The 57,671-nt window shown below is 56.7% G+C and carries 49 protein-coding genes and 1 tRNA gene (1 of these 50 only partly in view); 21 read left to right on the forward strand and 29 right to left on the reverse strand.

What is annotated here, in order from left to right; all coding sequences use genetic code 11:
- Nucleotides 1-94 precede the first annotated feature (94 nt).
- Together HDF14_RS16005 and HDF14_RS16010 are read left to right on the forward strand one after the other, a co-directional pair.
- Complete coding sequence (locus tag HDF14_RS16005; protein ID WP_183978510.1) at nucleotides 95-697, forward strand: hypothetical protein; 603 nt, start codon at nucleotides 95-97, stop codon at nucleotides 695-697.
- A gap of 82 nt (nucleotides 698-779) precedes the next feature.
- Nucleotides 780-1,454, forward strand: a complete 675-nt coding sequence (locus HDF14_RS16010) for a BON domain-containing protein (protein ID WP_183978512.1) — start codon at nucleotides 780-782, stop codon at nucleotides 1,452-1,454.
- A gap of 104 nt (nucleotides 1,455-1,558) precedes the next feature.
- Here the strand turns inward: HDF14_RS16010 and HDF14_RS16015 are convergent, their stop codons facing one another.
- On the reverse strand, nucleotides 1,559-1,972 hold the full coding sequence (locus tag HDF14_RS16015; RefSeq protein WP_183978514.1) for a hypothetical protein: 414 nt from the start codon (nucleotides 1,970-1,972) through the stop codon (nucleotides 1,559-1,561).
- Between the two features lie 179 nt (nucleotides 1,973-2,151).
- Between HDF14_RS16015 and HDF14_RS16020 the strand changes: the two genes are divergently transcribed.
- A complete protein-coding gene (locus HDF14_RS16020; protein ID WP_183978515.1) occupies nucleotides 2,152-3,345 on the forward strand; it encodes a serine hydrolase domain-containing protein in 1,194 nt (397 codons plus the stop codon).
- Nucleotides 3,346-3,347: 2 nt separating this feature from the next.
- On the opposite strand, the gene HDF14_RS16025 is transcribed toward HDF14_RS16020, so the two are convergent.
- From HDF14_RS16025 to HDF14_RS16045, 5 genes are all read right to left on the reverse strand, one after another.
- Nucleotides 3,348-5,444 (reverse strand): PP2C family protein-serine/threonine phosphatase, encoded by a 2,097-nt coding sequence (locus HDF14_RS16025; protein WP_183978517.1) that lies wholly within the window; start codon nucleotides 5,442-5,444, stop codon nucleotides 3,348-3,350.
- 450 nt (nucleotides 5,445-5,894) lie between these two features.
- Entirely contained in the window at nucleotides 5,895-6,683 is a 789-nt protein-coding gene (locus HDF14_RS16030) for a LytR/AlgR family response regulator transcription factor (protein ID WP_183978518.1), read from the reverse strand.
- Nucleotides 6,684-6,691: 8 nt separating this feature from the next.
- Entirely contained in the window at nucleotides 6,692-7,240 is a 549-nt protein-coding gene (locus tag HDF14_RS16035; RefSeq protein WP_183978520.1) for a zinc ribbon domain-containing protein, read from the reverse strand.
- Nucleotides 7,237-7,623, reverse strand: coding sequence for a hypothetical protein (locus tag HDF14_RS16040; RefSeq protein WP_183978522.1), 387 nt, complete (start codon nucleotides 7,621-7,623; stop codon nucleotides 7,237-7,239). The genes HDF14_RS16035 and HDF14_RS16040 overlap by 4 nt, the downstream gene beginning before the upstream one ends.
- A complete protein-coding gene (locus HDF14_RS16045) occupies nucleotides 7,620-8,255 on the reverse strand; it encodes an RNA polymerase sigma factor (RefSeq protein ID WP_313899605.1) in 636 nt (211 codons plus the stop codon). The genes HDF14_RS16040 and HDF14_RS16045 overlap by 4 nt, the downstream gene beginning before the upstream one ends.
- A gap of 165 nt (nucleotides 8,256-8,420) precedes the next feature.
- Between HDF14_RS16045 and rlmB the strand changes: the two genes are divergently transcribed.
- Together rlmB and HDF14_RS16055 are read left to right on the forward strand one after the other, a co-directional pair.
- Nucleotides 8,421-9,209, forward strand: coding sequence for a 23S rRNA (guanosine(2251)-2'-O)-methyltransferase RlmB (gene rlmB, locus HDF14_RS16050; protein WP_183978527.1), 789 nt, complete (start codon nucleotides 8,421-8,423; stop codon nucleotides 9,207-9,209).
- Nucleotides 9,206-11,149, forward strand: coding sequence for a M1 family aminopeptidase (locus HDF14_RS16055; protein WP_183978529.1), 1,944 nt, complete (start codon nucleotides 9,206-9,208; stop codon nucleotides 11,147-11,149). Before rlmB ends, HDF14_RS16055 begins: the two co-directional genes overlap by 4 nt.
- Nucleotides 11,150-11,598: 449 nt before the next feature.
- Here the strand turns inward: HDF14_RS16055 and HDF14_RS16060 are convergent, their stop codons facing one another.
- Nucleotides 11,599-13,308, reverse strand: coding sequence for an AsmA family protein (locus HDF14_RS16060; RefSeq protein ID WP_183978531.1), 1,710 nt, complete (start codon nucleotides 13,306-13,308; stop codon nucleotides 11,599-11,601).
- 46 nt (nucleotides 13,309-13,354) lie between these two features.
- Nucleotides 13,355-14,155, reverse strand: coding sequence for a signal peptidase I (lepB, locus tag HDF14_RS16065; protein WP_183978533.1), 801 nt, complete (start codon nucleotides 14,153-14,155; stop codon nucleotides 13,355-13,357).
- Between the two features lie 407 nt (nucleotides 14,156-14,562).
- Between lepB (HDF14_RS16065) and HDF14_RS16070 the strand changes: the two genes are divergently transcribed.
- A complete protein-coding gene (locus HDF14_RS16070; protein ID WP_183978535.1) occupies nucleotides 14,563-15,033 on the forward strand; it encodes a VOC family protein in 471 nt (156 codons plus the stop codon).
- 39 nt (nucleotides 15,034-15,072) lie between these two features.
- Here HDF14_RS16070 and HDF14_RS16075 read toward each other — a convergent pair whose 3' ends face one another.
- The 15 genes from HDF14_RS16075 to HDF14_RS16145 all read right to left on the reverse strand — a co-directional run bounded on the left by HDF14_RS16075 (nucleotide 15,073) and on the right by HDF14_RS16145 (nucleotide 33,489).
- Nucleotides 15,073-15,501 carry an energy transducer TonB gene (locus HDF14_RS16075; protein WP_183978537.1) on the reverse strand — a complete coding sequence of 143 codons (429 nt, stop codon included), beginning with the start codon at nucleotides 15,499-15,501 and terminating at the stop codon, nucleotides 15,073-15,075.
- Nucleotides 15,502-15,531: 30 nt separating this feature from the next.
- Nucleotides 15,532-18,402, reverse strand: coding sequence for a protease pro-enzyme activation domain-containing protein (locus HDF14_RS16080; protein ID WP_183978539.1), 2,871 nt, complete (start codon nucleotides 18,400-18,402; stop codon nucleotides 15,532-15,534).
- A gap of 163 nt (nucleotides 18,403-18,565) precedes the next feature.
- Nucleotides 18,566-20,233: a peroxidase family protein gene (locus HDF14_RS16085; protein WP_183978541.1), complete on the reverse strand. Its 1,668-nt coding sequence runs from the start codon at nucleotides 20,231-20,233 to the stop codon at nucleotides 18,566-18,568.
- 668 nt (nucleotides 20,234-20,901) lie between these two features.
- Nucleotides 20,902-23,031, reverse strand: a complete 2,130-nt coding sequence (locus HDF14_RS16090) for an SBBP repeat-containing protein (RefSeq protein WP_183978543.1) — start codon at nucleotides 23,029-23,031, stop codon at nucleotides 20,902-20,904.
- 236 nt (nucleotides 23,032-23,267) lie between these two features.
- On the reverse strand, nucleotides 23,268-24,134 hold the full coding sequence (gene lepB / locus HDF14_RS16095) for a signal peptidase I (RefSeq protein ID WP_183978545.1): 867 nt from the start codon (nucleotides 24,132-24,134) through the stop codon (nucleotides 23,268-23,270).
- Nucleotides 24,131-24,961 carry a ribonuclease III gene (rnc, locus tag HDF14_RS16100; RefSeq protein ID WP_183978547.1) on the reverse strand — a complete coding sequence of 277 codons (831 nt, stop codon included), beginning with the start codon at nucleotides 24,959-24,961 and terminating at the stop codon, nucleotides 24,131-24,133. Before rnc ends, lepB (HDF14_RS16095) begins: the two co-directional genes overlap by 4 nt.
- 81 nt (nucleotides 24,962-25,042) lie before the next feature.
- A complete protein-coding gene (locus tag HDF14_RS16105; protein ID WP_183978549.1) occupies nucleotides 25,043-26,854 on the reverse strand; it encodes a tetratricopeptide repeat protein in 1,812 nt (603 codons plus the stop codon).
- 165 nt (nucleotides 26,855-27,019) lie between these two features.
- Nucleotides 27,020-28,243, reverse strand: coding sequence for a Gfo/Idh/MocA family protein (locus HDF14_RS16110; protein WP_183978551.1), 1,224 nt, complete (start codon nucleotides 28,241-28,243; stop codon nucleotides 27,020-27,022).
- A 19-nt stretch (nucleotides 28,244-28,262) separates the two neighbouring features.
- A complete protein-coding gene (locus HDF14_RS16115; RefSeq protein WP_183978552.1) occupies nucleotides 28,263-29,303 on the reverse strand; it encodes an FAD:protein FMN transferase in 1,041 nt (346 codons plus the stop codon).
- An 82-nt stretch (nucleotides 29,304-29,385) separates the two neighbouring features.
- Nucleotides 29,386-30,264, reverse strand: a complete 879-nt coding sequence (locus HDF14_RS16120; protein WP_183978554.1) for a zf-HC2 domain-containing protein — start codon at nucleotides 30,262-30,264, stop codon at nucleotides 29,386-29,388.
- Nucleotides 30,261-30,824: a sigma-70 family RNA polymerase sigma factor gene (locus HDF14_RS16125; protein WP_183978556.1), complete on the reverse strand. Its 564-nt coding sequence runs from the start codon at nucleotides 30,822-30,824 to the stop codon at nucleotides 30,261-30,263. Before HDF14_RS16125 ends, HDF14_RS16120 begins: the two co-directional genes overlap by 4 nt.
- Nucleotides 30,825-30,954: 130 nt before the next feature.
- Nucleotides 30,955-31,443 carry a hypothetical protein gene (locus tag HDF14_RS16130; protein WP_183978558.1) on the reverse strand — a complete coding sequence of 163 codons (489 nt, stop codon included), beginning with the start codon at nucleotides 31,441-31,443 and terminating at the stop codon, nucleotides 30,955-30,957.
- 539 nt (nucleotides 31,444-31,982) lie between these two features.
- Nucleotides 31,983-32,276 (reverse strand): DUF1330 domain-containing protein, encoded by a 294-nt coding sequence (locus tag HDF14_RS16135; protein WP_183978560.1) that lies wholly within the window; start codon nucleotides 32,274-32,276, stop codon nucleotides 31,983-31,985.
- 270 nt (nucleotides 32,277-32,546) lie between these two features.
- Complete coding sequence (locus HDF14_RS16140) at nucleotides 32,547-33,134, reverse strand: ferritin-like domain-containing protein (RefSeq protein ID WP_183978562.1); 588 nt, start codon at nucleotides 33,132-33,134, stop codon at nucleotides 32,547-32,549.
- A gap of 154 nt (nucleotides 33,135-33,288) precedes the next feature.
- A complete protein-coding gene (locus tag HDF14_RS16145) occupies nucleotides 33,289-33,489 on the reverse strand; it encodes a hypothetical protein (RefSeq protein WP_183978564.1) in 201 nt (66 codons plus the stop codon).
- 352 nt (nucleotides 33,490-33,841) lie between these two features.
- Here HDF14_RS16145 and HDF14_RS16150 point away from each other — a divergent pair, with 352 nt between their 5' ends.
- A complete protein-coding gene (locus tag HDF14_RS16150) occupies nucleotides 33,842-35,302 on the forward strand; it encodes a DUF1254 domain-containing protein (RefSeq protein WP_183978566.1) in 1,461 nt (486 codons plus the stop codon).
- 861 nt (nucleotides 35,303-36,163) lie between these two features.
- On the opposite strand, the gene HDF14_RS16155 is transcribed toward HDF14_RS16150, so the two are convergent.
- Nucleotides 36,164-37,366, reverse strand: coding sequence for an aminotransferase class V-fold PLP-dependent enzyme (locus HDF14_RS16155; RefSeq protein ID WP_183978568.1), 1,203 nt, complete (start codon nucleotides 37,364-37,366; stop codon nucleotides 36,164-36,166).
- Nucleotides 37,363-38,217 (reverse strand): tryptophan 2,3-dioxygenase, encoded by an 855-nt coding sequence (locus HDF14_RS16160; protein ID WP_221304720.1) that lies wholly within the window; start codon nucleotides 38,215-38,217, stop codon nucleotides 37,363-37,365. Before HDF14_RS16160 ends, HDF14_RS16155 begins: the two co-directional genes overlap by 4 nt.
- Before the next feature lie 307 nt (nucleotides 38,218-38,524).
- Between HDF14_RS16160 and HDF14_RS16165 the strand changes: the two genes are divergently transcribed.
- From HDF14_RS16165 to HDF14_RS16210, 12 genes are all read left to right on the forward strand, one after another.
- Nucleotides 38,525-39,607, forward strand: coding sequence for a hypothetical protein (locus HDF14_RS16165; RefSeq protein WP_183978571.1), 1,083 nt, complete (start codon nucleotides 38,525-38,527; stop codon nucleotides 39,605-39,607).
- A gap of 166 nt (nucleotides 39,608-39,773) precedes the next feature.
- Nucleotides 39,774-40,034: a hypothetical protein gene (locus tag HDF14_RS26695; protein WP_260698316.1), complete on the forward strand. Its 261-nt coding sequence runs from the start codon at nucleotides 39,774-39,776 to the stop codon at nucleotides 40,032-40,034.
- Nucleotides 40,004-40,354, forward strand: a complete 351-nt coding sequence (locus tag HDF14_RS27610; protein WP_406707233.1) for a glycosyltransferase family 87 protein — start codon at nucleotides 40,004-40,006, stop codon at nucleotides 40,352-40,354. Before HDF14_RS26695 ends, HDF14_RS27610 begins: the two co-directional genes overlap by 31 nt.
- Nucleotides 40,279-40,530, forward strand: a complete 252-nt coding sequence (locus tag HDF14_RS27615; RefSeq protein WP_406707234.1) for a glycosyltransferase 87 family protein — start codon at nucleotides 40,279-40,281, stop codon at nucleotides 40,528-40,530. The genes HDF14_RS27610 and HDF14_RS27615 overlap by 76 nt, the downstream gene beginning before the upstream one ends.
- A gap of 69 nt (nucleotides 40,531-40,599) precedes the next feature.
- Complete coding sequence (locus HDF14_RS16175) at nucleotides 40,600-41,001, forward strand: hypothetical protein (RefSeq protein WP_183978574.1); 402 nt, start codon at nucleotides 40,600-40,602, stop codon at nucleotides 40,999-41,001.
- 692 nt (nucleotides 41,002-41,693) lie between these two features.
- Nucleotides 41,694-42,671, forward strand: coding sequence for a hypothetical protein (locus HDF14_RS16180; protein WP_183978576.1), 978 nt, complete (start codon nucleotides 41,694-41,696; stop codon nucleotides 42,669-42,671).
- Nucleotides 42,672-43,010: 339 nt separating this feature from the next.
- Entirely contained in the window at nucleotides 43,011-44,327 is a 1,317-nt protein-coding gene (locus tag HDF14_RS16185) for a putative sugar O-methyltransferase (RefSeq protein WP_183978578.1), read from the forward strand.
- A 1,856-nt stretch (nucleotides 44,328-46,183) separates the two neighbouring features.
- The gene (locus HDF14_RS16190) at nucleotides 46,184-46,606 is read left to right on the forward strand and encodes a hypothetical protein (RefSeq protein ID WP_183978580.1); all 423 of its coding nucleotides are present in this window, start codon (nucleotides 46,184-46,186) and stop codon (nucleotides 46,604-46,606) included.
- A gap of 33 nt (nucleotides 46,607-46,639) precedes the next feature.
- A complete protein-coding gene (locus HDF14_RS16195; protein WP_183978582.1) occupies nucleotides 46,640-47,074 on the forward strand; it encodes a universal stress protein in 435 nt (144 codons plus the stop codon).
- Nucleotides 47,075-47,118: 44 nt separating this feature from the next.
- Entirely contained in the window at nucleotides 47,119-48,264 is a 1,146-nt protein-coding gene (locus HDF14_RS16200) for an HlyD family secretion protein (RefSeq protein ID WP_183978584.1), read from the forward strand.
- Nucleotides 48,261-49,895 (forward strand): MFS transporter, encoded by a 1,635-nt coding sequence (locus HDF14_RS16205; RefSeq protein WP_260698317.1) that lies wholly within the window; start codon nucleotides 48,261-48,263, stop codon nucleotides 49,893-49,895. The genes HDF14_RS16200 and HDF14_RS16205 overlap by 4 nt, the downstream gene beginning before the upstream one ends.
- A gap of 28 nt (nucleotides 49,896-49,923) precedes the next feature.
- Nucleotides 49,924-51,306, forward strand: coding sequence for a TolC family protein (locus tag HDF14_RS16210; RefSeq protein ID WP_183978586.1), 1,383 nt, complete (start codon nucleotides 49,924-49,926; stop codon nucleotides 51,304-51,306).
- A 37-nt stretch (nucleotides 51,307-51,343) separates the two neighbouring features.
- On the opposite strand, the gene HDF14_RS16215 is transcribed toward HDF14_RS16210, so the two are convergent.
- Together HDF14_RS16215 and HDF14_RS16220 are read right to left on the reverse strand one after the other, a co-directional pair.
- Nucleotides 51,344-53,896: a putative bifunctional diguanylate cyclase/phosphodiesterase gene (locus tag HDF14_RS16215; RefSeq protein WP_183978588.1), complete on the reverse strand. Its 2,553-nt coding sequence runs from the start codon at nucleotides 53,894-53,896 to the stop codon at nucleotides 51,344-51,346.
- 130 nt (nucleotides 53,897-54,026) lie between these two features.
- Nucleotides 54,027-55,490: a hypothetical protein gene (locus HDF14_RS16220; protein WP_183978590.1), complete on the reverse strand. Its 1,464-nt coding sequence runs from the start codon at nucleotides 55,488-55,490 to the stop codon at nucleotides 54,027-54,029.
- A gap of 334 nt (nucleotides 55,491-55,824) precedes the next feature.
- Here HDF14_RS16220 and HDF14_RS16225 point away from each other — a divergent pair.
- Together HDF14_RS16225 and HDF14_RS16230 are read left to right on the forward strand one after the other, a co-directional pair.
- A tRNA-Ser gene (locus tag HDF14_RS16225) sits at nucleotides 55,825-55,914 on the forward strand.
- A gap of 182 nt (nucleotides 55,915-56,096) precedes the next feature.
- Nucleotides 56,097-57,317 (forward strand): tyrosine-type recombinase/integrase, encoded by a 1,221-nt coding sequence (locus tag HDF14_RS16230; protein ID WP_183978592.1) that lies wholly within the window; start codon nucleotides 56,097-56,099, stop codon nucleotides 57,315-57,317.
- Here HDF14_RS16230 and HDF14_RS16235 read toward each other — a convergent pair.
- A complete protein-coding gene (locus HDF14_RS16235; protein ID WP_183978594.1) occupies nucleotides 57,314-57,514 on the reverse strand; it encodes a hypothetical protein in 201 nt (66 codons plus the stop codon). The two genes, HDF14_RS16230 and HDF14_RS16235, sit on opposite strands and share 4 nt — an antisense overlap.
- A 154-nt stretch (nucleotides 57,515-57,668) precedes the next feature.
- Nucleotides 57,669-57,671: the 3' end of a DUF6988 family protein gene (locus HDF14_RS16240; RefSeq protein ID WP_183978596.1), read on the reverse strand. 642 nt of this gene lie beyond the right edge of the window; 3 of the gene's 645 nt are visible here — the last part of the coding sequence; the start codon falls outside the window, past its right edge; the stop codon is at nucleotides 57,669-57,671.

Below are 57,671 nucleotides of genomic sequence, written 5' to 3' on the forward strand. Positions count from 1 at the left end.
AGGGGAAATCTCCTTGAACGCTCGCCAACCTACGCAATCAGTCATTCAACATGCCGCACCGCGTTACCGCAGAAAACTAAAGTCAGGGGACCGAATGAAGTTCAAGAAAACGCTGACCAGCCTGGCCCTGCTCTCGGCGCTCCCCCTGGCCCGCAACGCACTCGCGCAGAGCACCCCCGCCGCGACCCAGCAACTTCAGCTCTCAACCTTCGTTGGCGGAACCGGTACCTTTAACGACCTCGCAGGCGGAAAAAACCTCGACATCACCGCCGGAGCAGACATTACCGTTCTCACCTTCCGTCGCTTCCGTCCCGCTGCCGAGATCCGCGGCTCCTATCCCATCGACGAAGGCACCATCAGCAGCCAAAAAAACTTCCTCCTTGGCCCAAAGGTCGACTATCCCCTCGGCCGCTTTCACCCCTACGCCAACTTCCTCGTCGGGCGCGGTGGGATCGACTACCTCCGCGGCGGCTACATCTTCGGCAACGTTCGCTATCTCAGCTCCAACACCCTGGTCCTCTCACCCGGCGTCGGCCTCGACTACAACCTCACCCATCAGCTGGCCGTCAAAGTCGACTTCCAATATCAACACTGGAACACCCCCGCCGTCGCCTCCGGCAGCATCAGTCCCAAGGCCACCACCCTCGCCGCCGTTTACATCTTCGACTTCAACCCCCGCCATCACCACACCCAGTAATCCATCTCCGCCTATGGACTCAACTCCTGGCACAGCGTATCTTTCTCTCGGGAAGCTAAATCCATAGCAACCGGAGAAAAAAATGTCTCGTTCAACCCGTCGCGTGATCCCGGCCCTTGCTGCATCTCTCATCTTCACACTCTCTGCTCCCCTCATCGCTCAGGAACCCGCCCCCGCGGCCAACCAGACATGGTCGCAGGAAGACACCCTCCGAATCGTCAAAGAGGTTCAGCAAAAGCTCGCCAATCTCACCACCTATGGCGTCTTCGACTGGCTCACCTTCGGCATCAAAGGAAAGACCCTCATCCTCAGGGGCTACGCCTCCCGCCCCGTTTTGAAGAGTGACGCCGAAAACGCCGTCAAAAAGATCCAGGGCATCGACTCGATCGACAACGAGATCGAGGTCCTTCCCTTATCTCCCATGGACGATCGCATCCGCGCCGCCGTATACAACAACATCTACACCCAGCCTTCGCTGCGCAAATATAACGCCAACCAGGGCAGCATTGGCCGCGCCATCGGACCCGGCGCCGGCATCGCCCTCGCCGCCGGCGGCATCACCAACACGCCACCCATGGGCTACCACGCCATCCATATCATCGTGAAGAACGGCAACGTCACCCTCTACGGCGTCGTTCTCAACCAGTCCGACTCCGCCATCGCAGGCATGCAGGCCAACTCAACCCCCGGCACCTTCAGCGTCGACAACGACCTCATCGTCCAGGGCTCTGCCGCCAAACCAAAAGCAGCCAAGTAAGGTCCACATCTCATCAACGCAGGGAGCCGGTGCATCAAACCGGCTCCCCTGCGCTTATAAGAACTGAAGTTTTTACCTCGAGCGATCACCGCACATTCAGCAGGCTAATTCGTTCGCTCTCCCTGGAACGAACCCGTCCCTCCACGATCGTGGAAGTTGCCATTGTAGGTATTCCCCTGAACCACGCCTTCGACTCGCGGCCCATCCACCCTGCCCCGAAAAGTCAAAACATCGCGAGTCTTCGTTCGAACGACCAGATGCTGGTTATCGATCGTGCCTTCGACCCCGCCAGACTGGTTCGGCCCCTTGAAATGCCCGGAGATCACATTACCCTTCTGCTGTAGTTCAAGAAACTTCGAAGAGGTACTTCCGTTCGGATCCTTGCAGTACAAAGTCCACTTCCCTGCGACGTTGGCCGGCTGCTGCTCCGCCGGCGGCTGCTGCGCAAATAAAAAACTACCGCCGAAGATCATCAAAGCAAAACAAAACACCAATGTCCTTAAGCCGTATCTCTTCACTACATCCTCCTGGCAACGCGACAGCATACAAAATCTACAGCAATTCCCGAACTCTTTCATCCTTTAACCTCAGCGAAGATAAATGGCGGGATAAAATCCTCGTCGAATCCCGAGTTCGAACCTCAGGATTGAATCACCGGATTGCAATGAAGCGGTTCATCGAAAGGACACTCGCGGCTATGCCAACACCAACACCTCAAGGCCCCATCGGCCGCTCCCTTACCCGGCGAACCCTCCTCCGCAATCTAGCCCTCACCGCCGCAGCCGTCCCTCTCCCCAAACTCATAGCCCAACCGCAATACGGCGGCTCCAACGGCCAACAACGCGGCGAGATGGGCCGCATCGCCGGAGCCTTCCGCCAACAATTCTCCGTCCCTGCCACCTCCATCGCCATCTCCCGCAACGGCCAGTTCGTCTACGATCAATCTATCGGCATGGCCGACCGCCAACACCTCGTCCAGGCCCAGCAGGACAGCCTCTTCCGCATCGCCTCCCTCTCGATACCCATCACCTCCGTCACCATCTTCTCCCTCATCGAACAAGGCAAGCTCAAGCTCACCGACAAGGTCTTCGGCCCCTCCGCCATCTTCGGCATCAAGTACGGCAAGCCGCCCTACAAGCAGTACATCGCCGACATCACCGTCGACCATCTCCTCACCCACACCTGCGGCGGTTGGGCCGCCGACGCCACCGACCCCATGATGCACAACGACGGCTGGGACCAAACCAAACTCATCACCGAAACCATCGCCAACCAGCCCCTCACCAATCCGCCCGGCACGAACTGGGCCTTCTCGAACTTCGGCTACTGCATCCTCGGCCGCGTCATCGAGCAGGTCACAGGACAGCCCTACCAGTCCTACGTTCAAGCCAGTATCCTCGCCCCCTGCGGCATCACCACCATGCAGATCGCCAAAAACAAAGAGAGCCAGCGCGCACCCAACGAGGTCGTCTACTTCGGCCAGTACTCCGAAGACCCCTACAAGCTCAACATCACCCGCATGGACTCAGACGCCGGCTGGATCGCCTCCTCCACGCAGCTCGTCCAGTTCCTCAACCACGTCGCCGGCGCGCCCAACATCCCAGCCCTCCTCAAGCCCGCAACCATCCAGCTCATGACCACCCCCGCCTCCGCCTACCCACCCGGAGACGCACGCTACGCCCGCGGCTGGATGGTTCGCAACAACGGAGCCGGCCCCTGGTGGCATAGCGGCAGTCTCCCCGGAACCACCACCATCATGGTTCGCACCCCAACCGGATTCTGCTGGGCTGCCCTCGCCAACACGCGCACCCAACCCGACAACGAAATCAACACAGCCATCGATCAAATGATGTGGAACATGGTCCACACCGTCCCTTCCTGGAACGCTTGAAACTATGACATAGCAGTCCGAGTCAGATAGATCACGCTAACGTCATCCTCCTGTCCAAACTCCTGCGCTGCACTCGCAATCTCCGCGGCGGTACGTGCCGTCTGTAAGAGTTCCGCCACCCGCTCGAAGCCGAATAGCTGCCTGTTCGCGTCGGTGGCCTCGATGACACCATCCGACACCAGCACCAGAGTGTCACCCTCTACCAGTTGGAATCGCATTAGCGAAGGCTCCGCGCCATCCACCATCCCGAGAGGCAAAGCGCCCTCCATAGCAATCATCTCCTTGTTTCGATACGGAGGCACATGCCCGGCATTGGCCAACACCACTTCGCCGTCTCTGGCGATGGTGAGCGCAAGACAGGTGGCCTGAGCGTCGTTACGCCCAAGCAGCCTCTTATTCAACACTCGAAGAATTAGATCCGGATCCGCGCAGACATCGGCCGCCGTCCGAATCGCCCCAATCAGAAGTGAAACCATCATGCCCGCCTTCAAACCTTTGCCGGTCACGTCGCCGGCAACGATCAGCAAGCTCCCATCCACTCTATTTGGAATGATCTGAAAGAAGTCTCCACCCACCTCGCGCGCAGGCCGATACTCGCTCTCGATCAGAAGCCCTGGCAGCGTCAGCCGTGCCTCCGGCAGAATGACCTGCTGTACCTCCTGTGCCTGCTTCACGTCAAGAGCCATCAGACGCTGCCGCTCCAAGGACCGTAATAATCGCCGCAGCAGAAGCAATGTAAGAGTCACTACCAAGGCAACATCTATGACTTGCCACATCGTGAAGCCCACGCCAAAGGGATACCAAAAGAAAGGAACGTTCAAACTAACCAACTCGGGTGCCCAAAGCCCAACCCCGAAGAGGATAACGGCGGGCAAGACCAGCCAGCCCTCGACGCCCTGTCGTCGAATCCCCTGAACAACGATCCAGATCAGAGTCGAGAATAAGAGCAGCCGGGAAACAACATCCGCGACATAGAAGGCGGCTGTAACTGAGGTGGGTGCGGAAATAACCGATGTCGATCCGGCAAATAAGGTCGAAATCAGGTTCAGCGCTGCTAAACCAAACACAGCGAACCGTAACCAGGCAGGTCGTGGTCGCCCAAACCACACCCACCAGACCATCAACCATCCTGCGTAAATGAATGAATTAATAACATCAGTCATCCAGGTCCACGTGATGCCGTTGAGGTTTATCCAGCTAACTGCACTATGCAGCGCTTCAACGACAGCTCGGAGGAGAAATACACTTCCAATCCAGAGATAGACCGAGTCGGAGCGGTCAACCAATCTAAGACTGAATAGCAGTAGCGCCAGCGCGACGAATCCGACAGCGAAGGCGGCATTGGATCCAGTCGAAAGTACCCGTGCCAGCCAATCTAACTTGTACACATCCCAAATGGCGTCCTCACTGCCTAATACGGGCGCGGTGTGAAAACCACCCGCATCTGGTGAGCCGACCAAAGTCGTCGGGTCCATCCACATCCGAAAGGCAAGCACAAGGGAGGTGGCAGATGTGCGGGAGGTTCCCACCTGCGGCAAAGAGTCCTGCGAGATAGAAAAAAACATCGGTTTGGTAACGCCGGCCGTCGGCGTCTTACCGCTAAAGTCGCCGAAACCGCCCATTAGTGCGCCATTGGCGAAAAGCTGGTAACCATCGTCCACAGCGGTGGGCCCGGCGAGAGCCACGCGCGTCTCGGGCCGTTCAATCAGTCCAACGTGTATGCGATACCACGCGTAACCCGCATACCCTGGATGTCCTCTCCCAGTCCAGCCCGGCACTGAGTTTGGCGATCCAAATACTGAAGGAGGCGTTCCCGGCTTATGCCTAAGATCCACCGTCTCCCACTGCGAATCGTCAAACCCAGCCTCCGCCCAGAGTGGTTTACCCGTCACAGGATCAAGCGGCGAATCGCCAACATGAAACTTCCACGGCCCATACAACGGCACCTTGGCCCGCCCCAAAGAGATGACCGCAACATCATCCCGTTCTGTTGGCGGACTCGGTGGACGCTGCCGAGGTGCACTGATCTTGGCCGAAGCCACGAGGGCAAGTGCCCACATCGCAGAGACGCAAATCAAGGTGCGGAATGAACGAATCAACTAAGACCTCGTTCGAAGTGCAGCCACTGGACGCACTATACCAAGCAAACCGCAGCCACTCTCTCACGTCAGTCATCATCAGAAAACCTGTCAAGCCCCCTAGTCGCAAATCCCCGCGCCAATCCTGAAGATTCGCGTGGCGTATGAGTTATGCTCCAACCGCTATACTGAATACAGTGAATAAAAGCCCGGCGAAGCCGAGGCTTTTTCCATTCGGAGGGATATATACGACGGACTAACGAGTTGTCAGACAAACAGAGAGGGTCACAAATGAGTCCCGACCGCGCAAATCGAGCATCAGCATAGTGGCAATACCCCGCTAACCTCTTTAGAAAGACGAATTTGGACGTAACCCCTTTCGATGGACGAATTTGCAGCTCATCGTAGGGCGTATATTAATGATAATAAATGACTTACGCGCTGGCAACCAGGGGGGGGGTACCCCACAGCCTACAGGTTGAAGAGCTCCCGCAACCGTTTCGTCTGCGACCGGCTCACCGGAATCTCAGTCTTCTGGGCATCGTCCATACGTAACTGGTAGCTCGACTTGAACCACGGCACCACCTCCCGTATGTGCTGAATATTCACCACATACGACCGGTGCGCTCTCCAGAACGTCTCCGGATCGAGCTGATCCATCAGTTCCTCCAGCGTCCGGCAGTTCGACTGACCCTCAACCGCCCGCGTCACGACGCTGATCGTGCCCTCTTCGATCGACGCGAAACAGATCTCGCGCTGATCCACCAACAGCAACCGGCTCTGCGCCCGGACAATTACCTTGCCTGAGTTAGCCTTCGGCGCCTGCGTCTGCTCCTCGACCAGTCGCAGCAGCGCATCCAGCTTCGCATCGCTGGCGGACTCCACCGGAGCCACCCGCCGCGCCTGTGCCTTTTCAATCGTCTGCATCACCCGCTTCCGATCGAAAGGCTTCAGCAGGTAATCCACCGCATTCACCTCGAATGCGCGAACCGCATATTGGTTGAACGCAGTAGCAAACACCACCTGAGGCATCGGAACCTTACGGTCCAGCAGCTTCTTCAGCACGCCAAAGCCGTCCAGACCAGGCATCTGAACATCCAGAAACACCAGGTCCGGCTTATGCATCCGAATCAGCTCTACAGCCTCAATACCATTGGTTCCCTGCGCGAGAACCTCGACCCCACCCGCGCGCTCGAGCAGATACTGCAGCTCCTGCCTAGCCAAAGGTTCGTCGTCGATGATAAGTGCAGTCAGTGACATGCTCGCAACTAGTCACTATATACGCGCAACCGCGCCGGCGCCTGATCCTGCGCAAGATCGTGCCCACACTGCGTACAGTACACATCCGTAATCTGCACCCCGCGGAAGCAGCGTCCACATACAGGAGCCAGCTGAAACTGACACTGCGGACAGAAGTGCACGCTCGAGGTGATCTCCGTGCTGCAATGCGGACAAGGCATCAGCATCGGTTGCCGCAAGAGGAAGTACACGACAGCCCCGATTCCGCCCGGCAGCACCACCACGATCAGCATCCACAATCCAGCCGGCATTCGCCGCCGCCGAACGTCGCGGCTCACATAACCCACCAGGAGAACATAGCTGGCAAACGCCGTCCCCCACGAGTACCCCATCAGCAGCCGCATCGGCAGCAACTCATGCTTGTTATGAGGCAGCACATGATGAAACAGATACTGCACCGCACCGAACACCAAGATGGCCAGCACCACCGACCACGTCGGTATCATGCTCAGCTCATCCTCACCTTCTGTCAGGGAAACCTGCGATCGATCCGAACCCTGGCTCCAAAATCTCATCATCCAGCCACCTCGCGCTTACGGGTACGGCGAAACAGCACCAAAGCGAGCAAAGCCATCGACACAGGCAAAAACCACAAACAGAGAACAAGAAACTGGTTACTCGCATCCGGAACGCCGTTCGGTGTCACCTCGTAGGCATCCAGCACGTTCCAGACAGCAGTGCAAATAATAACGAAGAGTGAGGAACAAATCGCGAGCGGAGCCCACAAACTCCGAATTCGACTACGCCGCACCGCAAGCATCATCGCTCGCTCCCGCACCACGCGATGAGTTCGATTGACCACCGACGCTCGAGCCCCAATATTGCGAGCTCCTCCCAAAGCCTCCTGATGAGACGTCCTGGAATAGTCCTGCGAAGAGGAATTGTCGCGAGCCTCGCTCATAACTCGACCTCCGCCGAGTGACAAGAAGAGCGAAGTCGCTCCATCTCCGGCCTCAACGCCACCAGTCCGCGATACAACCTCGACTTTACCGTCGATAGAGGCGCACGAGTTACATTTGCGATCTCCTCCAAGGAGAGTTCTTCATAGAATCGAAGGACTAGAACCTCTCTGTAGCTAGGCTCGAGCCTCAGCATCGCCTCACTGATCTCAGCGCCGTTTTCACGAGATTGAAACTGATCTAGAGGAGAAGGTTCGGATATTGCCACCTCAAATGGGCGTTCGTCCTCCTTACCCTCACGCATCTCGTCGAGGCTGGCCATCACGCGCTTTCGCGACAGGTCGATCACCAGATTTCGAGCAATGGTAAAGAGCCACGTGTCGAATCGCGCCTTCCCGTTGTACTGTGCTCCCCTCAGGAGGACCCGCATCCACGTCTCCTGGAAGAGATCCTCGGCAACCTCACGCTTGCCTGTAAGGAAAATTAGATATCGCAGAAGGCGATGCTGATAAAGCTCAATGAGGGTGTCCAGAAGTTCCGGGTTTTGCTTCTTAAGTCCTTGGGCAATCGCTGCGTTTTCGTTCGAGGCTTGGGCAGCGAGCGCCGAGGTTAGCGAGATGGAACCATTCTGCACACTGCTAGAGACGTTCTTTCGGCCTGACAAGACTCGATATTTGTTGACTCGGTCCAAAAAAGATTCCTTCGAGAGACGCCAACCGTCTCGCCCGCCTACCGCCATTACTCTTCAGTCATTCTAAGGCCTGGCCTCTTTTCTCGGGCTGGGCGGTAGACTTGAAGGATGGAAGTTCTTTATGGGCTGCACCCGGTCGAGGAGGCTATTCGGGCGGGGGGGCGGCAGCTTGACCATGTTAGTGTTGCCCGGGAGCGGCGGGATGAGCGGCTGGAGAGGCTGATCGAGCTGTGCCGGACGGCTGGGGTTCGGGTGTCTCTGGAGTCTCGGGACCAGTTGACCCGGTTGGCGAGGACGGATGCTCATCAGGGAGTGCTTGCTGTGGTTCGGGAGCGGAAGTTCCTGGGGATCGAGGACCTGCTGGCTCCGAAGGCGGAGGGACAACACAGGTTCTTCCTGGCGCTCGATGGCGTTGAGGATCCGCATAACCTCGGGGCGCTGCTGCGGACCGCGGATGGAGCGGGCGTTGATGGGGTGATTCTGCCGGAGCGGCGTTCCGCTCCGGTGACGGCGACGGTGGCGAAGACATCGGCTGGAGCGTCGGAGCATGTGAGGATTGCTCGGGTGACGAACCTGGTTCGCGCGCTGGAGCAGATGAAGCAGAAGCATGTCTGGGTGCTTGGGCTGGATGAGCGCGGAACGCCGGATTACACCGAGTATGACTTCAAGAGTGATTGTGTTCTGGTGCTGGGGCGCGAAGGCGCTGGATTGCACGATCTGGTGAAGAAGACCTGCGATCATCTGCTGCGGATTCCGATGGCGGGACAAGTGTCCTCGCTGAACGTGTCGGTTGCGGGCGCGGTCGTGATGTATGAGGCGATGCGACAGCGCCGTCAACCTGCAGCTCCGCCGGCCGCACGAAAGCCTTTGAAAGAACGTAAGGGATTGGGATCTTGAAGAGTTTTGATGTTGTTTCGGCTGTAAGTCGCGGACTGGTTCTGGCGGCTGTGTTTGGAGTTAGTTTAGCGCGGGCGCAGGAGACTCCTCCTGCTGATGCGCCTCCCCCACCACAGGGTAAGGTGCTGTTCGATCGAAATCTGGATACGCCCGAGGTCGAGAAGAAGGAGAAGCCGCCGGTAAATCAGGTGGCGGTTGAGGTCAGTGATGCGGAGCGCACGTCGCTCACGTTTACTGCGTACGATCTGGATGTTCATGTGACCCCGTCGCAGTCGATGCTGGCGGTGCACTCGAGATTCACCGTGAAGAACTCGGGGAAGGCTCCGCTGACGAGGCTTGTATTTCAGATCTCTTCGGCTCTTACCTGGGAGAGTTTCGCGATGCAGAGCGAGGGGCGCGTGGTGCCTCTCACTTTCACACAGCATGCGATCGATACGGATGCCGATCATACGGGGAAGGCGACCGAAGCTGTGGTTTCTCTGCCTAAACCGCTTGAGCCGGGAGCTAGTCTTGCGCTTACGGGCTTCTACTCGGGCGAAGTGGTGCAGTCGGCGGAGCGGCTGGAGCGAATCGGTGCGCCGCTTGACCAGGCGTCTCATGCGGACTGGGATGTGGTCACCTCGGAGCACACGGCGCTGCGCGGGTTCGGCAACGTTCTGTGGTATCCGACGGCGGCGGCACCGGTGTTTCTGGGCGATGGCGCGAAGCTGTTCCAGAGTGTGGGGCTGAACAAGCTGCGGCAGGCTGATGCGACCATTCGGATGCACCTGACAGTGGAGTATGTCGGCGATGCGCCGGATGCTGCGTTCTTCTGTGGCCGCCGTGAGCAGCTGAAGAAGGTGAGTGAAAACCAGAACGTGCCGGTGGCTGAATCTCCCGGGATCGCAACGGCTGATTTCCCCGAGCAGCCATTGGGATTTCGTACCCCGAGTCTCTTTCTTACCGACCGGGCGGGCACGGTGACCGACAACAGCCTGATTTCGGCGGTGACCGACCACTACGATGCGGTGCCTGGTTACGGCGCGGCGTCGACGAAGGTGCAGCCGCTGCTGACTGAGTGGCTGGGGACTGGGCCGTTGAAGATGCTCAACGTGCTGGACCACGAGGGACAGCCGTTTGAGGACGATGCTCTGCTGGTGGTGCCGATGCGCGCAGCCGCACCGGATGAGTTGGCTCCTTCTCTTGTGCATTCGTTGAGCCATGCCTGGTTTGGCTCGTCGCATGTGTGGCTGGATGAGGGTATGGCACAGTTTCTTTCGCTGCTGTGGATCGAGCAGAGTCAAGGGCGAGAGGTTGCCATAAAGCATCTGCAGGAGGGGACGAATGCGCTGGCATTGGTAGAGCCTGCTCCCGTGGCAACCACTGCGGCAACCTCGATCGTCGGAGGAGCGAACGATCAGCCCGTCGACCCTAGACAGAGCCTGATTCTGGCGAGCGACGATGTGTACTACCGAACGAAGGCTGCGGCGGTGCTGTGGATGTTGCGGTCGCTGGTGGGCGATGACGCTTTGAAGAAGACGCTTCAGACTTACCGGACCGATAAGCTGGATAGCGATCCGAAGGAGTTTCAGCGGGTATTGGAGCGAACGGCAAAGCGGGATCTGGCCTGGTTTTTTGATGATTGGGTGTATCGCGATCGTGGCCTGCCGGACCTGAGCATAGCGAATGTAACGCCTCGTCCTCTCGATAAGATCGGGGATAAAGGCAAGGGGTTTCTGGTGTCGGTAGAGGTGAAGAACGATGGCGATGCGGCGGCTGAGGTGCCGGTGACGGTGCGATCGGGGACGTTGACTTCCACGCAGAGGCTTCGGATCGCGGGGCGCTCGAGCGCTTCTACGCGAGTCGTGTTCGAAGGGACTCCGGATGAAGTGATCGTCAACGACGGCAGCGTGCCTGAGGTGACGGCTTCGATCCATACCAAGCAGATTGAGGCGCATTAGGATCCTTGGGAGTACCCTCCCCCGGTTGCCCGCGTATAAGTCTTTTATTTTTCACTACTTAGCGCGAGACTCCTCTTGCAAATTCGTCATTCGAAAAGGGTTGCGGCTAAATTAGTTCAGTCAAAGGGTTTATGGGTTTAAATGCGAAAGCCCCGGATATTTTCCGGGGCTTTTTGTGTTGTTTCCAGTATAGCTCCTGGAGTGCAACTGGTACGCCACACGTATCTTGTTGTGTGGCCTTGGGTTAGGTGTTTTTGGGGCTTGACAGGTGTTTTTGGGGTTTGACAGGTGTTTTTGGCGCTTGACAGGTGTTTTTGGGTGGGCTAGCGACAGCAAAAGATGAAATCCGGGGGTTCCACTGCGCTACTCGCTGAAAGCCGCGAGTAGCTTCGGTCGAATGACGATTTTTTCTTTGGGGAGGAAAGGCGGCGGAACAGACTTTGACGGCACTAGCGGTGGGAGTGGGGCGCTGGCGGGCGAAGTGAAATGTCGGTCCAGGTTTGGGGTTGGCCCCAGGGGCGGGCTGCGGTGAGGTCGATGCGGTAGGGTCCGGTGGCCCGGTTGGTGGGAAGGACTTCGGTGAGGCCGTCGCCTAACTGGGGGAGGGCTGTGGCAAGAGCCATGAGGCGGCCGGGGGAGGCCATTCCGGTGAGGTGGAAGGTGCATCCGTTGGCGTCGAAACGGCCTTCGAGGGTAGCGGGATCTTTACCGCCTAAGGCTAGAGATACGGCGGATAGTTGAAAGCCGTCGACTGCTGGAGGAGCTGGTTTATGGTGTTTGGCCTGTTGGGGGTTGGGAGGGGTTGCCGTCGTAGAACTCAGAGCTACGGCGCCAGTGACTAAAGATGCTGGGCCGGCGTGGGGGTTGATGAGGCTGGCGTTGGTGAGGAGGAGGCCACCGTGCCAGGGGAGCGTGCCGGACGGGCTGGGAGCGTAGTCGATGTTGCCGGTGAGTGCGCCAGCGGCGGTGATGTCGGCTGGGACGCGGGAGCTGGCGACGCGGAGCCAGTCGAGGAGGGTGGCGGCTGGCAAGCCGGGAGTTCCGATCTGGAGAGAGGAGGATTTGGGGTTGCGGAGATCGGGCAGGGTGCCGGTGAGGGCGAGGATGGGGGCGTCGGAGGAGCCGGCGGGTGGCCAGCTGCAGCGGAGATCCTCGAAGCCGTGGAAGTCGCCGGTGGCGGTGCCGAGGCACTGGAGGTCGATGTCCATGGGCTGGGCGGGCACGAAGTCGGCGCGGCGGACGCCGGTGAGGCGAAGGTGGCCCTGAATCAGGCTGTTGCTGACGGTTCCCTGCGCGTTGGCGGTGAGATCCATCTCGCCGCGGAGGCCGGCGTCGCGGCCGAGGAGGAAGCGGCTGACTTCACCGAGGGGAGCGTTGCGCCAGGTACCGCGGAGGATGATGGGGACCTGCCCGAGTGAGGCGGCGCGGCCCAGGGTTCCCTCGAGTTCGAAGAGGCCGGTGTCGGAGACGTTAGTGTCGGTGCGTGCGGGGTGGGCGGAGAGGCGGAGATGCCATTGCTGTGGGTCGGGGAGCCAGAGGGCGAAGTCGGCGTCGGTGAGCGAGATGGGGGACTTTTCGCGGTCGAGCTTGAGGTTGAGGCGGGCTCCGGTGGCTTCGATGTAGGGGAAGCGGGGGGCGGAGCCGGAGGTTTTCTGGGCGGTGGGAGCGGCGTCGATGTGGGCGGCGTGGAGAAGGATGCTCTCGAGGTTCCACTTGCCGTTGGAGAGGTGGACTAGGTTGACGCTGGGTTCGGTGAAGCTGATGGTGGAGAACTCGACGCGGCGACGCCAGAGGGAGCTGAGGCGGAGCGTGGCGCGGACGGAGTTGGCGCGGATGACGGGCTCGTAGCCAAAGGCGGGGTCTTCGTCTACGACGAAGTTATCAAGAGTGAAGCCGGGTAAGGGGAGAAGGTTGAGGGAGACTCTGTCGAGGTGGACGGGGCGGCCGAGGCTGTTCCCGATGCTGGTGGCGATTCGGTGCTGATAGCGATTGACGCTGATGTAGGGCGGCAGCAGGATGAGCAGCATGACTGCGAGGACAGCGAAGGCGAGGTAGAGGAGGCGACGCAGCGTGTGGGTGCTGAGGGACGGAGTGGTGTCGACGTCCGCGGCTTCGCTGGGGTCGAGGGGGCGCTCGAAGGTGGGATCAGTTTCCTGCATGAATGTTGGTCCGGCGCGGTGGGGTGGATCGCGCCGGAAGAGCCTCTTATTTGATGAGATGGAAGGTGCGCTTCCAGCGTGTCTGGTCGAAGATGTGGATGAGAATGTGGCCCATGAAGCTGAGGCGATCGCCGATGCTTTGCTTGTTGATCTGGTCGGCGGGGGTTTGGAAAGACCAGTAGACGAAGAGGGGTCGGCCTACGATGTTCTCACGTGGGACGAAGCCCCAGTAGCGGCCATCGAGACTTTCGGTGCGGTTGTCGCCCATGGCGAAGACTTTGCCGGGGGGAACGACGAGGTCGCCGTCCTGAATGTGGCTTGGGAGTTCGTAGCCCCAGCTGGCGGTGACGTTGCCATAGTTGTCGGGGGGGACGGCGGGAAAGTCGTCGCGGTAGGGATCGAAGGCGTGCTGGGGATTGTCGTCGTTGACGGGCATGCCGGCGTAGGGCTCGTTTTGCGCGACGCCGTTGAGGTAGACGACGCCGTTGCGCATGTGGATGCGGTCGCCGGGGATGCCGATGGTGCGTTTGACGAGGAAGAGATCAGGCTCGCCGGGTTTGAAGAAGACGATGATGTCGCCGCGGCGGACGTCGCGATAGAAGGTGAAGGGCGCCCACTTGGCGGGCGGGGCGAGGGAGATGCGGTCGACGAGGACGTGGTCGCCGATGAGGAGAGTCTTGACCATCGAGGCAGAGGGGATCTCGAAGTTCTGGAAGATGAAGGTCATGACGAAGAGACCGATGGCGAGGACGGTGCAGATGGAGGCGAGAGACTCGAGTGGAGTTTCGGCCTGTTCCTGCTGAACGACGTCGGGGGTGGTGGCTTCGGTTGTGATGGTTTCGGGCAAGACTCTCTCCACAGATACATCTATCAGTGTATCGCTGATGGGGGCGGGGCGGCGGGAGGTTTTGGCGGTGGGAGTGGTGAGATATTTTTTGGGGAGTGGTGAGATTTTTTTTGGGGCGTGGTGAGATGAGGGATTTTGGTGTTTTTGCAGGGGGTTTTGGGGGTAGCGTGGTGGTTGGATGTGGTTTTTTGATGGTGTGACTGTGGTGGAATGTGTGGTGAATGTGGTGTTTTGGCGGTCGCGTTTTCGGGTCTGAAAAATGCGCCATGGTTTTGGAATTATTTTTGTGCCTGACTGGTTTGGGCGTCTTTAGACTTAGGGTTGGGCATCTCACACTTTCATTGGGCCGGACGACCCTTATGAGGGCGATGGCGAAAGACAGATTTTTCGAGGAGGCTAGTCATTCGATGAGTTCATCTTTGAACAAGATCACTCCGTTTCTCTGGTTCGACAACAACGCGGAAGCTGCGGCGGCTTTTTATCTTTCGATCTTTCCGAGTGGAAGGAAGCTAGAGGAGCTTCGCGCAAACGAGGCGGGGCCGGGCCCGAAGGGCTCACTGCTTGTGGTCAGCATTGAGTTGGAAGGACAGCAGGTCACTTTTCTCAACGGTGGCCCGAGCAACAAGCTGAGCGATGCTTTTTCGTTTGTGATTCGGTGCGATAGCCAACAGGAGATCGATAAATACTGGGCGAAGCTGACTGAGGGAGGCTCGGAGACTGCGTGCGGCTGGCTGAAAGATAAGTTCGGTGTCAGTTGGCAGGTGGTGCCGAAAAATATGACCGAACTAGTCAGTAATCCGGGGGGGATGAAGGCGATGATGAGTATGAAGAAGCTCGATATCGCTGCGCTTGAAAAGGCCGCCTCCCAGCCGCAATAAGAACTTGGCAAGGCTGCGGAGGAACTCGAGCCCGGTCCGTCAGCTGCTCTTCGAATGGAATGGTTCGAACTTCACCTGCACCGCAGTTCGTACCGTCGACGGTACCCCCTCGATAAGGAACGGCTTGTAGGAGTACTGCTTCACTGCGTTGACTGCGGCGGACCGTAACATCTCCGGGCCACTGATAACGACAAGTTTTGTAACGGCACCGGTTGTATCGATTTCAACTCTCAAGACGACTACACCTGAGACATGCGCAGCCGTAGCCATTGGTGGGTAAGGAGCATCTACACGCTTGATGAGATGTTCTTTTGCAAGTTTGTCATCGACGCTGGTTGGGGGTACCGCAGCAGGAGCAGGCGCGTTTTGCCCTGATGAAGTTTGGGCTTTTTGATCAGGAGTCTGAGCGATCGACGACAGACAAAAAAGCAGGCCGATAGCAAACACAGTACTGGATAGGATCTTCAAGTTAGTCTCCTTGGCGGTGTGGACGATGCGCTATTTCACCGTGAGGGTGAAGTTGGTTGAGGCTGTGATTGTGGTGTTCACGGAGTCGGTTCCGGTTAGTGTGAGGGTGTAGTTCATCGCGTTGGGAGGGGGTGTTGTATTGGCAGCTCCGCCGGAACTGCTGCCTCCACTTCCTCCGCAGCCGGAGAGGCCGAGACCAAGTGCTGCGATGAGCGCGATACTGAGCCATAGTGACGGGCTGAGTATTCGTCTTCTCGTGAAGAGAGCTCCGCAGGCCACCAGGCTCGCGTAGACGACAAGGCCGGGTGCGTTGCGCCGCGGTGATGAGTTTTCTTTTCTCGAGGAAGCATGTGAGGTGAGGGTGCGGAAGTTCGAACGCGCGGCCGGTGCTGGGGAGCTACAGATCGATCCGACGCCGATGATGAGTGTGGCAGCGTTCGGGTTGTTGGTGGATGATGCGCCGATGGAATAACACACTTCGGCGGTGCCATTCGTTGTTGTGGCGGCGAGCGACCAGGTAACCCTGCCACTGTAGTCCGCAGTGGGCGTCACGGCGATTGGGATGCTTCCCTGGCTGCCGTTTGCAACTGTGAGATTGCTGGCCGTAACGGTAAAGCTGCCAGTCGCCGTTACGTTTCCGACGAGGATCGAAGTTGTTGCGACCGCGGGCAGATGCGTAGCGTCACCGGGGTAGGTGACGGTGATCAAGTGAGAGCCGGGGGTTGCGGGTGCGACGAATGTGTAATTTGCGATCGCGTTCGACAAAGATGCATCTGTTGAGGAGAACGTTAGAGCAGATTGCGCGATGGTGTGATCGACAGATACCGCGAGTGTGCCTGTGGGCACGTTATTTCCATTGAGAGCCCCGGTGGAGGAGTAAAAAGATCCAACAGTGATCTGGACTTGAAGGCTTTGCCCCGGCGAGGCCGAAACTAAATATGGAGTTAGCTGGATGTTCGTGGGGGTCTTGCTCGTGGTGCTCGTTGAGGGCCACGCTGTCACTAAATGGCCGAAATCAACGCTTCCGAGACCAGTCGCTTCGTCATAGCCAGGCGTTGCGGCATAGCCAGATTCACCTGGCGCGGTGCAGTTGCCTGTGCCAGAGATGCAGGCGTTGGAACCTGAGGTGATGTCGTGAAAGGCAGCGGCGTAGGAAGCAGGGTTAGAAGCCAGACCGTACAGTTGGGGGTTTATATTGCCTTGTCCGTCTGTTTGCTCAATCTGATTCAGGATTGTGAGAAAGCCTGCGACGACGGGTGCGGCGAAGCTGGTCCCTCCGGCCACGCTGTACTTCCCGCTGCTGTCCTGAAGGCCGTTGATGCAACTTGTCTGGCTCCCAGTGAGCGTCGGGTCGCTTGAACAGATAAGGAAGCCTGGGCTTTCAATGGAAGATTGAAGAGCTATGTCGGGAAGAAGGCGGAACGCGCCTGAGGGTATGCCGGGGACACCGCTTTGCCAAGTAGGACGAGCGAAGTGGGAGCTGATACCTCCGCCACCCGCCGCAATTCCAAATGAAGCTGAGCCCTCATTCCAGACTACCTCCGGAACGTAGGAGAGCAGTGAGCCAAATGGCGAATTGGGACTTGAACCCCAATATGGACTGGATCCTGCGGCAAAGGTTCCCGCTGCCATCTGAGTTCCCCCGACGGCTGTAACGAAAGGGCTGGATGCAGGATATGAGACTGAAAGAGCCTGTTGCTGGGTGAGCGTTAGTCCGGCGGAGGTGAAAGCAGCGCACTCGGTAGAGCCGTTGTCGCCTGAGGCTGCGACGAGAGTTTGACCTTGAGCCGAAGCCTGTTCGAAGAGGGAGTTCCCCTGATCGAGGTCTGTCGGACTTATAAGCGATTCGCAGATGCCGTAGCTGATGCTGACTACGGGAGCGATGTTCTCTTCGATTGCGAATGCCAGGGCATCGAAGACATCGTAGTTCTGGTTGTTGCCTACATAGACGAGAAAGATGTTGGCATTCGAAGCGATACCGGAAGAGTACTCAAGGTCGATCTCCGATTCTCCCTGGTCCCCGGGAGAGATGGCTTGTACCCCGGAACCTGGAACGAGAACGGGAGTAATTGGAGTCAGTCGCCCGGAAAATATCTGAAAGGAGGTGATCTCGGAAGAATCTGCCGTCGTGTTCACAAAGGACTGACCGACGACAGCCAGCGCTTGGCCCTCACCAGAAAATCCACTCGTGAAGAGGGTGTTCAGGTCGTACATTGTGGCTATGTCTTGTGGGCCAAGGTAGTGGGCTTGTGTTGATAGTGCCGTGTAGTTGGGCTTTGGGCGGGTTTGTACTTTGATGGACGGCTTGGGGCGGAAGTTTGATAGGTGGAGGACGGCTGCGGTGACCGAGGCCAGTTCTGTTGGCAGGTTGAGATCGGCTGCCGGGGCGAAGTGCTGTTCGCCGTCCACCTGGTAGTAATGAAGGTCTGTGCCGAAGGCGGACTGAACTTGCGCGGCGGTGCCGGAGAAGGTGATGCGATCACGGCTGCGGGCGATGGACTCTACGTGGAAGCCCTGAGACTGCAGCCAGGTTTCAGCGGCGGCGATGTCGTCGTCGGCCATGCCGAAGCGGGTGGCGAAGGTGTCCGGTGTGAGCCATTGATGGTAGAGGGGTGAGGACCGGTTTTGCTGCGCGGCCAGGAGCTGTTGCAGGTCATCTTCCTGCGCGGGCGAACGCTTGAAGACGAGCGTAATGCCTGGAATGGACATCTGCGAGGAGACGGGGCCGAGATCCTGCCCGCGGCTGGCTTGCGGGGTGCGAGATCCGACGAGCGCGGCTCGGCTTGAATCCGCGATGTTACGGGTTAAGCGCGGCGTGAGCTTTTGTGCAAAGGCAGAAAAAGAACAAAACAGCAAGACCGTCAAAAAGGACGGCGGAACAACTCGGCAAATCCGCTTCATACGGGTGGTCAAACTTTCGAGAGCCTAGATGATTGTGGGGCTGGAGGAAACCTTAGCACAGACGCGCGGAGGAGTCAGCGGAAGATTTGGAGGGCGCGGTACCGGCGGGCGAGGAGCCTGAGACGGCCATACCGGTGCAGATATGGCCGTCCAGGCATGGCGTTCAGTATTGGAACGACGGTTTCCGGTTGTGTGTATTGATGGTGGCGGGGGTGGCCACATGGGGTGGATTGTGGGTTTGTGGCAATTTCTGCACGAAGACGTTTGGCTGTTGAGCGAGAGTGGTGTCGGTATCCCATGTGATGAGGTTGGCAAGGGTGGTATTGGATATGGCCGAGGCTAGATCTTTATTGAACCCTTGATTAAGCCAGAAGAAACGATCGCCGGTACGCAGTGCCTGAAACTGGTCTGCGATGATGGTTTGAAATGTCGGACCGACCACTGCGCCGGAGGCGTGCTTCTCGGCCAAGCCTCCCATGAACAGGTCGAGTTTCGATATGTCGCCATAGATGGTTTGGAAGTTTCTTTGCAGGACCGGGTCGGCGGTGAGGTCGGCGAAGGAACTGTAGGGCGGCAACCCGAGTGCGCGTCGTGTCTGGTTGAGAGTTCCCAGACCTACATCGCTTTCACGTCGTATATCGATGGCGATCAGATCCATCTCATCGACTCCGCCACCGACCAGGCCAGCAAATAGCAGGTTGCGCAGAGCGCCTACGGTGTAGACATCGGTAGCCTGAGAGGAATCTGTCCCGATGGATCGCAGGAGCGGATTGATTCCGTTGGCCTCGTCGATCTCCGGAGTATTGAAGAAGGCTTGTGCCAGCGACTCGGTAAAGATGACGTTGCCGTGGTTGTCGAGGCCTTCTTGAGTATCGGATACCTGTGAGTGGCCCACTCGGAAGGCTGCTGTCGAAAACTCCTGGGTGACTTGGGCGTTGACCGTGGAGTTGTAGCCTTTGTATGGTCCGACTGCCGAGCCAACCAAAGTTGGCAGGAACTCCGTGTAGACGATGTTCTGATATTCGGCGGTGGTGATGGCTTTTGCCATGTTGTAGAGCTGGGTGCCTGTCCAGTTCGGATGCTGCGATTTGAGAGTAGCGACCCAGCGATTGTGTTCGCGCATGAAGAGGATCGTGATGGCGGTCAACTCGGGATTTTCCATCACCCTGGGATCGCCTGTGATGAAGGTGTCGTTGACGACGGGGAGAGCCTGACCGTTGTCTGAGCTCATCAGGGTTCCGTCGGGGTTGGTGAGGCTGGCGGCAATTGCCGGGGTTGAGCCATAGAGTTGAGAGAGGTCCAGGTAGCCGGCGACCGTGTTGATGATGGTGTTGGTGGCGCGACTGCGCGTGTCCCTCGTCATGGGAATGGTTGTTCCTGCTTCGAAGACGGGGTCGCCGGGTGGTATGACGATGTTGATTGCGGCCGAGGTGAGCGGGGTTTGTTCAAGATCGAGGTCGTGGTCTACGAACTGTCCGAAGACATAGAGCCATGCGGTAGCGACGGGATCCTCCGTGTCGGCGCTTTGGCCCTGGGCGCCGGTTCCGCCGGCGATCACGTTGCTGATCGTGCGGGGATTGGGTGCGGGCACGAGGCTATTCTTTGTTCCTCGTGCGAAGTTCAACGGGGCGATGGCGATCTCCGGTGATCCCGGAGTGCTGTTGAGGCGCGGGTTGGCGAGATTATTGCCGGTGCCGCCGATCGGGCGAAACTCTTTGAGAAGATCTGTGTCGGGTTCTCGAACAGATGGTTGGCTTTGGGCGGTCGCGCGACACAGCAGAGTTGCGAATATTAATCCTGCAAAGATGATGCGTAGATTCATGACAAACATTTCAGGTTCCGACCTTTCTTGAAGATGCATTTGCGCAGCCGGCCAGGTTTCGTAGTGCTTTGCCAGGCGACTGTCAATGAACGTTGCGCGGCGCTCGCCCATCGTTGGCGATTGAGGCCGTAGTTCACCTAAAGCGTGCCGGCGAAAGGAACGCCAGACGCTCGGAGGTGTGAATTACTCCGGCGATCAGGGGAGTTTAAAAAGCGTGCAGGGGCCGAAGGACTTTCGTCCTGCCGAACAACCTCCAATGGATTTTCGTCAGCAGACAGATGCAACTATCAATGCTTCAGAAAGAACGATCTTCCAGGTGGACCGCAATACATCGTCGCTGAGCGAATGAGCAGACGATGGGCGCAACTGCCTGCCGCCTAGCGAATCGAACCGACAGACAGCGACAGTTCTGCGTTCGCCAGAGGCATGGCCACGCCTCAGACTCAATTTGAATCGGTACTCGCCGATTGCTGGATACAGATGTTATGTGCAAGCAATTTCACATCCAGATTTATGGAGCGGTCTAAATTGAGGAAACGACACACTATGTAGATTTTGTATCTGAAGGCGCACGGATTTGGAGGGAAATAATTAGCGGGCTTAGCATCGAAATGTCCGGACGGAGGGAACAATCTACTCATCGGGATGGATGTCCGTAGAAATCACGCCTCAGGATTTTAGGGCTGGTTTTCGATCACCGGTTCTTCATCGAGCTTGACTACGAAGGCATCCTGATTCGAGGCGGATTTACCTCCGGTGTAACGCATGCCCGCGGTGTAGATGGTCGGGTAGACGATTTGACCCAAAGTTGAAGTGGGCTTTGTGACTGCCACTCCGTTGATCGAGGCGCCGAGGAAGATGGTGTAGAGGGGACCGTTTCCGTTTGCGTCCAGTTTCATGAGAAAGCCAGCGGTTGGATTTGGAGTGAGGGGTGGAGCGCCAGGGAAGGTTGTTGAGGATGTGCTGCCCACTACCCACGTGTCTCCGCCTGCGTCCGTGGCGATCGCGTAGCCGTCGGAGCTGCCATCGGTTCCTGAGAAGAGTTTGGAGTAAGTCAGCTTGCCTGCGGGCGAAACCTTCGACACAAAGACCAAATCCGGATGTGGCGATTCACAAGGCGAGCAGAAGGTTCCGGCGACGTAGGCATTGCCGGCGAAGTCCAGCGATACTGCTGTGCCGATGGTGGTCTCGAGGCTCAGAGAGGTTGAATATATGAGCGAGTCCCCTGCCGGGCTTAACTTGGTCAGGAATGCGGAAGGCGATCCGCCGAACATGGTGGACTGGTAGCCGGCGTATGGAAAATCGTTTGATGCGGCTTCGCCGGTGACGTAGGCGGAGAGCGAGCTGTCGACCGCAATGCCAGAGATTGAATCAACATTCGATCCACCCATATACGTGGAGTAGACCAGTGAGACTCCGTTTGGAGCAATCTTCGAGACGAACCCGCTGACGGCGGCACCTCGATAGTATTCGTAGCCGTGCACGACTGGAAAATCTCTCGACGTGGTGAATCCCGCGACGTATGCCGACTGAGACGCGTCGATGGCAATGGCCCCGCCATTTTCGGCGTTGGATCCACCGAGATAGGTGGAGTAGACGAGGCGGTTGCCTGAGGGTGACAGCTTGGTAACGAAGATTGTGCCGTCCCCTCTTTTCTCAGCCTGCAAGGCCTGAGCGAGCGGGAAGTCGTCGGAGTGGGTTTGGCCGGCAGCATAGACGCCGCTGGCGTCGACCGCGATTCCGTAGCCTGCGTCGTTGTCTCCGCCACCGAGATAGGTGGAGAAGACAATATTTCCACCTGTGCCTAGTTTGGTTACAAATGCATCGGAGTCACCGGATCTGCCGCTCTGGATGACTCCTCCGACGACGTTGAAGTTGCCAGAGTAGGTCTGTCCTGTGACGTAGGTGAATCCGCGGCCATCGACGGCTACGGCATTTGCGGCGTCGGTGTCCGAGCCTCCGAGGAAGGTGACGAATCGGATAGTGGGATCGATCACGAGAGGTTTGGCGCGATCGTATTTTTCGATGGTGAAGCTTGCGATGTTTCCCTTGAGTACTTGAAATCCGCCCTTGACTGGTACATTCTTTCCGCCGACTACCTGATAGATTTTGGGCTGGGCGTGACGAAGGAGCTCGGTTTTGTTGGTTGTTGCAAGCACGAGGTCGCCGTTGGTTTTGTCCACCTCAAGACTGGCAGCTCCTTCGAACTGAAGTTGAATCTGACGGGGATCGGCTCCTGGGGCGAGGACGAAGTCGTATTCGAGCGCGCTCTCGTCTCCGTGAAAGATGAGGTCGATGCCTTGATAGACGCTTGCCACTTTGACCTGCGCGTACTGCGGGATATCGGTTTGCCAGGTGGCTGAAGTTTTTCCGATGAAGTAGTTGCTGATGCCTCCGGATGGCTCCGCTCCTGCCGGCTTCCAGCCGTTGCTGCCGGAGAGATGCAGTTTGACGAGGGTGCTGGGCGCACTCTTTGACTTTGCCTGCGGCTTTGCCAAGTCGGATGGGTTCAGAAACCTTGGCTTTGCGGGTGGGGTGGCTTTGCGGTCGACAAACTCGAGCGTGGCGCCGTCGTTGCTTATTCCGAGACGGAATCCTGCACCGTGGCCTATCCATTGGAAGTTCGAAGCGGCTTGTCCGCGATTGGGCTCGAAGACGAGAGGGGTCTTCGCCGGAGAGAGTTGAAACTGAGCTCCCTTTTGGGTTGGAGTTTGTGTCTTGTTGCTGGATGGGGTTTGGGGTTGTGCGGCGGAGGTGAAGAAGAGGAACGTCGCCGTTACGGCGAACCGGAGGAATGAGGTGGTCATTGAATCTCCTCTCGAAAGAATTGGGAGTGGCCCAGGTGGCGATTTTTAGTCGCCACTCATTTCTGTCGCTTGGAATTTCTTGATTCTGACCCGTGATTGGTGTGTTGGCGCTGACCGATGGAGAGACTAGCTACGCGCAGCATCGAACTTGTTCCGCACTCGATAGGTGACCTTCGCGGCGATAGCGTTTCAATATATCGGATCGTGATCCGTTTGGAAATGTAGGGTGTCCGAGTCTAGCGGACGATTTGGAAGGTGCGGCTCCAGCGGGCGAAGTCGACTACGGATTCGAGCTTGCTGGGGCGCGGGTGCATGGGTTTGGCGGTTGCGTCGGGCTGGGTGAGCGTGGTGGGGTCGTCGGACTCGTGGGGAAGGAGAGAGAAGTAGATGACGAGGGGTTTGCCGACGATGGCCTCGCGGGGGACGAAGCCCCAATAGCGGCTGTCTTCGCTGTCGTTGCGGTTGTCGCCGAGGACGAAATAGTTGCCGGTGGGGATGATGAGCTCGTTGTTTTCGATGAGGGAGCGCATGCGAATCCACCAGTGAGAGTCGATCTCGGGGTCGGGGGCCTGGAGGCGGGGGAAGTTGTCGCGGAAGTTGTCGGGCGGGCTGGGGCGGTAGACGGCGTAGGGCTCGGTGAGGGCGTGGCCGTTGATGTAGACGATACCGTTGTGGAGGCGGAGATGGTCGCCGGGGAGGCCGATGACGCGTTTGACCAAATGGAGGGTGGAGTCGACGGGGTCGTGGAAGACGATGATGTCGCCGCGGTGGACGGTGGCTGCGGGAAGGAGGGTGCCTGCGCCGTCGGGGGCTGCGGCCTGCTTGTCGACGAGGAGGAAGTCGCCGACGAGGAGGGTGGACTCCATCGATTCTGAGGGGATGCGGAAGGGCTGCACGCAGAAGGTGATGATGAAGATGGCGATGACGATGAGGTGCAGAAGAGATTGAAGGGCGGTGGCGACGCTGGGCCTGTCGTGGTGCGGGTGACGGCGGGGATGGTTTGAAGCCGGACGGGGATTCGGCAGACGGGTTTGCGGAGCCTCGGACGTGACGGAGGCGATTGGGATGCCGGGGTTGCTCGAGACGGCGGCGGGTTGGGTCACTCGACCACCTCCGCGGTTATGTCGAGTGAGGCGGATTCGGCGACGAGGCGGGCTTCCGCGATGAGGCGTTCGAACGCGAGACGGGCGGCGGCCTGCTGGGCTTGTTTTTTGGTCGTGCCTTCGGATTCGGCGAGGGCGCGGGAGCCGCCGGATTTGTCGTCGACGCGGACCTCGACGCGGAAGCGCTTTTGATGGTCGGGGCCGCTCTGGTCGGTGAGGACGTATTGGGGTTGGCCGGCGCCGGTGGCCTGGAGATGCTCCTGGAGGGCGGATTTGTGGTCGCCGATGGCGCCGCTGAAGGTTTTGCTGCCGTCGAGGGCGAGGTGGAGGTCGGGCAGAGCGGGCTCGATGATGTGCTTTTCGATGAAGGCGCGGGCGGCGTCGAGACCTCCGTCGAGATATAGGGCGGCGATGACGGCTTCGATGGCGTTGGCGAGGAGGGCGGGCTTTTTGCGGCCGCCGGATTGCTCTTCGCCGCGGCCGAGACGGAGGAGGGAGCCGAGGTCGATGCGGGCGGCTACCTCGCCGAGATGACGGCGGCTGACGAGAGAGGCGCGGAGGCGGGTGAGCTCTCCCTCGCGGGAGGATGGGAAGCGGCGGAAGAGGGATTCGGCCACGGCGAGACCGAGGACAGCGTCGCCGACGAACTCGAGCTGCTCGTTGTCGGCGGCTGGGTCGGGGAGGGTCTCGGGATTGGTCTCGTAGGCGAGGGAACGGTGGGTGAGGGCCCAGGTGAGGAGATCGGGACGCTGGAAGATGTGGTCGAACAGAGCCGGGGGGGCGTCGTTCGACTGGGATCGTCCGGGCTTTTTATGGCGCGTCGTCATGAAACTCCCCTGCTTTACTTTACCGGACGTAGGCGGTTGCGCACTGGTGGTTCGCGGCTGGTTTGCGCGGGATGAATCCAGTTAGGGGGGGGGTGGAGGGCGGTAGGCGTCCTTTTCGGCCTTACCGCTGGGGTCGAGGGGGGCATCGTCGTCATCTTCGTCCTTGGCCTGCTGGGCCACTTTTGGTGCGACGAAAGGCTCTTTGATTCCCTTCTCCGCGGCGGCCTTGGTGTCGGGCTGGGCGTCGCGGACGGTGAGTGCGGCCTGGTACTCGGCTACGGCTTTCTTGCGATCGTCTTTGACGTCGTAGAGGCGGCCTAGATAGATGTGCGACCAGGCGAGGGTGCGGGGATCCTTTGAGGAGTCGAGGACTTCCTGGAAGTCGGCGAAGGCCGCTCCGGGCTGGCGTTGCATGAGATTCACGCGAGCGAGAACGTAGTGGGCCTGGGCATGGTCGCCGTTGGGATCGGCGAGGACTTTGGTAGCGATGTCGGAGGCGCCGGTGAGATCTCCCTTGTAGATCTTTTCCTCGGCTAGCTGGAGACCGGTAAGTTGTTGCGGAGCACGGCGCAGAACGTCACGGCTGCCGGAGGGCAGGAAGGCGATCTGCCTGGCGTGATGGCTCTCGCGCTCTATGTCCATGCCGTAGACCATCTCGCCCATGTACTCCTTGAGGCTGACGGAATCCTTCTCCATGAGGCCGATCTGGTTGTAGAAGTATTCGGTAAGGACCCAGCCCTGGCGCATGGCGAGGTCTACGGCCTTGCGGCGAGTGGCTTCGGCGTCGTGCTCGTAGGTGCTTAGCTCCGCGTTGTACTGTTCGATCTCTGCGCGCTGTTTGACGGCGCCGGGCTTGGCCGGCTTGGCAATCCCGACATCCATCGTTCGGTCTTCGATTGCCTTGATGAGGCACTCGGTGATGAGGGGTACGATCTCAGTCTTGTAGGTGTAGTCGAGTGGAGCGTCCTGTACGGCCTTGAGCAGTGGCTGGAGGCGTTCCATCGCGGTGGCGCGAGAGTAGACCAGAGGCTCAACTTCGTAGTGGAGGTAGATGTGGCGGATGTCGTCCATGTGGACGGCGCCGAGCGGTTCGGCTGCGGGCGACGTGACGACGATGTAGTCGTTCGAGTAGATGCGGGCGTTGGTCGTGGAGGGCGCGAGCATCGGTTCGAGAAGGACGAGGAACCGGCGGCCGTCGTAGCTGCTGACGGGGAGATGCAGATAGATATTGGTGGCGAGGACTGTCTTCGTAAGAGGATCGTGAACGCGCTTGAGGAGATCTTCGTACTCGGGGCGATGCCCAATCCAGATGGCGTGGAGATGCACGTCTTCGGCGAAGGTTCTGAGGAGCGGAAGGATGTTGACGACCTGGGTGGAGTCGGGGGGAAGCTCGGTCTCGCCGACCGTGGGGGTAAGTTCGGGAGGTGGTGTGAGGTAGAGAGCCAGCGAGATGTATTGGGCAAGATTCAGGCTGGCATCGCCGAGGGTGTGATCGCGAACGTAGCCGCAGAGGGCGTCTCTGCTGGTGCGTGCCTCGGCGGAGTCAGCCACCTCGGCGTTGATCTCATCGCGGATCTTCAGGCGAACCGGGGCGGAGTTGGCGAGATCGGCGTCGTAACCGCAGACGTTCAACGCGACGGCGAGATAAAAGAGGGGTTCGCTGGTCTCGAGCGTGATGGCAGAGCCGCCGGCTTCAGGCTGAGCGACGCGAGGCGCAACCTTGGCTGGTGGCTCCTTCGGGACGGCTGCGTCGGGAGCTGTGTCCGGATTGCTGCTGCTCGATGAGCTTGACTGCGCGTTGAGGCCGGAAGAAGGCAACAGGAGAGAAGATGCCAGGCACAGCGAGAGAAGCAGCGGGTGCCGATGGAAAAACGATTTTGTGGGAAAGGACACGATATGAATTCGACGCTCCTGTGAAGTTTATGGGAGCGAAGGGAGGGGGTGCAACCTGGTAAGGGGTTAGTTTCAGTCCACATCGAGAAACAGACACGTCCGATGAGGCGGTTTTGCGTCCAAGCGCACTGGATTTGTAAAACCGTTAGGAGATCCGCAGACCTCTTAAACCGGGGCCGGAACCTCGAGCTCTCGTCTGGCACCCAGCGATTGATTCGCCGTGATAACCGACAGTGCGGAGCGCATGCCGATATGCGCGTCGGCGACGGGCTTTTGACCTGTGCGGATGCATTCGATGAAGGCTCGGCAGGCGGTGGTCGTTGGATCTTCGGTCACGGGAATGTCGAGACGTTTGCCAGCACCACGGTACGGCATCTCGCCCCCAGGACGATAAGAAGCCCCGGCAGTTATGGCCTTTACTTTCTCACCAGGCTTTGACGGGAGTCGGTTAGCGCGTTTCGGTTCGTAGAAAAACTCCGCGTCTTCGAGCGTGAGATTCAGGCTGCCTTTGGTGCCGTAGATCCAAAGCTGGTTACCCACCTCGGCATTGTCAGTCAGAGAACTAAAGACGAAGCGTCGGCCCTTGGAGTAGCTCAGCACCGCCTGCACGTTATCGTCATTCTCGCGGCCATCGTGGTAGACGGCAATGCTGCCGGTGGCGTACGCGGCATGAGCTGTTTCACCGAACACCCAGTTTGCGATGTCTATATGGTGCGAACCCAGCTCGGCCAACAACCCGAGGGAAAACTTGTTGTAGAGGCGCCAGTTGATGAGGCGTTCGAGAGATGGATCAGGCACAGGACGGCGCCAATCGTTGTTGCGGTGCCAGTATCCATAGATATGGGTCACATCGCCGATTTCTCCACGCTGTACGTAGTCGATGGCAGATTGAATCCAGGGCGCGTAGCGATACTGATGGCCCACCTGAAAGATCTGCTTGCCGGCGTCAACTTTTTTTACGACGTCGTTTACTTCGGCCACGGTGAAGGCCATCGTCTTCTCACCGTACACGTGGTGTCCACTTTCGAGCGCCGCGATCACCTGTTCCGCATGAAAGCTGAGCGGAGTAGCGACGACGATAGCGTCAAGGTCTTTGCGGTCAACCAGAGTGCGGTAGTCGGAGTGCGATGCAACGGTATATCCGCATAGCTGATTGAGCTCTTGAAAGCGCGGCGGGTATACATCTGCTGCCGCGACGATGGTCACTCCGGGTACGCGGAGAAAATTGCGGATCAGCTCTTTGCCTCGACTGCCAGGCCCTATGATTCCAAGGCGAACGGGTGCAGGGGCAGCTGGATCGGCAACGTTCATCGCTGCGATGGAGGTCATCGACTTCGCTGCGAGTGTTGCCGCGGATAGACCTTGAACAAAAAGACGTCGGTTCATCATCGTGTCAGTACTCTCTTTTCTATTTTGTTTCGTGCAATGGATTTGGCCAGTGGATAGCCCGATAGCGCGGACTGTCAGGAGTGCCTGATACGATCACGGCCTCCGTCTGCGGGCAGGATTGCAGCAGAAGCGCTGACGCGTCCGAACCCATGACGAACGTCGCCGTGGACAAGGCGTCGCTGTCCGTGGCCGAAGGCGCGACGACAGTGGTCTGCAGCATGTTCTCTACGGGATGCATCGTGTGTGGATCAAGGATATGGCAGTAACGATGGCCGTCCTTGATGAAGAATTTTTCCGTGCAGGCCGACGTGGACAGCGAAGTATCCGCAAGGAGAATTGTGCTGAGAGTGCTGCCTGCATGCGCAGGATCGGCAATGTTTACCAGCCAGCCCTTCGATCCAGGAGGAGCGCTGATCGCATAGATGGTACTGCTTCCCGCCGAGATCAGCGCGGCGGATACATGTTGCTGACGTAACAACGCGACGACACGATCAACTGCGTAGCCTTTGCCGATGCCACCGGGATCGAGTTCCATCGAAGAATAATTGATGAAAGAGACAGTGCGGGTCGACGCATCGAGGTGGATGTTGTTCCAGCCCGTCTGCTTTTTCAGAGCGAGCAGCTCCTCTTCCGTCGGGATGCGTCCGTGATTGAAGAAGAACCCCCATGCGCGCATCAGAGGCCCAACTGTGATGTCAAACGCTCCATCTGAACGACTACTCCAGGAGAGTGCAGTCTGAAGAAAGTCGAAGGTCTCGGGATCGGTGGTGACCGGATGCGTGCCAGCTTCACGGCTGATGCGTGAAAGCTCGCTCGTTGGCTGATAGTTGCTGAGGAGTGCTTCGATTCGGTCAACTTCCTCGAAGGAGAGCTGCATCCATTGGTCTGCCGTCTCCTGATTCGGAGCATACAGATCGATGGTGAACTCCGATCCCATAGCGCGGTGAACGTCATGGAATAGCACGAGGGATTTCTGTTGGGTGACCCCGGACCCTGTGCCTGAAAGTACGAATGCAACAGAGATCGCTGCGGCGCGTAGTGTCTGAATCAATCGGGGCATCTAGAAACAGAATATCCCCGGAACCTGTCGAAACGCATCGCGAGGCGATGAAGCGAATCTCGAAAGTCAGATCACCCCAGACTCACTGTTCACGAAACTCACCTTTGTCAGCCATATTCTGATGGCAGACAAGGCAGGACCGGCTAGCGGAAGTATGCAACGACGAGACCAAAGCGTAGGTGAGACCATGCGTGGTCCAGGTAATTACATTGAACCCCCCCTTCGTTTGGTAATGGAAGGTTAGCCCACGTGAGACGATCTCCTCCCCACCATATGCCTCAGCTGACTTGCTCGAAGCAACCAGCAGGCTAATCCGGTCGTTCTTCATCGCGAACGAGACCAGAGCGGCGTAACTGTTCCCGTAGCTCACCAGTCTTGCTCCAACCTGTCGATAAGCAGGTTGATCATTTGGTAACAATTGAGATGTCGGCAGTCGGAAGTCGAAGGGGACCTTACCCGCAAACCACGCCGTTACTTCTTCCGGAGATTCCGAATTAATCTCGAGCGGAAGTTTGCCGTCAAGATAGTTTCTGTGCGTGGTCAACGCCGTATCCACATAGGAGGCAGCACGCGCATGCCGAGCGATCGTTGGAACGAATACCATCCCCAGCACAAACACGAAAGCAATCGTCGCCACCGCTCTCCATGGGAAGGCCGTGAGTTCGCCGGGCCCCATTGATTGTTTCAGGAGCCGCAACACCCGCCTGTGAAGACGCTCCGGCACATGCCCGGACACGGAGACATCTTGAGCCGCAATGACACGGGCACGCAACTCATCCGAAGCCCTGTAGAGGGGGCGCGACCGATGCAGAAGATCCGCAAGTGCCTGCTCTTCCTCAAGCTGACTTTTACAGTCCGCGCAGTCTGCAAGATGAGCGCGAAAGTCTTCTAGTTCTTGATCGCTTAATTCGTTGTCGAGATGGAGTGAGACGTTATGGCTGTGTTCATCGTCAGAATTCATTCCATGACCTCCTTCCTCGCGAAATCGGAGGTCTTAAAGGCAGCCGAAAGCAACGTCCGCAGCTTAGTGCGCGCCCTTGCGAGGCGCGACATTACCGTCCCTGCGGGACAGTCCAAAATCGTTGCAATCTCCTGATAGGAAAGTTCCTCGAACTCGCGCAACAGGATGACCTCGCGAAAATCTGCTGGCAGTCGTTGAATTGCTTCGCGCACTTGCTGATGCTCCATCTTACTCACGTAGAACGCATAAGGATCCTTTGCAGTATCTGCGAAATCCACAGCGTTCTCCTCTCCATCCATTGCAACAACTTTTGCGGTGCGCCGGTGCCGTAACTGATTGAACCAAATGTTCCGCAAGATGGTAAATAACCAGCCCTTTACGTTGCTGCCAATGCGCAGACTTCCCATCGCCCGTATGGCGCGAACATAAGTCTCTTGCACCAGGTCTTCTGCCTCACTCCGATTGCGAGTGAGTACCAACGCATAGCTGAACAATCCATCAATATGTTCGATACCAGCAGCAGCCTCTACAACAGGTGAGCCCTCAGGGGTCAAAGACATAGTTCACTACCTCTACAAAACCGGACTTGAGAGAATATTCCCGAAAAAAAGAATTCTCGGGGACACACAGGACCGCCCTGTGTGGAGCGTCCCTCGTATCCGTTGCCGCAAAGGCTAAAAGGCCAACATTCTAAGAGCGGTACGGTAATAAGGACGCTACTGATATATGGCGCAAATTCTCCATAATTCGCGTCAAGCTTTCCGCAATCGCCCATTCGCGCGCGTCTCTCGTCTCCGATGCGCCGGATTTCGGTCCGGGGAGGTTCTCCTCAATACCGTGTTTCCACTCGTCAATGTCGCGCAGAACTGCCTCGGCGTACTCAACCTTCTGTTTCATAAACGCAACAATGCACAGTCGCAACAGACGGTCTGCGCGCTCACCCAGCTGTACTAACTCTCGCGAGTTTCGACGTATACCTCCACGCAGGAGCACGACGGTGTGCGAAGAAATCTCGTTTGCCTGCTGACATGTGGACGACAGCGCCGCAGAGATTGTCCGCGCGGATTCGACGAAGTCCAGCTGCGAATCGTCGAGTTCTCCTTCGCACAGTTCATCGCTCGCCGCAATGATCGTCTGACCAAGGTACTCCAGCTTCTTTCGTCCACTGGAAGATTGCAAGGCAAACTCAACGAGGCCCAAAGCATAGCCTTTTGTCGCATAGTCAACGGCATGCAACGAGAGACGTAGTATCTCGATCAGATCCAGACGCAATCTACAGATGGATCTCTCAGCAACCAACAACGAGACCGGAGATACTGGGCCGGTTTGGCCGGAGTCGCTGGTTAAGAAACATGATATCTCAGATATTTTGGGTTGAAAAGAATGCTGAGATTCCCTTCTCGAGAATCTAGTGGCGAAAAAGGATCGTTAGACACGCCGCAACTGGCGATGTCTATTTCTGAGCTCAGATAGGGAGTCAAAGTAGTACCTCAATCCAAATGATTTGCGGCGCAACGAACTCGATCGTATGTGCTGTCTTTTGCGCTCGTTAAGATAGAAACACCCTTCCCGTTTGTTTATTCCCGCTTACAGAAGGCTTCTATCCCTGCTCCCGATTGCGGACACACCAAGTTGCGGGAACACCCCGATCGCGCCGCCACTCAGACCGGCCCATTCCCAGGAAATGATAACGCCTCGAGTGCGCATTCGCTGAAGGCCTACACTCCCTCAGCAATCCGAAAATCCCTCTCCACACTTGAGCCAAGCGCAACCAGAGCCTTCTTATAATCCGCGCTCTCATACGCTGCCAGCGCCTGCTCGTAGCTATCAAACTCAACGACGACCGTCTGCTGCTTCAGCCCGGACTCGTGGGCCGTCACCGTGCTGCCAGGAGCCACCAGCGTGCGCGCCCCAAACTGCCCCAATGCCGCTACAGCCAACGCCACATAGTTTTTCATCGTCGCCTCGTCACCAACCGTCCTATACGCAACAACCCAATAACCCTTCTTCATATCGTTCCCTCACTCAAATGTCTTGACCGCAGAGTTTGGATGCGACTTCAGTCGCAGAGATACCAAATAATCAGCAAAGTGTTGTTCTCTGTTCTGTAGAGGGGTATTTACACGCGTTCCTACGACCGTGAACTGACGGGATTCCGCGCTTTTTCCTGCTCGCGTTTGCGAAGGACGGGATGAGAAGTTGCTTGCAGAACGCCCAGCTCGGCCTTCTCGGCAACGTCTCATCCCCTCACCAGCCAAAGGCATCTTGCCTTAACCGTGGATCTAGGAAGCCTTCTTCCTCAACCCAGGAGCCGCTGCCTTTTCATCTTCGCGGCTCTTCTGCGCAGACGTCTTCTCCTTCGCAGACATAGCCTTCTTCTTATGCTCCGGCTCTTGCGAACTCTCCAGAAGAATTGGCTGCGCAGCCTCGGTGATCTTCGCCGCCGCCGCCAGCTCTTCATTCAAATTCTCCGTCAGCAGGTCGATCACATCCTGCATCCCGAGAGTCTTTGCCATCGCAATCGTCGCCTGATACCCCGCGATCTCGTAGTGCTCCGTCCTGAGCGCAGCACCGATCAAACCGCAATCGAATGACGCTCCCTCTTCATCTTTTTCCAGAGCATCCTTCCCTTCTTCAACGATGCCCTCCATTCCATTGCAGTGTTCTCCAGTTGGCTTCTCGCCCAGGTGCTCGAAGACCTGCTTCAACCGCTCTACCTGGCCCTTGGTCTCTTCTAAATGCTTCGTGAAAAGTTCCTTCAGCTTCGCGTCCTTCGCTCCCTTGGCAAGCTTGGGTAGCGCCTTCACTAACTGATTTTCTGCGCTGTACATATCGCGCAACTCATCCAGCAAAACGTCATTAAGTGGCATGTCAATCTCCTGTGTTGGTCTATAGATTCCCGGCATTCGCGCCACGTGCGAATCATCCTATGAGAGACACAGTTCCATTTCAAAGTTGGCCATCTCACAAGGTTTATTAAGTAGGAGGGGCCGCGGCATGACCGCGGCCCCCTCTGGCTCTTAGCTATTTCTTCGCCGACGATGCCGACTTCGTGTGAGCATCTGTTGACTTGCCATGCGCCGTCGTGGACGACTCATGTGCCTTCTGGGAGTGTTTGTGAGCCTCATCATGGTTACCCATGTCATGCTTTTCGGCTGCGTTGAGGTGGTGACCTGCTGCTTCGTTATGATGCCGCGCGGCATCCATATGCGCTTGTTTTGCCATTGTTGTTCACTGCCTTTTCTGGGAAACGGATCACCCAGCGAATACGATGGCGCAGCATCACGCCGCGTTATCCACCACTTCAGCATCCAGGCGACGCTACACCCAGACTTGTTCATCCATTCAACAAAAGGCGTCTGGCCTTCGATCGGCGATAGGCGTCTGTTCCCCCAAAAGGTGTTTTGATCAAGGGCCGAAGCTGGCCAAAATCTCATCAGCGCAGAAGGGTGTGCGCCGGAGATTCGAACTGAAAACTCCGTTTTTCGACCACAGCAACTTAGACTGCTGTCGAACTATCATGTTTGCGTTATCTCTTACCATCTGGGACAATTTGTCGTCACCAGAGGCTCAACGCATGCCCTCTCCAGTGCGTCACTCGAACCTTCATCGCATCTCGCCCGTTTTCATAGCCAGCCTGCTTGTTGCACTTACCGCTTGCGAACAGAAGAAGGCAGAGGCGCCGGAGAACACATCCGCTCAAAGAAATGGATCTACTAGTGACCTCGTTCACTCCCGTGCGGTCGAGGCGGCGATCTGGGGTATGCCTGCCGTCAACTACGACCTCATGCTCCAGGAGATGCTCACCAAAACCCAAGCCAAGGTCGGACAGGTCATCTACTGGGGACGCCCACTCGACTGGCATAACCAGACGCTGACGCCCAACCCAGACGCTCTCTACTTCATCACTTTCGTCAACACGAAGGAAGGCCCCGTCGTCCTTGACCTTCCCCCCGGTGATGATAATGGCTCCTTCAATGGCAACATCGTCACGCTCTGGCAGATGCCTCTGGCTGACGCCGGACTGCTCGGCACGGACAAGGGTAAGGGGGGCAAGTACCTTATCCTGCCTCCCGGCTACAAAGAAAAGATCCCTGCAGGCTACATCCCCCTCCAGTCCGACACACTCGGCAACTACATGCTCTTCCGCGCCAACTTCAAGAGCCACTCGGACGCCGACGTTCAATCAGCCGTCAACTACGGCAAGCGTATTAAGGTCTACCCGCTCGCCGCCGCCGCCCACCCGCCAGAGACCGTCTTCACCGACGTCAAGGACATCAACTTCGACTCCACCATCAAGTACGACGCCAGCTTCTTCGATCACCTCAACAACGTTATCCAGTCTGAGCCATGGATCGACCGCGACCGCGCGATGATCGACGCGCTCAAATCTATCGGTATCGAGAAGGGCAAGCCTTACCAGCCCTCCGACCAACTGAAATCCACTCTCAACTCCGCCGCTCAGGACGCCCGCACCTTCCTATACGCAAAGTACGACGCCGGCTTCCCGTCCTTCTTCCCCTCAAACAGCCACTGGATGTTCCCCAGCTATCCCGACTTGGTAAAGGCTGCGAGCAGTTCCTACGCCGATCTCAACGCCTACCCCACAGATGAGCGCGCCGTCGTCTACAGCGTGGCCTTTATCGGCATCAAGAATCTCGGCGGCGGACAGATGTATCTCTTCTCCATCAAAGACAAGGACGGCAACGACTTCGACGGCGCAAAGACCTACAAACAAACGGTGCCCCCTAACGCGCCGGTCAAACAGTACTGGTCGCTCACCGCCTACGACCGCGAGCTCCATACACTCATCAAGGGAGTCAACCGCGCGAGCCGCTCCTCCCAGATCCCCGAGCTCCAGAAGAACCCCGACGGCTCCATCGATCTATACATCGGTCCCAAAGCTCCCGACGGCAAAGAGTCCAACTGGATCCCCACCGACCCTAACCGCAAATTCGAGTTCATCTTCCGCGCCTACGCCCCTACCCAAGCGCTCTTCGACAAGACCTGGGTCCTGCCCGATGTCGAGATGGAGTGACAAGGTGGACCATCGAAACCAGGCATACGCGTTTATAGGATACGGAAGCGAACCTTTTCCAGAGGTCTCTAACCCTCAAGGTCGGGTTTTCCGCAAGTTCGAGCGGCCGGCCCGCTAAGTCGCTTTTTGGAGCGGCTGCAGGTCAAGACCTCCTAGCTTCGGTGGCGGGATTAGCTTGTACCAGGTAGCGGGTTTCATCCGAATGTATGGCGGGATAGTCGTGAAATGTTACGTCGCTACGTGGCGGCAAAACATTGCATTGGGTGACGGCATATCGGTGCGGCCAGCACTAATGCCGTTGACCAAAAATAATCAGAAAAATCTACGCCAAATTTGGCGTATGAGTTATGTCTGGTTCGCTACAATTAAATGAGAGATCAGAATCAAGGGCTGCCATCGGCGAAAGCTGCGGCAGCCCTCCACATTTAACCCGTCCACAACGAACCACGATCACACCACGAAAGGACCACAAAACACCACGTCGTCCTTCACCACGAGAGCAGGCGCAAACCGGCTCCTAACTGCCTCAAAACAAGTATTTTAGGCGTAAGCCCCATGGATGCAATATTTTAGCGGCACATCCTGTCTCTAACCTATTGTATTCAAAAGGCTTCCTTGCAAAATACGCCCAAGGGGGGAGGGGGTACCTGAACCATCTCCCGCTTAGAAGATTTGCCGGTTCTCAGTTAGGATTTGAAAGTGGTCAAGGAGAATTGTTGAGATGAGTTCGTCAAGTGAATCGTCGTCCTGGTTGGAAAGCTGGTGGCCGCTGCTGGTGATCCTCTTCGGAGTAATCTTCGTCACAGCGTTGGTGACGTTCCACCCAGTGAACTAAGAACGGGTACGGCGCAAGCCGTACTCCTAACTCCCTGTGAGAATTGACGCCAAAGTGGCCGCCACCTCACGTAAAGCACTATCAGGCGTCAGGTAATCGGGTGAGAGCCTAAGCCATCGGCCGCGCGCATCTGTTATGACGCCGCGCTGTTCGAGCGCTTTAGAAAGCGACACCGCTTCAGGGTTTTCTATCGTCAAAAACCCTCCATGTCCTTCGTCCGCGCCCTCCGCTTCAACGCCACAGTCTGAGAGATATCGTTTCAAGCGGCTGAGGCGGTCCAGGTTGTACGTCCTGATTCGGTCGACGCCCAGTGCGAGAGCGAGTTGCTGGCCCGCGCGAGCCTGGTAGTACGTCAGAACGGGAGGAGTCGATTCGAGAAATGCACTGCCGCCTTCTGCGAAGCGTGGCGGATCGGGCCGTTCGTAGAGAAAAGGATGGTCTTTAGCGAACCATCCGATATCGATTGGCTTCAGACCGCTCGAGAGAGCATCCGGAGAGACATACAGGAAAGACGCCCCGGGTCCACCACGGAGGTATTTGTAACTCCCGCCGATCATAAAATCAGCATTCATCGAGGTAACGTCCACCGGAAAGACACCGACAGAATGGTAAGCATCGACAAGTAGACGAGCGCCGGCCTGATGGCACTGCTCTGCGAGAAGATCAAGATGGGGCACGACCCGCCCGGTCATAAACATCACCTGGGAGATGACCACGAGGTCCACTCCCTCCTGAATCTTCTCCATCAAATTTGAGAGATCGATGCTGCCATCCGACACTTCGCAGGGAACAAACTGAACGCGGACCTTACCCACTGCCGCGTACTGCTTCAGAATCACATCGACCGAGTCGAACTCCCCTGTAGTGGAAGCGACACGAGGTACTCCCGGAAGAGCATTCAGAACAGCGCGCAGCCCTTGTCCCGCCGAGGTTTTCGGCACAATGCAATCGAACCTGGAAGCGCCAATAAGCTGCGCAAGACGCGAACGATGCCCTTGCTCCTCTCCAAGCCACTGGTCCCAGGCATCTCCGAGGTTGGTCTGCCAGAGTCGAAAGCCTTCGCAAAGATCATCCTCAGTCCGGTCGAGTGGCCGGCCCAACGAGTGGTTCGCCAGATAAATCCCCGGTGCGGAGAGCGTCTTGGAGAAGAGTGGGAAGACATGACGGCGCAGTTCATCTTCCGCGAGAACACCGGTTCCAACGGATGCGATAGCACGGGCGAGACTCATTCTCGCGGTGCCTCGGTTCGCGAAGCCAACAGTTCGGGGAAGAAGGTAAGCTCAAGCGCCTGACGTAGAAAGCCAACACCCGATGAGCCGCCCGTACCCTGACGAAAACCAATGATGCGCTCAACTGTTTTGAGATGACGAAAACGCCAGAGCTGGAAGTATTCTTCTACATCCACCAGCTTTTCACACATCTCGTACGCCTCCCAGTGTTCTTTAGGATTGCGATAAATATCACGAAATACTGCCACGAGGGCTTCATTCCTACTGTGTGGCACCGACCAGTTTCGTTCGCGACATTCGTCAGGGATCCCATAGCCTCGCCGAGAAAGATATCGCAAGAACTCGTCGTAGAGGCTGGGAGATTCGAGTGCACGCTTGAGATCCTCGTAGATCGCCGCATCGTGCGCGAACACCTTTATGGTGTCAAGATTCTTGTTGCCGAGTAGAAATTCGAGTTTGCGATACTGATACGACTGAAAACCCGAGGCGCTTCCAAGCACAGAGCGGAACTCCATATATTCGGACGGTGTAAGCGTTTCCAATACGGCCCATTGTTCGAATAATTGCATCTGGATGAGTTTGACACGCGACAGAATCTTGAGGCAGGGAGGAAGCCTATCGTGGCGTATATGGTCGATCGCAGCGGAAAGCTCGTGAATGAGAAGCTTCATCCACAGTTCTGAAACCTGGTGCTGGACGATAAACAGCATTTCATCATGATGCGGAGGCTGGGATAGCGGACGCTGCTGCGCAAGCAGACCGTCAAGAGAGAGGTAGCCAGAATAGCTGAGCCTCTCGGAAAAGTCGCTCACAATGCCTGGTTCAACGGGGCGTTGATTGATGTTTTTCATCTTCACCTACCTAGAATACTAGGCCAAGGGCGGCGGCTGAGGAGCGGAAAGTGGCCCCAACACTCCGGCCGCTCTTGCCTAACTCTTAGCCGGATTTGTTGGGCGTGACAATCAAATGACAGACTTAAGACTGCCCAGTGACACACGCTTCCGAGAGGCACAGCGATAATCTAGATCGCGGAAACATAGTGTTCCGCGATGGCGCGGCCGTTCTATGCCCTTGGGCATCTTCTGTAGAAAGCCGCTTGCACGCCTCAGTCCAGGGAATACCACGGAACCAAGAGCGTCGTTCATCGGGAATACTCGCATGTCGATAATGCACAAAATCCGCTTGGTGATCAAAAGGATCGTCTTCGGGAATACTCTCCTTCCTCAGGAGTTCACGCTCGGACTGGAAGACCCGCAGACGGAGATTACGGTGTGGCTGCATGGAGCGGGCGCACCCCGGAACGTGACTCGTCGTCATTCTATGGTTTGTGCATCGCCACTAACTATCTGCGTGGGATTTGACGAGGGACAAAGACCAGATGAAAACGACCTGGTCAATCCATCGTTGAAATTTTGTGAGCGAACAGGGCGGAAGCGAGTCTTAGGAGAAATCGGCCTTAAGCCTCAGACGATCGTTGCCGAAACCGGATCAGAGTTCATCTTGTTCGAACCTCGAAGTTCAAAAAATTATTGTCTGCCAAAAGCACGTCTCGGCACTCACTATTTGCTTCACGCATATAGGCAATGGAGGAGCGATAACACCAAAGGAATAAAGATGACTTTCCTCGAAAGACGTGCAGGGATGGTGATTTTTATCTGTCCTCATCCCATCCTGCTTGTGAGTGTAGGCAGCAAAGCCGACGGCAACATCTTTCCCATGAACATCCTTGGCGATTTAGGTAACGGCTATATGGGTTTCGCTTTGAGGGGCGAAAGGCTGGCGGGCGGACTCGTAGAACGGGCCAGCCGCATTGCGTTGAGCAGCATTCCCGTGTCTCAAGGAGCCTTGGCATATCAGCTCGCGAACAATCACACAAAGAAATCAATTGACTGGAGCCAGCTTCCCTTCGCAACAAAGATGTCGTCTGCATTTAGTATTCCGGTCCCTGAATTTGCGTCGCGAGTCATGGAGGTGGAGATCAAGTCCGTCCGTGCGATCGGCAGTCACCGGTTTTTTATAGCGCGAATTGTTCGGGAAGATAAATTTTTCGGTGGCTTGGAGTTCTGTTCGATTCACGGTTTTTATCAGTCATGGCGACTGGGCACACTCGAAAGGGAGGACGAAGAGTTACAGATTTCATTAGCGGGAGATGCGTTCAACAAGCGAGGGCGTAACCGACCACTAGCTATCAGGAATGCTCAGATTGAGATGCTTCCCCTGGACGATAAGCAGAACCGGTGAGTGCAAAGCCAAGACAGTCGGCTTTAGCGGTGAACCGTTGTAAGGAATATGAACGCCGAATCTTATGATCTGTTCAAGCGGAGAACGTCGATTGGAATATTCATTGGCCTCCAAAGTTAGACGTTCTCCCGTGCTGCCGCCTCGATGGGTTTTCATTGGAGAGTGGATGTTGGTTGTCCTTTTGGCGATCCAGATGGGTGTGCGTACTCTGCCGAAGGCATGGCATACGCTGAACAACGACTTTCCTAATTACTACATGACAGCAAGTCTTGTGCATGAGAGATACGATACATCCCGCATCTACGATTGGGTCTGGTTTCAGCGTCAAAAAGACCACCGCGACATAGATCAGCGCATGGTCGGGATGACCCCACTAACCCGTTCTCAGCTCTTGTCATTTATCCACTTACCTCGCAGTCTGCATTAAGTGCAAAGCACCGATGGCTAATCCTCAACGTCATCCTTCTGGTAGCAACTCTTAATCCTGCGAAGTCTGACCGGGCTTTTATGGGGCGCCTAGCGCTAATCGCTTTATTGAGTTTTCCGCTTCGAACAAACTTCTTGTTCGGGCAATATTATGTTTTGTTACTGCTGTTATTGACGTTGGCATGCTGGCTCTATGTCCGTCGGACGCGTTTCTTCGCTGGAATGATGGTTGGACTTGCGTCAGGATTAAAACCTTTCCAATTCTCTATTTGTTCTATTTTCTCAGGAAACGAGACCTCAAGGTCTTTGCCGGTGGAGTAACAGGCGCCCTAACGAGCGGAGCTATTTCAATCTATGTTTTTGGTTGGGAGCTAAACCGCACTTATCTTCTTCAGGTGATGCCATCAGCACTCCTCGGTGAGGGTTCGGATCCGTACAACCTGCAGGCTGCCTCTCTGTCATCACTTCTGCACAGGTTTTTCATCTATGAGCCGTAGCTAAACCAGCATCCAGCGATTAGTGCTCCGTGGTTGTTTGCAGTTCTGTATCCGGTCCTGCAGATGGCATTGATTGGACCAGCGCTCGTCTTTGCGATGCCGAATGACAGATCTCCGTACAACCTCCGTCTCGAGTGGGCAGCGATTTTAATGGCGATGCGGGACAATGGCTACCATGTCGCAGTCGAAGGAGTCGACGCCACAAAAGTTGGAAACACAGGAGACGACGATGAGCTCGGTATCGCCGCTGCGAATGGTGACCGATGGGTAGAACAAACTGGACACGAATCTGCAATCATCTCTGTGCCGGAGGGAAGAACTACCATTCGTCAGGCCGAATCTCCTGTCGCATCTTTCGATGGGCGATGGCTCGCGTTCCTCCGCGAGGACCCATGGTCGAGCGCGCATTTGGATACGCGCTTTGGATCGGTCGGACGACATCGACAAGCCAATGACGCCGCCCGGACTTAATGTGCTCAAGATGTCGTTCTTGCCCGGAAACGAACTCATATTCTCAGCTGTGTCGAGCAGGCGGCCGGGCTTATTCGTTGCAGATCGAAACGGAGGGATACGACCTCTTGAAATGGGCGAGACGAGGTATCCTCCCGTCTCTCCAAACGGGAGCTGGCTCACATATAGCCAGCTGCAAGGTGGAACCTGGAACCTCTGGTTGCGCAATTTACGCAGCGGGGAAACACGCAGGCTTACCAATGCTGCATGCAATAGCACCGAACCCGCCTGGGCCGCGGGCTCGCAGACTTTAATTTATGCGAGCGATTGCAGAAGAGCCCTCTGGTTTTCTGCGCTTTGTAGACGGCGAATCATCTACTGAAGGTTAAACGAGCACCCTCAAAATCGACAGATCGCAAGTGGTGCGGGGAGAGTATGTCCTCGTCTAATTTGATGCTCGCGCCCAGAGAAAGCTACATGGGCCTCCAATATCACGCTTGTCTTTCCACAGCAGTGAGACCCCACTGTGACGCTGACTTCTCGGTTGAAGCCAGGCTGACAAATAAGTGACAGAGTCCAGACGATCGGCTGACATGCGTGCAAAGGCCTCGCGATAGCTTTGAAACAGCATGGGTACTTTATTGACTTTGAGATATTGCATACTCCGACGACCAGCTTGCGCTGTGTTGCTCTTTGCGGGGCTACTGTGGAACATGCCAGCTTTGGTCGCTCAGGATGTCCCTCTTCTATCAGGCGGCGTCGGCTTCTTGACAAATACGAATGCTGGCAATACGTCTTATCAGACTATTGCGGTCCCGGTACTCGAGGCTCCAATCGGGCAACATTTGCTGGTTGAGTCACGCGCGAATATTCTCGAGACTTTTTCTCCACAGGGAAACGGTCAGGGGTATGACCATTCGACATTTCTTGGATTGTCGTATCTTCAGGCAGACTACATTGCCACGCCGCACATAACCGTCGTCGGAGGATACTTCCTCACCCCCTTTGGAACCTACAACGAACGACTTTCACCAATTTGGATCAGCAGCCTGGATGCTCCATTGATCTTTAGTATCGGCACCATGGGCAGCGGTAGTGGGACAGGAGGGATGCTGCGGGGTAACGCGTACTCAACTGATAAAGTTTCAATCAGCTATGCGGCCTATTTCTCAGCGGGCAGTACAAATAAGGAGTTTCAGTCATCGCGCTCAACCGGCGGACAGGTATATGCGTACTTCCCGCAGGCAAGGCTGGAGGTTGGCGCATCCTATGGCCGGTCGCTCGAGGGAACCCAATTATCCAACGCTTATGGGGCTCATCTTTGGTGGGAGCCGGCAAAGATTCCTCTGAAGCTCCGCTCCGAATATGCGCATGGGGCTCACTCCCAAGGGTATTGGATTGAGACCGACTATCGACTATCTCAGTTTAGCGGAGCTGACAGCTTGATCGGGCGGTTGGAACCGGTATTCCGGCTGCAGCAAACCTTTCGGAACAGTCCGGACCCATCAGATTTTCTGCCAGCCGCAGACACGCAGAGGGTTGACTTTGGACTCAACTACCATCTACCGCACGAGGTGAGGATCAACGCACAATACGCCCGCCAATTCTCATCGACTGGAAACTTCAATATCTGGGAGACCGGGATCGTTTATCGCTTTCTCTTTCCGGCGTGGAAAGGTAAATCAAAATGAAGATTTTTGCACCTATCTCCCTCTGTGCTCTCTTGCTTTCTACGGCGCATGCATTTTCGCAGGCAAAAGAAGGAAGCGCTTTGACCACTAACTCACAGCAGCAAGCAAAGGGCAACGCAGTCCGTAAGCGAACACAAAGAGACGGACAAGTAGTCTTCGAACAGAACTGTTCACGCTGCCACAATGCTCCCCAGGGCTTTTCTCCTCGCATCTCCGGAACGGTAGTGAGACATATGCGAGTACGCGCAGGATTGAGTGCCGAAGATGAAAAGGCGTTGCTGCGTTTCTTTAATCCGTAGACTTAAGGATTTCTATGAGCGCTTCTTGAGAAAGGGTTCTATGGTAAAGCTCAAACATCTGCGCCATCCTTTTCGGACGGTGAGTACTGCAAAAAGCTTTTTCGCGGCACGCTGGAGTATGTGGAGATTTGCAGATCACGGCGCACGGCGCTTCAGGGGCGATCCTCGTTATGATCTACAAAATGTAACCGAGGGGTTCAGATCCCGCCTCGATGATTCCGGGGACGATGATGAATTGTTGGAAAGAATATGCACGGCGTACATAAAGGCCGTGAAACAGCAGCACTTTGCGTCCAGAATGTACAAAGCTTCGGAATGGTGGCAGCAGGTGCAGCAGGGAAACTTGGGGCCTGTCGCGCAGGCGCTCCTCGCCAGAGACATTAATACGCTCCGAAGGATGTACCGAAACTTCTTTCGTGACCCTTGCTCATCAGGTTTGCTAGGCGTGCCTTTTGGTATGTCGAAAGCCTATTTTGGCGGGACAATCAAAGACTTTCATCGGCGTTTTTACCTAAGTCATGTTTTATATCGATTTGATTACTGGAAAGCACAGACTCAAAACCGTTTTATATTACGCGATCTCGCCGGCCCTGGCATCGGCAATCCGTTTGGTGTGCTGATCGAGGGAACACATATAAACGTCGGTGCCGAGTACGCACACTATTGTGCTCATCGGATCGACAGCCTGCTCGGCTCAAAAGTCGCCACCGTGGCCGAGATCGGTGGCGGATTTGGGGGAATGGCTTACTATCTGCTTCGCGATCGGCCTAAGGTTACCTACTTGGATTTCGATGTGCCAGAAAGTATCGCACTGACCTCGTACTACCTCATAAAAGCGTTCCCAAAGCTGAAGTTTTTGCTGTATGGCGAAGGTCCGTTGACAGCCGACGCAATCTCTCAGGCAGATGTGGTGCTATTACCTTTATTCGAGCTGGATATTATGCCTACCGGCAGCGTCGATTTGACGTTCAGCTCTCACGCAATGTCGGACATATCTTCTGAAGCGATGGTCGAATATCTCAGGCAAATTGATCGCATGACCAGAGACTGTTTTCTAAATATAGGTAAGGAACGTACCAATGACTCGATCTCAGATCTTTTTGATCAGGGAGATCACTCATTCAAGTTGTCGGAGACACGATCCTCAGGCTGGCACAGCCAAAAGGTTTCTGGTGCAGGTAGCGCATTGGGCGCGCGTTCAACCATACTGGAACAGGTCTACACGCGAACCGCTTTAGGTGTCGACGTCACAACCGCGTCAACGATGGAGCGGAACTCTCCATTCTCGCGCATTTCGTCGAACCCCGGTTCCACCGCAGCCCACGGAAGCTCAGCTTCTCTCTCTTCGAACGCCTGACGAAGATATTTTTCCGCCCTCCCTTGATCACCAATTGCAACTGCGAGCGAAGCTCTCCGAAAGTTGCTCAATGGCGTCTCGGGTGCGAAGAGGCGACGATCGTCAATCATTTTGATCGCGATCTCAATCTCCCCGCATCGAGCGACAACCTCAGCGATTAGGCCCCAGAAAAAAGGCTGTCTCCCCACGCTTCGCTGTAATGTCTGCGCCAACCTCATGGCTTCTGCGTGGTGGCCAAGTTGCACCTCGATGAGAGCTTGCAAGGCAGAGACCTCGAGCGGCAATGGTCCATACGATGACGGCCTGGCAAAGTGTTCGACCGCCTCCTCATAGAGACGGCTCATGTACAAAAATCTTGCGTAGGAGACTTTCTGGCGATACGAGAAAGGATCCAGTTGCTGCGCAATCTGAAGATAGGACCACGCCTCGTCGAACCTCCCGAGTGCGCTCAAAAATGCCGAATATTGACGATAGGTTCCCTGGTGAGACCCCAACGTGAGCGCTCGTTCGAACTCACCCTCCGCCTCCGTCCAGTGCCAATCCATCGCCAACGCGCAGGCATAGGCGGTGTGCGCTTCGATCATCGATGGTTCCAGGGCCATAGCACGCTCAGCAGCCTCCTTCGCCTTCGCTACAAGGTGCGCGGAATCGGGTGCGCCCCGTTGCGCCATCCAGTAACAGCATTGGGCTATTCCACAGTAGGGACGGGCATACTCCGGGTCTGCGATTGCTATTGTCTCGAATCGTTTCAGCGCGCCCTCGACGTCCGCCACGCTTCCTTCCTCGAGGAGCGCCTCAGCCGCCAGAATGGCGGGGTATCTCTTCAGATTCACAGGATCTGTTGAAGACGGAATGAGCCGCGTGATAGGGCAACGCGGAGCGACCCGACTTACCATGGCCGCAGCAATCTGTTCCTGCACACGAAATAATCCATCCGGCTCGGCTTCTGCCTCAAACTGTTGCGACCACATTTGGAAGCCATTCGCGTCGACCATCCGCGCAGTCACGCGGATCCGGTTGCTCTCGAGACGGACTGTTCCTTCAAAGATGATCTGGACACCTAATTTCTCGACCAGAACCGGGATGTCAGCAGTCTGTGCACCGAGGTGCATCATGGAGCTCGCTGCAATGACGCGGCATCCTTCGGCCCGCATCAGTCGATGGACCAGTTCGTCCGTAATCCCCTGCGCGACCGCGGAAGCAAACTCGCTCCCGGATGGTGCTGCAAATGGAATTACCGCGATCGCCGTACCAGCAGGGCTGGCCTCGCTTCGCCCGTTGCTATCTTCAGATGTTTTTTCCTCGCGTTCAAGCATCTCTCGCGAACGAAATACTGGGACATAGCTGCCTAGGCGAAAGTAGATAAAGATTGGGTCGTGCTCGCCTTCGCTCTCGTAGTATTCCTTGAGCTTGGCCCGCAAACGGCGTGCCTCAGAGCGCACAATGGAGTCTCGACTCGGATGGTAGGGCGGTTTGCGATCATAGACTTCAGTCCCAATCGCATACTCTTTCAACGCATCCTGCTTTCCCTCTAGGACCTGCTCGACAGTGAAGCGAAGAAAACGTCCAAGTCGATCCGATTGGGCGAAGATCGCGCTCTCAAGAAGTCGCTTCAACTCCTCGCGAATCGCCTCCTCGGAGAGGGGCCCGTCCTTGACTGTGCGAACCTTTTCAGACTTCAAGCAGCACCTGTCCCTCCCTACGTTCTCCCTCCTGTTGCCAATCGGAGGATCACAGAAACATTCTAGACGCCCAAAGCGCATTGGCAAACGACATCACAGTGAGATCACCGTTCCTCACGCTTCCATTCTCCGTTCTTTCTGCCATGCTGTAGGTGCCAGGCACGAGGTTCAAGCGTGATACAGAGACACAGCGAACTCCGGGTGCTCGTCGCCGGACCGCCTCACGTTCAGGCCGAGTTTCGGCGCAAGTTGGCGGACCTTCATGCGGCCTTCCTCTTTGTCTGTCGGACTTCAGATTTATCGCAACTTGTACGTAACCGGGAGTTGGTCCATGTCGTTGTCTTACCCACAGCACTGCAGAAGGTTGACTGGTGGGCGCTCTGGAATGAAATCTGTCTGCTCAATCCGCGTCCAGCACTTCTGATCTATGCTCACACGGCCAGCTTCCAGCTGTGGTCTTCTGTGCTCGAGTCGGGCGGATACGACGTCATTATCGAGCCGTTCAGCGGCGAGGAGCTTCAGGGAGCCGTTCTTAGGGCTGCGCGCAGCCTTGAAGACGAATCACAGGACGAATTTAGCGACTTTTTGAACGAATAAAGCAACTAAACGCCAGGGGAGAGGGCCCTTTTCATGTTTCATAAGATCGTCGTCGCTTACAACGAGTCGCCGGAGGCAAAGAGAGCACTCGCATCAGGCATGGAATTGGCTGAGAGTCTCAGTGCCCGACTTCACATTGTCACCGTCATGGCCGATCTACCGGTCTATGCTGCGTATGCGGCGGCAGCCGATTCCTCGCTCCCCAATATTCTTCACGAGGATCGCCGCGCCTTCTATCAGACGCTTCAAGAGGACGCCACTACCTTGGCCAAAGATCACAGTCTTGCAGTGACAAGTCACCTGATCGAAGGTCATCAGGTGGAATCACTCGTCCATTTTCTGCGTGAACAAAAATCCGATCTCCTGGTCGTGGGCCTCCATCGACGGGACCTTTATATTGCACGTCTTTGGAGCACGGTATACGAACTGGCGCAGGAAGCGCCCTGCAGCGTACTGGGCGTACACTAACGCCCCTCACAGAAATTCAAGCATCATCGGGAGTCACGAACGACATGATAAAGCGACTCATTGTTCCAATCGTCACACTGGCCATTGCCGCCTTGATCTTTTTCGTCATCAAGGATAACTGGATCTCATGGCAGGGTGGGCATGCCGAGCAACGAACAGACGACGCGTATCTCCGCGCCGACATGACACCTCTCAGCACACGAATATCAGGCACCGTGCGCCGGGTCGACGTTAACGATTACCAGCCGGTCAAACCGGGCCAGGTACTCGTCCAATTGGACGACGAAGACTACCGCGCAACCCTGGGCGAAGCTCAAGCCGCGCTCGAAGGTGCAAAAGCGCAGCTCGCCGATAATCAGGCAGCCAAGCTTGTCGAGGACGCCAAGATCCAGAACTCCCAGGCTCTCGTGAATCAGGCAAGCTCTGCCGTCGACGGGGCCAAGGCGGCCGTCTCCTCCGCCCAGGCTGAGGCGCTGCGCGCTACCCAGGAACGAACGCGGCAAGAGGCACTTCTCGCCTCGAAGGCCGCTACCCGCCAGCAGGTCGAATCTACCGTCGCGGACGCAGACCGATTCTCTGGAATGCTCGCCAGCCGCCAGGCAGACCTCGATCGCGCAACCGCCTCGCTCGCAAGCAGCCGCAGTCTCCTTGAAGCCGAACGGCGCCAGCGGCAGGCGCTCGATATCCACGACGCGGAGTTCAGAGCGCAGATCCAAGCGAAAGAGGCAGCGATCATCGTCGCCAACGTCAACCTGGGCTATACCCGCATCTCTGCGCCGACCGCAGGCTCAGTGGGAGAGCGCCACGTCCTCGAAGGACAACTTGTTGCGCCCGGCGTACAGATCATCGATCTCGTCAAGGGAGACGTGTGGGTCCAGGCCAACTACAAGGAAACGCAGCTCACCAACATCCGCAAAGGCGACATTGCCGATATCACCGTCGATACCTTCCCCGGCGTAACGCTCCACGGCAAGGTGGAAGAAATCGCTCCAGCCAGCGGATCGCAATTCGCCCTTCTGCCTCCCGATAACGCCACCGGCAATTACACGAAGGTCGTCCAGAGAATCCCGGTAAAGATCCTGCTTGACCCCGACCACCCCCTCAAGGACAGCCTCCGCCCAGGGTTCTCCGCCGTCGTCACCGTTCACGCTTCGGGCAAGAACGACCGTACAGGAGGACCACAATCTTGACCTCGGAGGAAGCGACCTCTGTAACGTCCGTACCCGAGCCCATACCGTCAGTAAAAACGGTCCACCCCCTGCTCGGAGTTCTCGGCGTTCTGCTCGGTGCCATGATCGCAACCGGCACGGGACGCCTGATCAGTGTTGGGCTCGCCGACCTGCGCGGCGCCTTGCATTTAGGGGTCGACGAGGCCTCTTGGATCAGCACCGCCTTCACCGCGTCCACTATGTTCATTGGCCCGTTCTCCGTATATCTCGGTGGGTTGCTGGGGCCGCGGCGCGTCCTACTCGCATGCGCCTCTCTCTTCGGCCTGATCAGTCTGTTACTTCCGTTCGCTTCCAACCTTCCCGTCCTTCTCTTCTTACTCGTCTGCGCAGGACTTACCGCTGGAACGTTCTACCCACTCACACTGTCCTTCGTTCTTCGCAACCTTCCCATGCGCTATGTGCTTCTTGGGATCGCAATGTACTCCATCGACATCGTCTTCACCACCAACGTATGCACCAGCATAGAAGCCTGGTACATAGACCATCTCTCGTGGCGGTGGATCTTCTGGACGGGCGCTCTCCTCGCACTCGCCATGGTAGTTCTCATCTATTTCGGTGTCCCCTGGCAGCCGCTGCCAAAACCAAAAGAAGGACAGCCCAAACCGAATTGGAGAGGCTTCCTCTACGTCAGTCTCGGATTCGCTCTTCTGTTCACTGCACTTGATCAAGGCCAACGACTTGACTGGCTGCACTCTGGCATCATCGTTGCACTCTACGCCACTGGAGCTTTTCTCCTTTTAGCCGCTCTCGAGCGACACTTCATTGCACCCAACCCCCTGATCAACTTTCAATTCCTTCTTCGGCGCAACACGCTTCTGCTCAGTGCGGTACTCATCCTCTTCCGCTTTTCGATACTGACGACAGTGATCATCATTCCCAACTTCCTTGCCTCAGTGCAGGGATATCGCCCACTACAGACCGGACCAGTTCTGCTTTGGGTGGCAGTTCCGCAACTCTTCATCAGCTTGTTTGCAATGTCGCTGGTCCGACGGATAGATCCCAGACTGATCCTCACCTTCGGTTTCACGCTCGTTGTGAGCGCCTGCATCCTCAACGCCCACCTCTCCTCGGCCTGGTCGGGCAGCAACTCTATCGCCTCGCAGGCCATCCTCGCAGTCGGGTTGGCCTTCGCGTTCAACGCCCTGGTTGGCTCAATCGTATTGGAGCTCATCAATACCGGCGCTCTTGCCCGCCCTATTGACACGCTTACTTTCGCCGGATTCTTTCAAACGGTTCGCCTCCTCGGTGGACAGATCGGCAGCGCCCTGATGCTGCACTTCATCCCCATCCGCGAGCAGTTTCACTCGAACATTCTCGGCCTCGGCGTTCAGCTTGGAGAGCCCGCCACCCGCCATCGTCTGCTTGGTCTAGGTGCTGGGATGGCCCAACACACAACCGACAACGCTGCGGCCTCCGGCCGGGCAGGAGAAATTGTCGGTCTTCAGCTTCGCCAGCAGGCCTTCACCCTCGCCATCACCGATAGCTTCACGCTCGTGGTATGGGCTGCAGTCCTCTGCCTAGTAGTGGTCGCCTGCATGGGACGTGTCCCAACACAATACAGCCAGGTCGTGACAGCGCCTGCAACAACATGAGCGAACAAATCCTTCCAGGGAATCTCCTATGCGCTTCCGTCAAACCCGCCTATCTTCGCATCAACTTCTCGCATATCTTCTGCTCGGAGCCATCGCCACGCTCGTTTCAGGCACAGCCGTCCGTGCTCAAGCCAATCCCTCGAAAACTCTCACACTCTCTCAGGCGATCGATCTCGCTCTCGCACAAAATCGCAACCTCAAACTCGCACAACTTTCCGTAGACGACAGCAGGCATAAGAAAGAAATCGCCCGCTCTTCTTACTATCCGCAGCTTGCGAACCATTCCGCTCTCCTTCATCTCACAGAATTGGAGGGTGTCAACATCCCTGCGGGAGCCTTTGGGAACTCTGCGGCCACCGGGCCCATCCCGGGACAAAGACTTTTCCTCAATCAGGGCTCTCTCACGTCCTACCAAAGCATTACCTCTCTCAATCAGCCAACCACGCAACTGCTCAAAGTTCACGAAGCCAATCGCGCCGCCACTGCTGACATCAACACTGCAAAGGTGAAGCTCACTCAAGCCGAAGATGAAGTCGCTCTCAACGTACGTCAGCTTTACTACAACCTCCTCATCGCGCAACTTGAAAAAGACGCTGCCATCGAAGAAGTCGCCGCTGGAGAAGTGAAGTTTCAGGAGAGCACCGACGATGTCACACGCGGCCACTCGCTCGAAGTCGTCGCGCTCGAAAGCCACGCTGCTCTCCTCGACGCCCGACAGACCGTGCTGACGCAGACCCTCCAACTCCACGACCTCACGCTCTCGCTCAACGATCTACTCGGACTTCCTCTGAACACCGAACTCCATCTGGAACCCGATGCCAACGAACAGCCACTCATCCTCCCCTCACGTGAAGAGTGCCTCCGTATAGCAGAGGCCAACAATCCCGATCTTCTGGCCGCACGACAAGCAGTCATAAAAGCGAAGGCATCCCTGGCATCTGCGAAAGACGCCTACATTCCCGATGTCACGGCGTTCGCGCACTACGACTATCAGAGTGGAATCTCCTTCCTTGTGCACAACTTCGGAGCTTTTGGGGTGACCTTCAGCTACGACCTCTTCGATGGCGGCCGCAGGAATGCTCAGATCAAGGACGCCCACACTATCCTCGCTCAGGCTGAGTTGAGTCTCCAGAAGCTCGAAGACGAAGTCACCGTGCAGGTAGAGACTGCGTATGACAAAGTACAGCAGCTACAGCAGATGGTAGGTGTCGCCAAAGAGTCCCTTGACGTACGAATCGAGGCGTCTCGTCTCTCAGATCGCCAATTCGAACAGAACGCCGCTCTTGCTTCGGCCCGCGCCGAAGCCCAGGCGAAGTCAGCTTCCGCACGCGCATCACTGCTTCAAGCAAGTCTCGGCTTGTCGCTCGCACAAGGAGATCTCAAGCGCACCATTGGCCAGATGCCAAGATAGTTCTTCCTGGAGAAATACTCCAGGTTTGGGAAACGGCTTACACTGCGGCGACAGCGAGTGCATCTTCACGCATCAGAGACTCATACAAAGGTCCCGCATGCAGTAAAAACTTAGCACGATCGGCCGAAACGGGCCGTGAATAGAGAAAGCCCTGTAAGAGATCGCACCCTTTCAAGCAAAGCATCGCCATCTGCTCATCCGTCTCCACTCCTTCACCCACTACCCCCAGTTCCATATTCTTCGCCATCGAGATAATAGCCTCGAGGATCGGCAGCGTGCTGTTCGGCGCATTCAGCAGCTGAATGAAAGAGCGATCGATTTTTAGCCGATCGATCGGGAGTCGATGCAGATAGTTAAGAGAGGAGTATCCCGTGCCGAAATCATCGATCGCTATACTCACGCCAAGCCGCTTGAGCCGCTGCAACTGACGGGTAGATTCGGTGAAATCTTTCACCACGACACTCTCTGTCAATTCGAGCTCCAGAAACTGAGGAGCAAGACCAGTCTCATCGAGAACCTCCGCGACCCGATCGGCGAAGTCCTCGCGAGCAAACTGCATCGAGGAAATATTCACCGCGACCCGTACCGGTGGATAGCCTTCAACCTGCCACTGCCGATTCTGCCGACACGCCTCTCGCAGTACCCAGGTTCCAAGCGAGATGATCATCTCGCTCTCCTCGGCTATCGGAACCAGGCGTGAGGGAGGCACTACGCCAAGAGTGGGATGAGTAAATCGAAGCAACGCCTCGAATGCAGCCACGCGGCCGTTTTGATCGCACTGCGGTTGGTAATGTAACTCGAAGCCGCCGTGCTTCAGTGCAGAAGCCATCTCTTGCTCGAGTTCGCGGCGATCGATCAGAGCTTGGTTCAGCACCGAAGAAAACGTGCGCGTCCCATAATTGCCGAACTTTGCTTCGTACATTGCCAGATCAGCATTTCGCTCCAGTTCGTCAGCAGAATCGCCATCATCGGGGAAGAGGGCTATCCCGATGCTGGCCGTAATCGATAGCTGCAGATCCTGAAACGCTACAGGCAGTTTTAAAGTATCGAGCAGGGTTTCGGCTACTCTCTGTCCGTCCGCACGCCCCGGTATATCCTCGAGCACAACCATAAACTCATCGCCACCCATTCGTGCGACCGTATCGCTCTCCCGCAGTCTTTTCGAAAGCCGCTCAGCGACCTGCCGGAGCACTGAATCTCCTGCGGCGTGCCCATGCACATCATTGATCTGTTTGAACTTGTTCAGATCGATCCATAGCACAGCTATCGATTCGCCGTTTCGTTTAGCACGGCGAATCGCAGTAGCCAGCCTTTCCTGCCCAAGCACCCGGTTGGGAAGTGCAGTCAGACTGTCGTGATAGGCATGACGTCGCAACTCATCCTGCAGACGGCATCGTTCGAGAACCATCGCCGCCATCTGGCTGTGCGTCTCCAGAAGTTCCAAATCAGCCGATGAAGGAGCATATTGCAGCAGCGTATAGATCGTGAGCGTTCCCAGCGGACTCTTGTCCGGCCCAAAAAACGGAGCCGACCACAATGACTGGATACCGTTGGCGCGCAGCAGTTCCGTCCACGGCTTGCGATCCGCAGCCAGGTCGCGAAGTATCAGCGCTTTGTTCTGGCTAAGAGCCTCTAACTCCGACACACCTGCCATCCCAGCCGATAGTTGTTGTAGATTTCGAATGAGCTTCTCTGGCAAGTCCGTCGAGGCCTTCAGATGTAGGATTCCATCCTCGAGCAGATGAAGAGCGGAGGCCCATGTCGAGCGATGTTTTGCAAGAACCTCAACCAGAACTCGGAAGATTTCCTCTGTGGGCTCGTCACGCGCAAGCATCTCCAACACCTGGTTTCTCCCGCGGTTCAACTGTTGCACCCGCATCCGCTCCTTGACCTCGGATTGCAGCTCCGCGGTGCGCGCCTGAATGCGGTTCTCGAGAGAACTTCGCTCCTGCCGAAGCTCGACTTCAATCTTCGTGCCGTGTACCACCTGAAGGCGCATCTCCCGCCTTAGCCAAGTCATGCACAGGATCGTGCTCAACAAAAGCAACGGCGTTGCGGCATCCATTCGCTCAACGCACAAGAGGATTTTGTGGGTTTTCTGTGCTTGGCCCAAAAACTCTTCTTCCGCTGTATTCGTTGCAGCCCGCTCGTGTTCGAGAGATTGAGCGACTTCCCTCAGCTCCCGATCGTAATCAACAATCCATCTTGTATCGACAACTGGCCTCGTTGCTAATTGTCGAAACGCCTCCGCCTGCTGTGCGGTAACAGACGAGTGTGTCGCAAAGCCCGGGTGACCGGTCTCCGCCAACACATGCAAAGAAAGACCCATCGTCGTCGCCAGCGCTCGCAAGTTCCCCGAATCGTCCCTTCCGGCATGCCCTCCCTCCATCTGCGTCTGGAGTCTGTCAAGTTGCGACCGATACGATGTGAGCGCAGCCCCATCGTTCAGAACCGTCGATTCCACACTTCGCAAAGAGTGCGAGCCAAGGAGACTTCCAACCGAGATCGCCAGCTGAAGTACGACCAGGGCGTAAAAGAACTGATTTTCAATCCGCGAGCGTGATTCCAGTTGGTGATTCAGCGAAGGCAAGGAAGGCTCCAAGTTAAACAATCCTGGCTTCTTTATCGGCCCGATCTTCAATACCGTAAGCGGGAGTAGCTCGGAGTTAGGCGGAGGCCGCTCTCGGGAGCCCGAATTGGTGCGACTGCCCAGCCATCAACTAGTTACGAATTGCAACGTGCTCTTCCTCGAGACGAATCGACTCCGGCGGCCCAACTCCATGATACCGACGAAGCGCTTCCGCGATCCCGGAGTAGCGCGGCGAATCCCGCAGCAGAAACCAGCACTCGCGATCCCCCTCGCCATAATGCCAACGCCTCCGCTGCCGATAAAACTCAGAGCCATAAGAGATCAGCCATAATTCATACCGCGAATCGCGAGCACCGATCACCAGGTTCCGAGTCAAATTCGGCCACGTCCGGCTGCCATATTGCGACTGCCACACAGGCTGGATCAGGCAGCTCTCCGCCTGATCCGGATGCGCAACAATCACATCCGCCCGCAAACGCTCGACATCTGGAGGTTGTATAAATCGATGAGCGAACTCCGGAGTGTTCAAGCCCCAGGGATCATAAGTCATCCAGCCCGAATAGTACGGCAGAAAACCAGCCTCCGTCGTAATTATCGTGCCGTGTTCTGGCATTGCGTTCAGCGCCTGCGCAATGCTCTTCGTTTCGTTAAATTGCATATCACGAAAAGTACGAAGCTCACGATAGAACGGCATTGCAATCAAAAGCAGCCACGCACCAACGCCGACCCACAAGAAAGTCCTGCGTGATGAGAGCGGCGTCTGCCCCCAATGCACCGCAATCAAAAGAGCGGCCGCCAGTGGCAGATAGTAGAAGAAGCGGTCGCCAATATTTTGATCCAGGCGCATCATCCAATAGAACGCCGTGGGAACTGCAATCAGACTGACAAACACATACCTTGGCCGCAGGCCGCGAACCAGAGCCACCGGCAACAGCACAGCCATGTCGAATAGTAGATACTTAAGGCTTTGCTGCATCGAATGAGCGACCACCAGCCCGAATACACGTTGTGCATCCGACTTCACCAGAAAAGGCAGTGGGAAAAGTTCACCAAAGTAATGCACTCGCCACGCAAAGTAAAGCGTCCCCGGCGCGAGAAAAATTCCCGCCACCTTCCCAAACGATCTCGCCCGGTCCTTTGAAGACACCAACATGTAACCCAGCAGCGGCAGCACAAAGACCACTCCATCCGGTCTGAAAAGACAGAGAGCCAGCGAAGCAAGCGAAGCCCATGTCACGCGGCCGTCAGTTACCAGTAGAACTAGCAATGCAAGCAGGAGTGCATCGGGAAGAACTGCAAAACCCGTGGCTGCTGCGAAGATCTGTGGAAACAACGCCGCCGATCCCGCGATCGTCAGCACTCGCAGCATCGAAATTCGAACGCGCCCCAGTCGCAGCAACACCAATGCCAGGCCGAGCAGCGAGCCCACATTGATCACAGCCGAGAACCAGTGGGGATCGAGTCCCACCCGCATCGCTCCGGCGACCAGCGCCATCCACGCAAAATCTGTCGCGCCTTCTGCATGTGGTCCGCCTGCAAAAAAGGTGATGGCCCCATGAACCGCAAGATTTCTGCTGTATGCAAATAAAATCATTGCATCTTCTGCAGGCAGAAAAAACTTCGGAACAATCATCAGGAAAGTCAGACACATCGCGCCGTAAACTCGCAGCAGCCACACGAGTGCACGCTCGGGCGCCGCGAATTCCGCTTTTGACTCACTATGCGACAAGGAGCACGAATAGCGTCTTTCCGTTCGATTGGGAATTGAACTAGACAGTTGTTGGTTGTTACTCTCTTTTGCAAACGCTGCCTAGAGTATAGATTCCACGGATAGCAGAAGAAGACACCTTTGCTGACCGCAGCTTCGAGAACGCGGCGAGGATCATATCTTTTTGCGCATTCACCTTCTGCGTAATAAACTTCAAACAGGAAGAGTGGCCGAGTGGTTGATGGCTCCAGTCTTGAAAACTGGCGTACCTGAAAGGGTATCGGGGGTTCGAATCCCTCCTCTTCCGCCATTACCTCATCCAGCAACGTTCAGTACAGTCCAGTAAAGTTCACAAAACCACACAAAATAAAAGAGTTGTAGTATTCGGTCGACCGGCTACGTATGATAGGGGCCAGTGGTTGTGGGGGTACTTTTGGGGGTAGATGACTCCTGAAAAGGGGGTACTTTCCAAAATCACATGGAGGTACGGGGATGAGATCGGAACTGACAGACGCGAAGGTGAAGCAGGCGAAAGTAGGGACAACGGCACGGAAGATAGGAGACGGCGGCGGTTTGTTTCTGTTCGTGACCCCGAGCGGCGGAAAGCTCTGGCGTTGGAAGTATCGCTATCAAGGTAAACCAAAGCTGATGGCACTCGGACAGTACCCTGACGTTTCTCTGGCTCTCGCAAGGAAGCGGCACGTCGAGGGACGGGAGCTGTTAGCTACTGGTCTCGATCCGATGGCAGAGAAGAAGGCTGAGAAACTCAGGGCGCACGAGGAAGACGAAAACTCATTCGCCACCATCGCTGCCAAGTGGCTGGAACACTGGAGAGAAGGTAAGAGTAAACGTCATGCGGACACGGTAAGCCGTCGCATGGATACTGACCTCCTGCCGACCTTGGGTGCGCGGCCGATTGCAATGATCGAGGCCCCGGAGCTAGTAAGAGTAGTCAAGGCAATCCAGCAGCGTGGCGCGAGAGACCTCGCCAAACGTGCTCTCGAAACGATGGGCCAGATCTTCCGCTACGCCATCGCGCACGGATACGCGAGACGGAACCCAGCCAGTGATATAAAGCCAGCCGACATTTTGAAGTCATCACAAAGAGTGAACTTCGCCCGAATCGATGCGAAGGAGTTGTCGGACTTGCTCAAGGCCATCGAAGTTTATCGCGGGACGCAGTTGACGCGGCTGGCGTTGAAGCTGATGGGCTTGACCTTCGTCCGGACCTCAGAGTTGATCGGGGCGAAGTGGAGCGAGTTCGATCTCGAGGCGAGGCGTTGGGACATCCCCGCTGAGCGCATGAAGATGAAGACTCCGCACATCGTTCCGTTGGCGAGACACACGATGGAAGTGCTGGAGTCGCTGAAGCTGATCTCAGGGGATAGCGAGTACTTGTTTCCGGGAGATCGCCAAGGCGCGACCATGAGCAATAACACCATCCTCAAGGGGTTGGAGCGCATGGGATACAAACACCGCATGACGGGTCACGGCTTCCGAGGTCTGGCGTCCACCATCCTGCATGAGCGTGGCTATCAACACGAGCACATCGAATTGCAGCTCGCCCATGCCCCGCGCAACTCGGTGTCAGCGAGCTACAACCACGCACTTTACTTGGAGCCGCGTACCAAGATGATGAGGGACTGGGCTGACTTCCTAGAGATGACGCAGCGTGGTGTGAAGATTTTGCCCTTCCGGTCGCGCGTGGGCTAACGTGGCGCGATTACGGGGCACTCTGGCAACCGGGTGACGGCCCCAGTTATGCGGCATACCTTCGCCGAGGTGCCATTCTGGAAGAAGTAGGTCACATCGGTGGCCGAGACTTCACAGTCTTCAATCGCACCGTCGTGGGGCTGGCTTGCGGCAAGGATGATCTCGTCGGTCTGGTCGATTGTGAGTGTAGTGGTCATGGTGTCTCTCCTGTGTCGCTGATAGAAGCGTCACCGATTCCAGAGAGCTTTCCAAGTACGCATTCTCGAGGATTGGTCGTGGGCAAAGTTTGTTCGCCTTCGGTCGCTTGTGGGGCAAGGTACCGCGCCTGTGGGGGAGTTTACATAGACGCAGTCA

The organism is Tunturiibacter gelidiferens (assembly GCF_014201335.1).
GTDB lineage: Bacteria > Acidobacteriota > Terriglobia > Terriglobales > Acidobacteriaceae > Edaphobacter > Edaphobacter lichenicola_E.

Excerpts from the sequence above, each read along its gene's own strand:
- HDF14_RS16005 (WP_183978510.1), top strand. The coding sequence starts at position 95 with ATGAAGTTCAAGAAAACGCTGACCAGCCTGGCCCTGCTCTCGGCGCTC.
- HDF14_RS16010 (WP_183978512.1), top strand. The coding sequence starts at position 780 with ATGTCTCGTTCAACCCGTCGCGTGATCCCGGCCCTTGCTGCATCTCTC.
- HDF14_RS16020 (WP_183978515.1), top strand. The coding sequence starts at position 2,152 with ATGCCAACACCAACACCTCAAGGCCCCATCGGCCGCTCCCTTACCCGG.
- HDF14_RS16030 (WP_183978518.1), bottom strand. The coding sequence starts at position 6,683 with ATGTCACTGACTGCACTTATCATCGACGACGAACCTTTGGCTAGGCAG.
- HDF14_RS16035 (WP_183978520.1), bottom strand. The coding sequence starts at position 7,240 with ATGATGAGATTTTGGAGCCAGGGTTCGGATCGATCGCAGGTTTCCCTG.
- HDF14_RS16040 (WP_183978522.1), bottom strand. The coding sequence starts at position 7,623 with ATGAGCGAGGCTCGCGACAATTCCTCTTCGCAGGACTATTCCAGGACG.
- rlmB (WP_183978527.1), top strand. The coding sequence starts at position 8,421 with ATGGAAGTTCTTTATGGGCTGCACCCGGTCGAGGAGGCTATTCGGGCG.
- HDF14_RS16060 (WP_183978531.1), bottom strand. The coding sequence starts at position 13,308 with ATGCAGGAAACTGATCCCACCTTCGAGCGCCCCCTCGACCCCAGCGAA.
- HDF14_RS16070 (WP_183978535.1), top strand. The coding sequence starts at position 14,563 with ATGAGTTCATCTTTGAACAAGATCACTCCGTTTCTCTGGTTCGACAAC.
- HDF14_RS16080 (WP_183978539.1), bottom strand. The coding sequence starts at position 18,402 with ATGAAGCGGATTTGCCGAGTTGTTCCGCCGTCCTTTTTGACGGTCTTG.
- HDF14_RS16085 (WP_183978541.1), bottom strand. The coding sequence starts at position 20,233 with ATGTTTGTCATGAATCTACGCATCATCTTTGCAGGATTAATATTCGCA.
- HDF14_RS16090 (WP_183978543.1), bottom strand. The coding sequence starts at position 23,031 with ATGACCACCTCATTCCTCCGGTTCGCCGTAACGGCGACGTTCCTCTTC.
- rnc (WP_183978547.1), bottom strand. The coding sequence starts at position 24,961 with ATGACGACGCGCCATAAAAAGCCCGGACGATCCCAGTCGAACGACGCC.
- HDF14_RS16110 (WP_183978551.1), bottom strand. The coding sequence starts at position 28,243 with ATGATGAACCGACGTCTTTTTGTTCAAGGTCTATCCGCGGCAACACTC.
- HDF14_RS16115 (WP_183978552.1), bottom strand. The coding sequence starts at position 29,303 with ATGCCCCGATTGATTCAGACACTACGCGCCGCAGCGATCTCTGTTGCA.
- HDF14_RS16120 (WP_183978554.1), bottom strand. The coding sequence starts at position 30,264 with ATGAATTCTGACGATGAACACAGCCATAACGTCTCACTCCATCTCGAC.
- HDF14_RS16125 (WP_183978556.1), bottom strand. The coding sequence starts at position 30,824 with ATGTCTTTGACCCCTGAGGGCTCACCTGTTGTAGAGGCTGCTGCTGGT.
- HDF14_RS16135 (WP_183978560.1), bottom strand. The coding sequence starts at position 32,276 with ATGAAGAAGGGTTATTGGGTTGTTGCGTATAGGACGGTTGGTGACGAG.
- HDF14_RS16140 (WP_183978562.1), bottom strand. The coding sequence starts at position 33,134 with ATGCCACTTAATGACGTTTTGCTGGATGAGTTGCGCGATATGTACAGC.
- HDF14_RS16145 (WP_183978564.1), bottom strand. The coding sequence starts at position 33,489 with ATGGCAAAACAAGCGCATATGGATGCCGCGCGGCATCATAACGAAGCA.
- HDF14_RS16150 (WP_183978566.1), top strand. The coding sequence starts at position 33,842 with ATGCCCTCTCCAGTGCGTCACTCGAACCTTCATCGCATCTCGCCCGTT.
- HDF14_RS16155 (WP_183978568.1), bottom strand. The coding sequence starts at position 37,366 with ATGAGTCTCGCCCGTGCTATCGCATCCGTTGGAACCGGTGTTCTCGCG.
- HDF14_RS16160 (WP_221304720.1), bottom strand. The coding sequence starts at position 38,217 with ATGAAAAACATCAATCAACGCCCCGTTGAACCAGGCATTGTGAGCGAC.
- HDF14_RS16165 (WP_183978571.1), top strand. The coding sequence starts at position 38,525 with ATGTCGATAATGCACAAAATCCGCTTGGTGATCAAAAGGATCGTCTTC.
- HDF14_RS26695 (WP_260698316.1), top strand. The coding sequence starts at position 39,774 with ATGTTGGTTGTCCTTTTGGCGATCCAGATGGGTGTGCGTACTCTGCCG.
- HDF14_RS16180 (WP_183978576.1), top strand. The coding sequence starts at position 41,694 with ATGCCAGCTTTGGTCGCTCAGGATGTCCCTCTTCTATCAGGCGGCGTC.
- HDF14_RS16185 (WP_183978578.1), top strand. The coding sequence starts at position 43,011 with ATGGTAAAGCTCAAACATCTGCGCCATCCTTTTCGGACGGTGAGTACT.
- HDF14_RS16195 (WP_183978582.1), top strand. The coding sequence starts at position 46,640 with ATGTTTCATAAGATCGTCGTCGCTTACAACGAGTCGCCGGAGGCAAAG.
- HDF14_RS16200 (WP_183978584.1), top strand. The coding sequence starts at position 47,119 with ATGATAAAGCGACTCATTGTTCCAATCGTCACACTGGCCATTGCCGCC.
- HDF14_RS16210 (WP_183978586.1), top strand. The coding sequence starts at position 49,924 with ATGCGCTTCCGTCAAACCCGCCTATCTTCGCATCAACTTCTCGCATAT.
- HDF14_RS16220 (WP_183978590.1), bottom strand. The coding sequence starts at position 55,490 with ATGATTTTATTTGCATACAGCAGAAATCTTGCGGTTCATGGGGCCATC.
- HDF14_RS16230 (WP_183978592.1), top strand. The coding sequence starts at position 56,097 with ATGAGATCGGAACTGACAGACGCGAAGGTGAAGCAGGCGAAAGTAGGG.
- HDF14_RS16235 (WP_183978594.1), bottom strand. The coding sequence starts at position 57,514 with ATGACCACTACACTCACAATCGACCAGACCGACGAGATCATCCTTGCC.